49 protein-coding genes and 1 riboswitch (1 of these 50 running past the window's edge) are annotated in these 57,671 nt (G+C 60.1%); of the genes, 27 read left to right on the top strand and 22 right to left on the bottom strand.

The window, feature by feature from the left end; translation table 11 throughout:
- Both otsB and AAC126_RS04680 read right to left on the bottom strand, forming a co-directional pair.
- On the bottom strand, positions 1-702 hold the 5' portion of the coding sequence (gene otsB, locus AAC126_RS04685) for a trehalose-phosphatase (RefSeq protein ID WP_339850553.1). Its footprint begins 69 nt before the window's first position; 702 of the gene's 771 nt are visible here — the first part of the coding sequence; it begins with the start codon at positions 700-702; the stop codon falls past the left edge of the window.
- 127 nt (positions 703-829) lie between these two features.
- The gene (locus AAC126_RS04680; protein WP_339850551.1) at positions 830-1,480 is read right to left on the bottom strand and encodes a PAS domain-containing protein; all 651 of its coding nucleotides are present in this window, start codon (positions 1,478-1,480) and stop codon (positions 830-832) included.
- A gap of 216 nt (positions 1,481-1,696) precedes the next feature.
- Here AAC126_RS04680 and AAC126_RS04675 point away from each other — a divergent pair, with 216 nt between their 5' ends.
- The 3 genes from AAC126_RS04675 to AAC126_RS04665 all read left to right on the top strand — a co-directional run bounded on the left by AAC126_RS04675 (position 1,697) and on the right by AAC126_RS04665 (position 6,690).
- Positions 1,697-2,287, top strand: coding sequence for a TetR/AcrR family transcriptional regulator (locus tag AAC126_RS04675; protein WP_339850549.1), 591 nt, complete (start codon positions 1,697-1,699; stop codon positions 2,285-2,287).
- 92 nt (positions 2,288-2,379) lie between these two features.
- Complete coding sequence (locus AAC126_RS04670; RefSeq protein WP_339850547.1) at positions 2,380-3,555, top strand: efflux RND transporter periplasmic adaptor subunit; 1,176 nt, start codon at positions 2,380-2,382, stop codon at positions 3,553-3,555.
- Between the two features lie 12 nt (positions 3,556-3,567).
- Positions 3,568-6,690 (top strand): efflux RND transporter permease subunit, encoded by a 3,123-nt coding sequence (locus tag AAC126_RS04665; protein ID WP_339850546.1) that lies wholly within the window; start codon positions 3,568-3,570, stop codon positions 6,688-6,690.
- A gap of 46 nt (positions 6,691-6,736) precedes the next feature.
- On the opposite strand, the gene AAC126_RS04660 is transcribed toward AAC126_RS04665, so the two are convergent.
- The gene (locus AAC126_RS04660; RefSeq protein ID WP_339850545.1) at positions 6,737-8,737 is read right to left on the bottom strand and encodes an SBBP repeat-containing protein; all 2,001 of its coding nucleotides are present in this window, start codon (positions 8,735-8,737) and stop codon (positions 6,737-6,739) included.
- Positions 8,738-9,797: 1,060 nt separating this feature from the next.
- On the opposite strand from AAC126_RS04660, the gene AAC126_RS04655 reads away from it, so the two are divergent.
- On the top strand, positions 9,798-10,364 hold the full coding sequence (locus tag AAC126_RS04655; RefSeq protein WP_339850544.1) for a hypothetical protein: 567 nt from the start codon (positions 9,798-9,800) through the stop codon (positions 10,362-10,364).
- A 20-nt stretch (positions 10,365-10,384) separates the two neighbouring features.
- Here the strand turns inward: AAC126_RS04655 and AAC126_RS04650 are convergent, their stop codons facing one another.
- On the bottom strand, positions 10,385-10,786 hold the full coding sequence (locus AAC126_RS04650; protein ID WP_339850542.1) for a GFA family protein: 402 nt from the start codon (positions 10,784-10,786) through the stop codon (positions 10,385-10,387).
- Positions 10,787-10,938: 152 nt separating this feature from the next.
- Between AAC126_RS04650 and AAC126_RS04645 the strand changes: the two genes are divergently transcribed.
- The 4 genes from AAC126_RS04645 to AAC126_RS04630 all read left to right on the top strand — a co-directional run bounded on the left by AAC126_RS04645 (position 10,939) and on the right by AAC126_RS04630 (position 15,647).
- On the top strand, positions 10,939-11,964 hold the full coding sequence (locus AAC126_RS04645) for a DUF2817 domain-containing protein (protein WP_339850541.1): 1,026 nt from the start codon (positions 10,939-10,941) through the stop codon (positions 11,962-11,964).
- A gap of 56 nt (positions 11,965-12,020) precedes the next feature.
- Positions 12,021-12,671, top strand: coding sequence for a polysaccharide deacetylase family protein (locus tag AAC126_RS04640; RefSeq protein WP_339850539.1), 651 nt, complete (start codon positions 12,021-12,023; stop codon positions 12,669-12,671).
- A 298-nt stretch (positions 12,672-12,969) separates the two neighbouring features.
- Positions 12,970-14,643: a formate--tetrahydrofolate ligase gene (locus AAC126_RS04635; RefSeq protein ID WP_339850538.1), complete on the top strand. Its 1,674-nt coding sequence runs from the start codon at positions 12,970-12,972 to the stop codon at positions 14,641-14,643.
- 86 nt (positions 14,644-14,729) lie between these two features.
- Positions 14,730-15,647, top strand: coding sequence for a methionyl-tRNA formyltransferase (locus AAC126_RS04630; protein WP_339850537.1), 918 nt, complete (start codon positions 14,730-14,732; stop codon positions 15,645-15,647).
- A 101-nt stretch (positions 15,648-15,748) separates the two neighbouring features.
- Here the strand turns inward: AAC126_RS04630 and ggt are convergent, their stop codons facing one another.
- Positions 15,749-17,443: a gamma-glutamyltransferase gene (ggt, locus tag AAC126_RS04625; RefSeq protein ID WP_339850557.1), complete on the bottom strand. Its 1,695-nt coding sequence runs from the start codon at positions 17,441-17,443 to the stop codon at positions 15,749-15,751.
- A 221-nt stretch (positions 17,444-17,664) separates the two neighbouring features.
- Between ggt and pncA the strand changes: the two genes are divergently transcribed.
- The 3 genes from pncA to AAC126_RS04610 all read left to right on the top strand — a co-directional run bounded on the left by pncA (position 17,665) and on the right by AAC126_RS04610 (position 19,827).
- Positions 17,665-18,288: a bifunctional nicotinamidase/pyrazinamidase gene (gene pncA / locus AAC126_RS04620; RefSeq protein WP_339850536.1), complete on the top strand. Its 624-nt coding sequence runs from the start codon at positions 17,665-17,667 to the stop codon at positions 18,286-18,288.
- Positions 18,278-19,021, top strand: coding sequence for a type 1 glutamine amidotransferase (locus AAC126_RS04615; RefSeq protein ID WP_339850534.1), 744 nt, complete (start codon positions 18,278-18,280; stop codon positions 19,019-19,021). The genes pncA and AAC126_RS04615 overlap by 11 nt, the downstream gene beginning before the upstream one ends.
- Positions 19,022-19,086: 65 nt before the next feature.
- Positions 19,087-19,827, top strand: coding sequence for an SDR family oxidoreductase (locus AAC126_RS04610; RefSeq protein WP_339850532.1), 741 nt, complete (start codon positions 19,087-19,089; stop codon positions 19,825-19,827).
- A gap of 58 nt (positions 19,828-19,885) precedes the next feature.
- Here AAC126_RS04610 and AAC126_RS04605 read toward each other — a convergent pair whose 3' ends face one another.
- Both AAC126_RS04605 and gcvA read right to left on the bottom strand, forming a co-directional pair.
- Complete coding sequence (locus AAC126_RS04605; protein ID WP_339850530.1) at positions 19,886-21,499, bottom strand: BCCT family transporter; 1,614 nt, start codon at positions 21,497-21,499, stop codon at positions 19,886-19,888.
- Positions 21,500-21,727: 228 nt separating this feature from the next.
- Complete coding sequence (gcvA, locus tag AAC126_RS04600) at positions 21,728-22,672, bottom strand: transcriptional regulator GcvA (RefSeq protein WP_339850529.1); 945 nt, start codon at positions 22,670-22,672, stop codon at positions 21,728-21,730.
- Positions 22,673-22,789: 117 nt separating this feature from the next.
- Between gcvA and AAC126_RS04595 the strand changes: the two genes are divergently transcribed.
- On the top strand, positions 22,790-23,065 hold the full coding sequence (locus AAC126_RS04595) for a hypothetical protein (protein ID WP_339850527.1): 276 nt from the start codon (positions 22,790-22,792) through the stop codon (positions 23,063-23,065).
- Between the two features lie 74 nt (positions 23,066-23,139).
- Here the strand turns inward: AAC126_RS04595 and AAC126_RS04590 are convergent, their stop codons facing one another.
- From AAC126_RS04590 to AAC126_RS04565, 6 genes are all read right to left on the bottom strand, one after another.
- Complete coding sequence (locus tag AAC126_RS04590; protein ID WP_339850525.1) at positions 23,140-24,078, bottom strand: DUF2806 domain-containing protein; 939 nt, start codon at positions 24,076-24,078, stop codon at positions 23,140-23,142.
- 16 nt (positions 24,079-24,094) lie between these two features.
- On the bottom strand, positions 24,095-24,892 hold the full coding sequence (locus AAC126_RS04585; RefSeq protein ID WP_339850523.1) for a TlyA family RNA methyltransferase: 798 nt from the start codon (positions 24,890-24,892) through the stop codon (positions 24,095-24,097).
- A complete protein-coding gene (gene dxs / locus AAC126_RS04580; protein ID WP_339850521.1) occupies positions 24,858-26,777 on the bottom strand; it encodes a 1-deoxy-D-xylulose-5-phosphate synthase in 1,920 nt (639 codons plus the stop codon). The genes AAC126_RS04585 and dxs overlap by 35 nt, the downstream gene beginning before the upstream one ends.
- Before the next feature lie 22 nt (positions 26,778-26,799).
- A complete protein-coding gene (locus tag AAC126_RS04575) occupies positions 26,800-27,687 on the bottom strand; it encodes a polyprenyl synthetase family protein (protein WP_339850520.1) in 888 nt (295 codons plus the stop codon).
- 41 nt (positions 27,688-27,728) lie between these two features.
- Positions 27,729-27,977, bottom strand: coding sequence for an exodeoxyribonuclease VII small subunit (locus tag AAC126_RS04570; RefSeq protein ID WP_339850519.1), 249 nt, complete (start codon positions 27,975-27,977; stop codon positions 27,729-27,731).
- Positions 27,978-28,056: 79 nt separating this feature from the next.
- Complete coding sequence (locus AAC126_RS04565) at positions 28,057-28,986, bottom strand: histone deacetylase family protein (RefSeq protein WP_339850518.1); 930 nt, start codon at positions 28,984-28,986, stop codon at positions 28,057-28,059.
- 248 nt (positions 28,987-29,234) lie between these two features.
- Here AAC126_RS04565 and AAC126_RS04560 point away from each other — a divergent pair, with 248 nt between their 5' ends.
- From AAC126_RS04560 to AAC126_RS04540, 5 genes are all read left to right on the top strand, one after another.
- Complete coding sequence (locus AAC126_RS04560) at positions 29,235-30,368, top strand: efflux RND transporter periplasmic adaptor subunit (protein WP_339850516.1); 1,134 nt, start codon at positions 29,235-29,237, stop codon at positions 30,366-30,368.
- A 4-nt stretch (positions 30,369-30,372) separates the two neighbouring features.
- Positions 30,373-33,582 (top strand): efflux RND transporter permease subunit, encoded by a 3,210-nt coding sequence (locus tag AAC126_RS04555; RefSeq protein WP_339850514.1) that lies wholly within the window; start codon positions 30,373-30,375, stop codon positions 33,580-33,582.
- A gap of 245 nt (positions 33,583-33,827) precedes the next feature.
- On the top strand, positions 33,828-35,084 hold the full coding sequence (locus AAC126_RS04550; protein ID WP_339850512.1) for a pentapeptide repeat-containing protein: 1,257 nt from the start codon (positions 33,828-33,830) through the stop codon (positions 35,082-35,084).
- Between the two features lie 158 nt (positions 35,085-35,242).
- Complete coding sequence (locus AAC126_RS04545; RefSeq protein ID WP_339850511.1) at positions 35,243-35,596, top strand: hypothetical protein; 354 nt, start codon at positions 35,243-35,245, stop codon at positions 35,594-35,596.
- Between the two features lie 118 nt (positions 35,597-35,714).
- Positions 35,715-36,965 (top strand): pentapeptide repeat-containing protein, encoded by a 1,251-nt coding sequence (locus AAC126_RS04540; RefSeq protein ID WP_339850510.1) that lies wholly within the window; start codon positions 35,715-35,717, stop codon positions 36,963-36,965.
- A gap of 6 nt (positions 36,966-36,971) precedes the next feature.
- Here the strand turns inward: AAC126_RS04540 and AAC126_RS04535 are convergent, their stop codons facing one another.
- Positions 36,972-38,036: a GntG family PLP-dependent aldolase gene (locus AAC126_RS04535; RefSeq protein ID WP_339850509.1), complete on the bottom strand. Its 1,065-nt coding sequence runs from the start codon at positions 38,034-38,036 to the stop codon at positions 36,972-36,974.
- A gap of 137 nt (positions 38,037-38,173) precedes the next feature.
- Between AAC126_RS04535 and AAC126_RS04530 the strand changes: the two genes are divergently transcribed.
- Positions 38,174-38,587 carry a hypothetical protein gene (locus tag AAC126_RS04530; RefSeq protein WP_339850508.1) on the top strand — a complete coding sequence of 138 codons (414 nt, stop codon included), beginning with the start codon at positions 38,174-38,176 and terminating at the stop codon, positions 38,585-38,587.
- Positions 38,588-38,608: 21 nt separating this feature from the next.
- Here AAC126_RS04530 and AAC126_RS04525 read toward each other — a convergent pair whose 3' ends face one another.
- Positions 38,609-39,112, bottom strand: a complete 504-nt coding sequence (locus AAC126_RS04525; RefSeq protein WP_339850506.1) for a GNAT family N-acetyltransferase — start codon at positions 39,110-39,112, stop codon at positions 38,609-38,611.
- Between the two features lie 463 nt (positions 39,113-39,575).
- Here AAC126_RS04525 and AAC126_RS04520 point away from each other — a divergent pair, with 463 nt between their 5' ends.
- The 4 genes from AAC126_RS04520 to AAC126_RS04505 all read left to right on the top strand — a co-directional run bounded on the left by AAC126_RS04520 (position 39,576) and on the right by AAC126_RS04505 (position 45,524).
- A complete protein-coding gene (locus AAC126_RS04520; RefSeq protein WP_339850504.1) occupies positions 39,576-41,231 on the top strand; it encodes an ABC transporter substrate-binding protein in 1,656 nt (551 codons plus the stop codon).
- 109 nt (positions 41,232-41,340) lie between these two features.
- The gene (locus tag AAC126_RS04515; RefSeq protein WP_339850502.1) at positions 41,341-42,276 is read left to right on the top strand and encodes an ABC transporter permease; all 936 of its coding nucleotides are present in this window, start codon (positions 41,341-41,343) and stop codon (positions 42,274-42,276) included.
- Between the two features lie 16 nt (positions 42,277-42,292).
- Positions 42,293-43,447, top strand: coding sequence for an ABC transporter permease (locus AAC126_RS04510; protein WP_339850501.1), 1,155 nt, complete (start codon positions 42,293-42,295; stop codon positions 43,445-43,447).
- 13 nt (positions 43,448-43,460) lie between these two features.
- On the top strand, positions 43,461-45,524 hold the full coding sequence (locus AAC126_RS04505; protein ID WP_339850500.1) for an ABC transporter ATP-binding protein: 2,064 nt from the start codon (positions 43,461-43,463) through the stop codon (positions 45,522-45,524).
- A 99-nt stretch (positions 45,525-45,623) separates the two neighbouring features.
- Here the strand turns inward: AAC126_RS04505 and AAC126_RS04500 are convergent, their stop codons facing one another.
- On the bottom strand, positions 45,624-46,100 hold the full coding sequence (locus tag AAC126_RS04500; RefSeq protein ID WP_339850499.1) for a helix-turn-helix transcriptional regulator: 477 nt from the start codon (positions 46,098-46,100) through the stop codon (positions 45,624-45,626).
- A gap of 479 nt (positions 46,101-46,579) precedes the next feature.
- Here AAC126_RS04500 and AAC126_RS04495 point away from each other — a divergent pair, with 479 nt between their 5' ends.
- Positions 46,580-48,130: a trimethylamine methyltransferase family protein gene (locus AAC126_RS04495; RefSeq protein WP_339850497.1), complete on the top strand. Its 1,551-nt coding sequence runs from the start codon at positions 46,580-46,582 to the stop codon at positions 48,128-48,130.
- A gap of 50 nt (positions 48,131-48,180) precedes the next feature.
- Here AAC126_RS04495 and AAC126_RS04490 read toward each other — a convergent pair whose 3' ends face one another.
- Entirely contained in the window at positions 48,181-49,146 is a 966-nt protein-coding gene (locus tag AAC126_RS04490) for a fatty acid desaturase (protein WP_339850496.1), read from the bottom strand.
- 129 nt (positions 49,147-49,275) lie between these two features.
- Between AAC126_RS04490 and AAC126_RS04485 the strand changes: the two genes are divergently transcribed.
- From AAC126_RS04485 to AAC126_RS04470, 4 genes are all read left to right on the top strand, one after another.
- Positions 49,276-50,136: a helix-turn-helix transcriptional regulator gene (locus tag AAC126_RS04485; RefSeq protein ID WP_339850494.1), complete on the top strand. Its 861-nt coding sequence runs from the start codon at positions 49,276-49,278 to the stop codon at positions 50,134-50,136.
- A complete protein-coding gene (locus AAC126_RS04480; RefSeq protein ID WP_339850493.1) occupies positions 50,136-50,939 on the top strand; it encodes a PhnD/SsuA/transferrin family substrate-binding protein in 804 nt (267 codons plus the stop codon). The genes AAC126_RS04485 and AAC126_RS04480 overlap by 1 nt, the downstream gene beginning before the upstream one ends.
- Before the next feature lie 87 nt (positions 50,940-51,026).
- Entirely contained in the window at positions 51,027-51,731 is a 705-nt protein-coding gene (locus AAC126_RS04475) for a glutathione S-transferase N-terminal domain-containing protein (RefSeq protein WP_339850491.1), read from the top strand.
- 29 nt (positions 51,732-51,760) lie between these two features.
- Positions 51,761-52,309: a carboxymuconolactone decarboxylase family protein gene (locus AAC126_RS04470; protein ID WP_339850489.1), complete on the top strand. Its 549-nt coding sequence runs from the start codon at positions 51,761-51,763 to the stop codon at positions 52,307-52,309.
- Positions 52,310-52,661: 352 nt separating this feature from the next.
- Here the strand turns inward: AAC126_RS04470 and phnE are convergent, their stop codons facing one another.
- The 5 genes from phnE to AAC126_RS04445 all read right to left on the bottom strand — a co-directional run bounded on the left by phnE (position 52,662) and on the right by AAC126_RS04445 (position 57,229).
- The gene (phnE, locus tag AAC126_RS04465; RefSeq protein WP_339850487.1) at positions 52,662-53,579 is read right to left on the bottom strand and encodes a phosphonate ABC transporter, permease protein PhnE; all 918 of its coding nucleotides are present in this window, start codon (positions 53,577-53,579) and stop codon (positions 52,662-52,664) included.
- Between the two features lie 93 nt (positions 53,580-53,672).
- Entirely contained in the window at positions 53,673-54,689 is a 1,017-nt protein-coding gene (gene phnD / locus AAC126_RS04460; RefSeq protein WP_339850485.1) for a phosphonate ABC transporter substrate-binding protein, read from the bottom strand.
- A 33-nt stretch (positions 54,690-54,722) separates the two neighbouring features.
- Positions 54,723-55,583, bottom strand: a complete 861-nt coding sequence (gene phnC, locus AAC126_RS04455; RefSeq protein ID WP_339850483.1) for a phosphonate ABC transporter ATP-binding protein — start codon at positions 55,581-55,583, stop codon at positions 54,723-54,725.
- Positions 55,584-55,710: 127 nt separating this feature from the next.
- Positions 55,711-56,160: a MaoC family dehydratase gene (locus tag AAC126_RS04450; RefSeq protein ID WP_339850482.1), complete on the bottom strand. Its 450-nt coding sequence runs from the start codon at positions 56,158-56,160 to the stop codon at positions 55,711-55,713.
- Positions 56,161-56,170: 10 nt separating this feature from the next.
- Positions 56,171-57,229, bottom strand: a complete 1,059-nt coding sequence (locus AAC126_RS04445) for a tartrate dehydrogenase (RefSeq protein ID WP_339850481.1) — start codon at positions 57,227-57,229, stop codon at positions 56,171-56,173.
- Positions 57,230-57,386: 157 nt separating this feature from the next.
- Positions 57,387-57,485, top strand: a riboswitch (TPP riboswitch).
- Positions 57,486-57,671 lie beyond the last annotated feature (186 nt).

Below are 57,671 nucleotides of genomic sequence, written 5' to 3'. Positions count from 1 at the left end.
GAGCCGGTAATCGGCCAAGGTTTTCGCCGTGTCCGGTCCGACATGAATGGTGATACCGCCCCGCGCCTTGCAGACCCTGAAACCATCCTCATCGGTGACATCGTCGCCGATGAAACACGGTCGTCGCCCGGCAAACACCGGTTGTGCAAGAAAAGCCTCGACGGCAGCACCCTTGGTTGCCGCCGATGGCTTCACTTCCACCACCATTTTCCCGTTCAGAACGGAAAGCGCCCCGTTTCCCCCTTCGGCCGCCCGCGCCAGTGCCTGTTGAACTTCTCCTCCCCGCTCAGGATCCGACCGGAAATGAACGGCGATTGCCTCCCCCTTGTCCTCCACCTGAAGGGACGGGTAGCGCGCCAGCAAGCCGGACGCGCATTCACGGACGGCTGCCATCGCACCACGCGCCTTCTCCCGTTCCCGAGGATCAACACCGGTGCTGCCCCGGCGTTCCAGGCCATGCACACCGGACGCGGCAAGATCAGGCAGATGAAGATAGGTATCGAGATCAGCGAGAGTCCTGCCGGTGACGACAGCGACGGCACCGCCGGCAATGCGCCTGATATTCTCGAGCAACCCGGTCAGACCGTCGGCCACCTGGATCGCTTCCGGGCGCGGCGCAATGTCTACAAGCGTGCCGTCGAAATCGAGGAAAAAGGCCCAGTCCGCGACTGGGAAAGGTGGCGGCTGCAAAATGTCGACCATAACCTCGCAGGATGACGATTGGCGGCGGCGAAGAAGCTCTGGATAGTAACAGGGAGGTCAGCGCTGACAACCGCCACACTGTGACGCCCAACAGATGATACGCCTTTTCCGGCGGATCGCGGGCCGGTCAGCGCGTCTTGTAAATCAGGGTGTTGGTGGCGGTGACACCGGATGCGCGCGGCTCGACCGGAATGTTCCCGACCATGAAACCGGCACAGACACCGTCATCGTCCGTATATGGCAAAATCATGCGGCGCCAGACCCTCGGCGCAAGCCAGCTCGGCGATATATTCTCGGTGTAAACAGGCCGTAACGTCCGGTAAACCGCGAGGTAGCAGGCACGATACAAAAGAGCGATGGGCGTCGATGTTTTCCGGCACATTTCCGATACCGTTGCCCCGGTCCAGTCCTTCCCGGCATATTCCGCGATCCCCGTCCCGTAGACGCGGTAGCGCGCATCGAAGCCATCGTCGAGAGCGTCGAGCATCATGATGCTGCCAATGGCCTCACGAAGCTCGAGAACATCAATATCCTTCCGCATCGGAAGACGTCCCCTAGTCTCCCGAATATTGTTCCAGTAGCCATAAAGGAAGGCAAGCTTATGCTCCGGAATCTCCAGATTCGGCGACACGAAGGCGATGAGGCCAAGAAGGTGGTCAAATTCCGGAGTTAGTCCGCCATCGATTATACGGCAGGCCGAGGCCTCGACCTCTTCCAGGGTCGGCTCCGACCATTCCGCACCGGCATCAGGATCACTATCGCCCGTGATCGAACTCACTATCAAAGCTCCTACTGTTTCATAAGACACTACTCCCAATCGGCCGGTTGCCCTACCCCGGAGAAAACAACCGGGTTGAAGCCGATTTCAGAGTTGTTCGCTTGCGCACCAAAAACTTATTTCGCACCGCAGCATTTTTATTGCTCCGATATCTTGACATCGATCAAACCATGATTACTTTCCGACCAACTGGTAATAAATAGAATAGCGCTGAACATGGTTGGACGCCCAAGATCGATAGACCGCGAAGCCGTGCTGGATGCAGCCCAGGCTGTTGCAGCCCGCGATGGCGCCGGCCACCTGACTCTCGAGTCCGTCGCGGTCGAGGCCGGGATCAGTAAAGCCAGCGTACTCTACGACTACAAGACGAAACAGGCCCTGATGAAAGCCGTGATCGAACGGCGCATCGCCACAGAAAATAACCGGATTGAAGAAATCGAACAGCATTTGGGACCGGTGCCTAATGTCGCGATCCGGGCCAGGTTGAGTTCGGAATTGCAGGAACTTTCGGACGAGGATCGTAAAGTTGCGCTGAGCCTCTGTGCCGTCGTCTCCCAGGATGCCGACTTGCGCCGGCCGGTTCAGGATATGTTTGCCCGGCGCATCGCCCATGTCATGGAAACATCAGATAAACCGCGCGGGTCAATCCTCGCGTTTCTCGCCGTGGAAGGCCTGAAATCGCTGGAATGGCTGGGGCTCCATCAATGGCCAAGCGAGGAACGGAAGCGGCTGCTTTCCGAAATTCGCTGGCTTGTTGATCAGGAACCAGAAGAACGCGCATGCGACAAAGTAACGGATTGTTATTGACCCACCGTTATATCTCTCATCACCCCTTTGCCCATACAGATCCGCAGCACATCCCTATTGGTAGAAGCCGGGTCAATCCACAGGAGTTCGTAATGCCCCTTTCCAAGACTTTCCGGGCCCTGGCTTTGACTATTGCAGTCCTGCCGGCCCTGGCCGCCTGCGATGGCCTGACAGAAGACAAAGCAGCGGCAGCAGCTCCGGCGCGACCGCCTGTCGCTGTCAGCATCATCACCACCGTCGCCGAGGACATCCCGGTTGTGAACGAACTTCCCGGGCGGATCGCACCGACGAATATCGCCGAAGTTCGGCCACGGGTTTCGGGGCTGGTTGTTGAACGGGTCTTCGAGCAAGGCGCCGTCGTTCAGCAGGGGGATGTTCTCTACAAGATCGACCCCGCTCCGTTTCAGGTCCAGGTCAACAGCGCGCGCGCGACCCTGACGCGTGCCCTGGCAACACAGGAGCAAGCCAAGCGAACCGCTGACCGGCAGCAGGAACTGCAAACCCGCAAAGTCGCCAGCGCCCAGACCCGCGACGATGCCGTCGCCGCCCTCGCGCAGGCCGATGCCGACGTCGCCCTCGCCCGGGCCGGGCTCGCCGCGGCGGAGCTCGATCTTCACTATACGGACGTCAAGGCACCGATCACGGGCCGGATCGGCCGCGCCCTGATCACCGAAGGGGCTCTTGTCGCAAGCACCAGCACCGAAAATCTCGCCGTGATCCGGCAACTCGATCCGGTTTATGCCGACTTCACCCAGTCGGCCAAGGAACTGCGGGAACTCCGCAAGGCCATGAACAGTGGCGAAATGTCGGTTTCGTCTGACGGCGCCGCAACAGTGCATCTGCTGTATGACGACGGCGTTCCCTACCCGGAGACGGGACGGTTGCTGCTCCAGGAAAGCACTGTCGACTCGAACACCGGTCAGATCACCCTTCGTGGTGAATTCCCGAACCCGGATTCCGCCCTCCTGCCCGGCATGTATGTCCGGGTTCGCATCGAACAGGGTATCCGGCACAATGCCGTGGCCGTCCCTCAGCAGGCCATTCAGCGCGGCACAGCCGGCAAGGCCCGGCTCTATGTCGTCAAGCAGGACGGGACGCTGGAACTCCGCCAGGTCGAACTTGGCGAAGCCACAGGCAATCGCTGGGTCGTCGAAAGCGGTCTCGCCGTTGGCGAACAGGTTGTCGTCGAAGGTTTCCAGAAAATCCGCCCTGGCGCGAAAGTCACGCCGCAACCGTGGCAACAAGCCGCTAATTCAAGCGCCCAGTAAGGCAGAGCAGATATGGCAAGTTTCTTTATTGACCGACCCATCTTCGCCTGGGTCGTCGCCATCTTCATCATGCTGGCCGGCGCCCTCGCGATTCCGTTCCTGCCGGTTGCGCAATATCCGAACGTGGCACCGCCACAGATCACGGTCAGCACCAGCTATCCCGGCGCCACACCGGAAGACATGTATGAAAGTGTCACCCGGCCGATAGAGAATGAGCTGAACGGCATTCCCGGGCTGCTCTATTTCGAATCAACGTCGGACTCGTCCGGACAGATCAGCATCACGGTCACGTTCGAGCCCGGCACCGATGTCGCCAATGCCCAGGTTGAAGTGCAAAACCGGATCAGCCGGGTCGAATCAAGCCTGCCGGAAAGCGTCTCGCGGCAAGGCATGCGGATCGAGCGGGCCGGCACGGGCTTCCTGCTTGTCGTCACGCTCACATCAACAGATGGCTCACTCGATGCCATCGGACTCGGCGACTATCTCAGCCGGAATGTGGATGGTGAGATCCGGCGCATCGGCGGTGTCGGCAACACGCGGCTGTTCTCCACCGAACAATCCATGCGCGTCTGGCTCGACCCGGACAAGATGCTTGGCCTGAACCTCACCTCTGAGGATGTTGTCAACGCCATCCAGGCCCAGAACGCCCAGGTTGCCGCCGGCCGTATCGGCGCGAAACCGGTCGCGAAAGACCAGCAGATTGCCGCCAGTGTTCTGGTGAAAGGCCAACTCAAGACCCCCGAGGAGTTCGGCGCCATCGTGCTCCGGGCCCAGCTCGACGGATCAACCGTCCGGTTGCGCGACGTTGCCCGCATCGAGGTCGGTGGCGAAGCCTATACCTCCGCGGCCCGGTTGAACGGGCACCCGACAGCCGCGCTCGGCGTCCAGCTTTCGCCAAGTGGCAACGCCCTTGAAACCGCCAACGCCATCGAAGCCAAGATGGAGGAGCTTGCCCGCTACTTCCCGGACGGCGTGGAATACAAGATCCCCTACAACACGGCGCCTTTTGTCGAGGTTTCCATCGAGAAGGTTCTGCATACCCTGATCGAGGCCGTCGGGCTGGTCTTCATCGTGATGCTCATCTTCCTCCAGAGCTTCCGCTACACCATCATTCCGACGCTGGTTGTTCCGGTCGCCCTGCTCGGCACCTGCGCCGTCATGATGGCCTCCGGATTCTCGATCAACGTGCTGACCATGTTCGCCATGGTGCTGGCCATCGGCATCCTGGTCGACGACGCCATCGTCGTGGTCGAGAATGTCGAACGCATCATGAGCGAGGAAGGTCTCTCCCCGCGCGAAGCAACCCGCAAGGCCATGAAACAGATCACCGGGGCCATCGTCGGTATCACACTGGTGCTGATGGCCGTGTTCGTGCCGATGGCCTTTTTCCCCGGCGCGGTCGGCGTCATCTACCAGCAGTTCAGCCTGACCATGGTGGTGTCGATCCTGTTCTCCGGCTTCCTCGCGCTGTCCCTGACACCGGCACTTTGCGCCAGCTTCCTGAAGCCGGTCGAGGCCGGTCACTCGATGGAGAAGCGCGGCGTTCTGGGCTGGTTCAACCGCGGTTTCGACAAGACCGCACGCAATTACAGCAGCTTTGTCGGCCGCATGACACACCGTGCCGGTCGTTACATGATCATCTATCTGGCTCTGCTTGCCGGGCTTGGATATCTCTGGATGCAGCTCCCGACCGCATTCATCCCGAATGAGGATCAGGGCTATCTTCTGGTCGACATGCAGGCGCCCGCCGAAGCCAGCGCCAACCGTACGATGGAGGTGATCAAGCAGGTCGAAGACGCTTTCATCGGCAAGGAAGGCGTTGCCCAGATCGTGACTGTGGCAGGCTTCAGCTTCTCCGGTACCGGTGACAATGCGGGTATCGCCTTCGTGCCGCTCAAGGACTGGAGCGAACGCGGGCCGGAGAATTCGGCCACGGCAATCGCCGGCAGGGCGAACGGTCAGCTGTTCCAGATCAAGGACGGTCAGACCTTTGCCTTGTCCCCACCCCCAATTCGCGGGCTCGGTAATTCGAGCGGGTTCGATTTCCGCCTGCAGGACCGCGGCGGTTTGGGGCACGAGGCTCTGGTTGAAGGCACCAACCGGTTACTGTCCGAAGGCCGCCAGAGTCCGATATTGCAGGGCTTGCGCATTTCGGGCCTGCCCGACGCCGTGCAGGTCAATCTGAATGTCGACCGGGAGAAAGCCAACACCTTCGGCGTTACCTTTGCCGACATTAACGCGACGATCTCGACCCAGCTCGGCTCAACCTATGTCAACGACTTCCCGAACGTCGGACGCATGCAACGAGTGACCGTGCAGGCCGATCAGGATCAGCGGATGTCGACCGACGATATTCTCAAGATGACCGTCCGCAACACCCATGGCGGAATGGTCCCACTGTCCAACTTCGTGACCGTTGAATGGGTCACCGGGGCCGCTCAGGTTGTCGGCTATAACGGTTATCCGACGATCCGTATCAGCGGTCAGGCCGCTCCCGGTTATTCGTCGGGTGACGCCATCGCGGAAATGGAGCGGATCGCCAACGGTCTCGGCCAGGGCTTCGGCTATGAATGGACCGGCCAGTCGCTGCAGGAAATCCAGTCCGGCGCCCAGGCACCGCTGCTGATCGCCCTCAGCATCATCTTCGTGTTCCTGCTCCTGGCAGCGCTTTACGAGAGCTGGTCGATCCCGATCTCGGTCATGCTGGTGGTGCCTCTGGGCGCCATCGGCTCCGTCCTCGCCGTCATGTCCCGGGACATGCCGAACGACGTGTACTTCCTGGTCGGGCTGATCGCGATCATCGGTCTGTCGGCAAAGAACGCGATCCTGATCGTGGAATTCGCGAAAGACCTGAGGGCCGAGGGACAGTCCCTGTTCGACGCCACGGTCGAGGCCGCCCGCCTGCGATTCCGGCCGATCCTGATGACCTCGTTCGCCTTCTCCTTCGGCGTGCTCCCGCTCGCCATCGCGACGGGCGCAAGCGCGGCCAGCCAGAATGCCATCGGCACAGGCGTGCTCGGCGGCATGATCTCGGCAACCGTTCTCGCGGTCTTCTTCGTCCCGGTCTTCTTCGTCTTCGTGATGACGTTGTTCGGACGGAAGAAGACAGAGGCCGCAAGTGAGGCTGCCGACTAAGCCTGACTGATCAGGCGTTCCCGCAGTGGCGGGAACGCCTGGCCACCTATTCCGGAACACATATTTCCGGGCCGTAAAGGTAGTAGATGATTCGGCCACGACGATAGAACGGGACCTTCTCACCCTTGCAGACCCGCCCTTCGTCGCAATCCTCGTCACTTGAGCAGTAGCATCGCTCCACACCGGCACAAATCGGAGGGGGCGGTGTGGAGCAAGCTCGGTAGGGCATGTCGAACGTCGCTGTTTTTTCATATCCGCCAGGACCGGTGAGTCTCGCCGTATTGGTCCGGAACATTTGCTCCCCTGCTGTCTCGCAAAACAGCAGGTTATCGATATGTACGACGATCACTTCGCCGCCACTCTGAATCCCCTGAAAATCGCAAATCACCTTCTGCCCGGCAGTGTGACATGCCGAATTGCTGACGCCCGTCAGATCGAATGGAAACGGTATCGTGTCCTCAACCCGGAATGGCCCCGATTTGTATGAGGACGCATTTTTAACAGTCAGCTGCAGAATTCCACTTCCCCCAGGCGCAATCAATCCCGGCATATCTTTGAGCAAAGCCACCCCCTCAAAGGGGACACTTTCACAATGCCGGAGCAGAAGAACATCAGAGGCTCCAGCACGGGCATTTTGCGGCGCACCTGGCAATGGCAGATCCAGAATGTCCGACCATGTCTCGAGCCCGATTACCGTGCAATTGTCATTATCCCGGACCACGGCATAGGCTTTGTCATCCGCCTCGCCGCCGAGATAGGTCCGATAATCGAGATTACCGGCCGGATCAAACGTCGCGTAATACCCGTCCGCTTCACCATTGTGATCTGGGTCGAGAGCCGGTCCAACAGCTATGCCCCATTCTTCCGTTGCACCGACAACATGGGCTACGCCAGAGCTATCCAGAGCAATGCCGTATCCCCAAGAGGCAAGGCCAGAAAACCGGTTGTTGTAAGCAAGAGCACTTCCATCCGGCATAAGCCGCGCCAAAAAGGCTTGACGAGCCGAACCACCAATCCATCTCGTCCCCGTTACAAAGGCGAAACCGTCTGCATCGACAGCAATGCCCTTTCCGTAGTCTCCCTCCGCATCGCCAAGATAGGTGATGTAGTCGAAATCCGTTCCATCGGTGTTGAGACGCGCGACAAAGGTCTCCAGACAGTTCGCCGGATGGGTCGGGGCCGCACAGATTTTAGCGTCAGCCAGTGACAATGTCGGACCGGCATAAGCACCGGGAGTCACGGGAAGATCCGGTGATTCCGTCATCCCCGTGATGATCATGGCCCCGTCAATCACCCCCAGACCGAAGGCCTTGTCCGAATGACGGCCACCAAGCAGAGTGAAATATTCCAGATCTCCCAGATCCTCCGTGAATTTCGCGAGAACCGCGTCTGTGTGGCCCCGGTAGCGGGTTTGAAAGGCATCGGAGAAAACCAGACGGGCATCCAGGTCACTATCCGTTTCCGGCAGCGTATGACCGGTCAGGTAGAGCCCCGAGGAAGGACCTTCCGGCTGAGCTCCACCAGCACTCGCACTATCGGAATAAAGACAATCTGTAATTTCCGTCAGCTTGCCTGCTTCCAGAAAGGTTGTCCGCGCGAGATTGCCATTAGCCTCTAGCTGCGCAACGAAACCGGCAGCGAGCGTCGAGTACGTCTGGTCGAACGCCTTTCCTGCCTGCGGAAACCCCGTACTTGTCGTCCTGCCACAGATATAGACCGAATCACGCGGTCCCTTGGTGATTCCAAATGCCCGGTCATCCTGCGTATCACCCAGATATGTCAGGTAATCGAATACGGGGCCGCCAGGCGCGTCGAGATCTGCGCGCAATACGAAAGCCATGGAGGAGGATGCAACGGAATATGTGGAGCCAGTGACAAGAATATCACCATCATCCGCTACGGCCAGGTCCAGGGCAGGGATCGGCAAATTTACGCTGCCGAGACCAGCAGTTTCAGAGTCAATACCGCCAAAGTAACTGCCGAAATTGATCACCGGATCGATCGTCACCCGCCGTCCCTTGCGCCGTCCGTCCACCTGGAAAGCCACGGTCTCCTGTCCGACCAACCGGAAGGCCGCAGCAAGCATACGCTCCCCCTTAGCTGAATGCTCGACCGCCAGTGGCGCTCTGTGCCGGATTACCCGCCCGTTCGACACCTCAACCAGTAAAGCTCCGTCCTCGGCGAGCGAAAGCCGTTTCGCCCCCGCGATCCGAAAGCGGATATTGTCGACCGATCCGGTGGGGCCGAGATCAAATACATACTCGATCTGCCCCGTAACCGTGCGCAGCGTAAGATCGATATCAGGATAGAGACCCTGATATCGAACGGCTTCATAGGCGGGTACATCCCGCTCCCAATTCGCAGGGGAACGACCGAGGAAACGGTTCACGAACAACCGTGGCTCCCCCACCGCGACAAGTCGAGCAGCCTTGCGTGCGCCCACGAAGCGGACGGCCAGACGGCCCGGCCCGGAGCCGGGCACACGCTCTCCCGCCTTCGTTGCCGCCGGGGCGAGGAAAGCCTCAAAACCGGTCCGGTTGACAGACAATGCATGCCCCGGGCGCTGGAGAACAAAGTCCGCGCCGCGCCCAGCATCCTTTGGTGCCCGCTCGAACAGGAAGGGCAACGCGAACCTTTCAGTGCCTGTCCCAGGCTCACCAACTTCTATCTTCCGGCCCGCAACATGCGGTGAGCTTATCGGAACCTCCCCGGAGATAACCCCGGCGGAGGTCCCCTTATCGGGGGTGCCCGAAACACACCCGGAAAGCGCCACAGCACAGATTGTGAACACCGTAAAAACGAGCACTGAAGATTGAATTTTCATGATGCCCCCACACCCTTATTGACCCTTCAATTCTACCCTTGCGGGTTTAGTTTATATTTTCAAAAACTTTATGCGAGAACTCATCTGAGACTACGGCTCGACATTCACCACACAGAATAAGGGTCAATAAGCTCTTTGCGACGCCCCGGGCAGGAGCCCTCTCAAGCGCACCATTCGGCCTCACCGGCACCGGAAGCTATTCCCTAAATTCTTGATTTACACGGCTGTTCGGTTTGCCATATCCGCTATGGAAATGAGCAACCATAGGCGCACGCAAAAAGCGGTGCCTTCCGGCCGAGGGCCGACGGTACACGCCAGAACAGGCGCCGATGCGGACAAGCGCGGCGCTTTCGCGGGCATGACCCGGTTGCTCCGTATCTGGCAGGCTCTCCCCGGACAAAAAAAGCGCCGGGATCTTGATCCGGTCGCGATCGGGCCGGAACTACTCCCGCATCTTTGTCTCGGTCACTTCCTCGGGGGTGGAACCGACTTCCGCTACGACCTCATCGGCGCCCAGATCGCAAGGCTGGCGCCGCGCCTCGCGCCGGGATCCCTGGCCAGTGACACGTTGCGGATACAGGCGGCAGAGCACGACCACATCCTCTCACTGTTCCTGCAAGCTGGCACCAGTCAGCGGCCGCGCGTAGTCGAAGTCCGATACAAATCCGTTGATGGCGTTCCCTTGCGGGTCTTTGCCGCCTTGCTGCCTCTTGGACTCAATCCGGACCGGGTCTGCGCCGAGGATCTTCTGCTGGCTGTCTGGCGGACCAAAGTCACCGACGTGATTACCGCGGACAGCTCAACGGATCTGACAGGCGAATTCATGCAATTTTCCGGCATCAGGATCTGACACACAAGAAGCCGCGGCGGTTAATGATCCGATGCCGGGAACTGCGGCAGATCATCCGCGATCCCGTAATAGTCCCCCTTGTCCGCGACATAGATATGCCCACGCACACTCAGGTTTGACGGGCCATCCAGAGCGCCGAGCGACACGGAAATACGCGGACTGTCCGTATCCACAAAAAACAAAGCGGAGCCGCATTCCGAGCAAAATCCCCGGCGCGCCTTGTCGCTTGAGCGATACCATTTAAGGCCACGATCTTCGGATATCCTGAGATCGTCCTTGTTAAGGGTCGAGGAAACCCAGGCCTGACTCGCCTGCTTGCGGCACATCGCGCAATGGCAGGCCACCGGTTGCTTCATCTGCCCGGAAATCTCGAAACGCACAGCGCCACAAAGACATCCACCTTCCCGACCCTTTTCTCCCACGGCACCAACCTCCCACTCAGATGATAAATTCAACGCCGGAATGTTCCTTTTTTGTTCCAGCATGTCAATAACCAGCTGCGACGTTGGCCATTGGACAACAAGTCGCGCAACGCCTACTCCTCAACAGTCACATAACTCCCCGGCGAAAGATCATGCACCCCTCTCTTGGAATGTTCTCAGACACCTACTTCACGGCCCGGCACCGTTTCCTGCAGGCGGTTAAAACCAGGGGCTATGCACTGGAGACAGCACGCCATCCCCTGAGCGATCAATTTCCGGCCGAGGTCGCGACAGATACGGTGCGGATTGGTCCGGACAGCGCCCGGCACGTCCTTTTCATCAGCTCCGGCCTGCACGGCACGGAACTGACGGCCGGCTCGGGCATCCAGCTTGGCCTGCTGGAAGAGATTGAAACATGGCTCCCGGCGGACACGGCGGCGGTGTTCATTCACGGCGTCAACCCGTTCGGCTCTGCCACCATGACACGGACGGACGAGAATAATATCGATCCGAACCGCAACAATCGCCTGTCCTTCGATCCCCTGCCGCAGAATCCGGATTACGATGCACTGCATGATGCGCTTTGTCCGGCCCATTGGTCCGGCCCCGAGCGCGATGCGGCGGAAGCGCGGATCGCGGCTTACATAGATAAAAACGGTTTCGACAAATTCGGCCGCAATGTCCTCTCCGGCCAATACAGCCATGCGGATGGACTGTTTTATGGCGGCACCGCGCGAAGCTGGACCATCCAGAACCTGTCGGACACCGTCACCCGGCATGGCGCCGGAGCCGAAAGGCTGGCAATCGCCGATCTGCACACGGGGCTTGGCGGCTATGGCGAGCTGGAAGTGATCCGCAAGGAGCAGGCACAGCTCGATAGTGACGGCAATCCGGTCCGCCATTTCGCCTGCGACGTGCTGGACGACGTTTCCTGCCCGCAACCACCGATCAAGGTCATTCTTGAATTCGGCACCTACCCGGTGGATTACATCGTTGACGCTCACCGGGCCGATACCTGGCTGAAATTTCATGGTGACCTGCACACGCCGCTCGGCCGGCAGATCAAGGCGCATCTGCGGGATGCCCTCTTCCGTGACGATCCAGCATGGCTGGAAGCCGTCTATACGCAAGGCATCGATGGTTGCCGCGCGGTTCTTCAGGAACTCACCGCACGCTGATCAGCGTAATGCGGACCGCGTTGACAAGACGCGGGCACAATGCCGGAATGCACATCATGAAAAAACTCACGCTCACATTCGATAACGGCCCGGAGCCGGAGGTAACGCCTCTGGTGCTGGACATCCTGGCCCGGCGCGGCCTCCTCACGACTTTCTTTGTCGTTGGCCAGAAACTGCTCGATCCGGAGCGGATGGAATTGGCCACACGTGCCCGCAAGGAAGGGCACAGGATCGGCAATCACACCTTCACCCACAGCACGCCGCTGGGGCAGATGGAGGATGCGGCAGCCGCGGTAACCGAACTGGAGCGCACGGACGAACTGGTCGCCCGGACCGGCGAGACCGAAAAACTGTTCCGCCCGTTCGGCGGCGGCGGAAAGCTGGGCCCGCATCTGCTGAACCCGCAGGTGGTCGATTTCCTTCATCGCAATACCTATAGCTGCGTGCTCTGGAACGCGATCCCAAGGGACTGGGCCGACCCGGACGGGTGGGTCGAGCGCGCGCTGGAGCAGATTGCATCCCAGGATCACACCTTGATTGTGCTGCACGACCTGCCGACCGGAGCGATGGACCATCTGGACGCATTTCTTGACCGGGCCGAATCCGCCGGCGTCGAATTTAGCAGCGACTTTCCGGAGGACTGTGTTCCGATGGCCGGCGGCACGGACATGGTGCCGCTTGCTCCCTATGTCTCGGAAGCAGCCTGAAGCCCGGTTTACCGTTTCAAACAAAATCCTGACCGGCGCGGAAAGCCTTTGCCGGTCTGCGCCATACGCCCGCTTATCCGGCCGAATGACAGTCATTGTTCAGAACAGGTCGGAAATTTTATAGCGGTAAAAAAGCCAGCGCGACCAAATGCAACCGCATCTTTTGCAACGCGTTTCCGTGGACCGAAAACTTTCGTTTACGCCATCAGGTACTTGGTATACCAATATACCAAGAACAAGAGCGAAGGGCCCGTTTGGGACTCGGAAGCCGCATCACGCCAGGGGAGGTCTTTAGACCATGGTCATGTCCGATATTGAAGTTGCCCGCGAAGCTAAAATGAAGCCGATCATGGAGATCGGCGACAAACTGGGAATCCCTGCTGAATCGCTTCAGCCTTTCGGCCACACGAAGGCCAAGATCGACCTCAACTACATCAAATCCCTGAAAGACAAGCCGGACGGCAAGCTGGTGCTGGTTACCGGCATCAACCCGACCGCAGCGGGCGAAGGCAAGACCACGACGTCTGTCGGCCTAGGCGACGCGCTGAACCGGATCGGCAAGAAAGCCATCATCTGCCTGCGCGAGCCGAGCCTCGGCCCGTGCTTCGGCATGAAGGGTGGTGCCGCGGGTGGCGGATACGCCCAGGTCGTGCCGATGGAAGACATCAACCTGCATTTTACCGGCGACTTCCACGCCATTGCCGCGGCGAACAACCTGCTCGCCGCGATGATCGACAACCATATCTACTGGGGCAACAAGCTCGGCATCGACGAGCGGCGGGTGACCTGGAAGCGCTGCATCGACATGAACGACCGGGCGCTGCGCCAGATCGCCAACTCCCTCGGTGGCGTGGCCAACGGCTTCCCGCGTGAGGACGGCTTCGACATCGTCGTCGCCTCCGAAGTGATGGCAATCTTCTGCCTCGCGACCGATCTGGAAGACATGAAGCGGCGTCTCGGCAACATCATCGTCGCCTATACCCGCGACCGTAAGCCGATCTTCGCCCGCGACGTCGATGCCAACGGTGCCATGACCGTGCTGCTGCGCGACGCCCTGGCCCCGAACCTGGTGCAGACGCTGGAAAACAACCCGGCCTTCATCCATGGCGGCCCGTTCGCGAACATTGCCCATGGCTGCAACTCGGTGATGGCCACCAAGACCGCCCTGAAGCTGGGTGACTATGTGGTGACCGAAGCCGGTTTCGGTGCCGATCTCGGCGCCGAGAAGTTCTTCGACATCAAATGCCGCAAGGCAGGCCTGAAACCGGCAGCGGCAGTCGTCGTCGGCACCGTTCGGGCGCTGAAAATGCATGGCGGCGTCGCCAAGGAAGATCTCGGCACCGAGAATATCGACGCCGTGGTCAAGGGCACCTCGAACATCAAGCGGCACGTGGTGAACACCAAGAAGTTCGGTGTGCCGGTCGTGGTCGCGCTGAACCGCTTCATCACCGACACGGATGCGGAAATCAACGCCGTCCGTGACGAGCTGGCATCCGAAGGTGTCGAGGCCATCATCTGCACCCACTGGTCCGACGGCAGCGCCGGCACCGAGGATCTGGCCAAGAAAGTCGTGGAACTGGTGGAGAGCGGCAGTGCCGACTTCAAGCCGCTTTACGATGAAAATCTCGGCCTGCTGCAGAAAATCGAAGCCATTGCCAAGAACATCTACGATGCCGCGGGCGTGGTTGCTGACCAGAAGGTGCTGAACCAGATCAAGGACTTCGAAGCGCTCGGCGCCGACAAGTTCCCGGTCTGCATCGCCAAGACGCAGTACAGCTTCTCGATCGACCCGAACGCGAAGGGCGCCCCCAGCGGCCACACGCTGCCGGTCCGCGAAGTCCGTCTTTCCAACGGTGCGGAGTTCATTGTTGCGGTCTGCGGCGATATCATGACCATGCCGGGTCTGCCGCGGGTCCCGGCCGCCGAGAAGATCACGCTGAACGATCAGGACCAGATCGAAGGCCTGTTCTAATCCGATACGGCGCGGGGGCATTCCGTCCCCGCGCCTTCAAATAGCATGTCCGCCCGGAGCGCGCCGGGCGGTGGGGAGGGAGCACAATGCGCATTATCCTGAACGGACAACAGGCCTTCGGTAAGGCCGCGCTCGAAGCCATTCTGGAAAAGGGCGAGGACGAAATCGTTGCCGTCTACACGGCGCCGGACAAGGAAGGCCGCCCGGTCGATCCGGTCAAGGAAGCCGCGCTGGAGCATGGCCTGACCGTCTGCCAGCCCGCCGATTATTCCCTTCCCGAAGTGATCGAGGAACTGAAGAGCTGGAACGCCGATCTGATGATGATGGCCTATGTCATCATCTTCATACCGGAAGAAGCCCGGAACGTGCCGAAGCACGGCTCGCTCTGCTTCCATCCGTCCCTGCTGCCGCTGCATCGCGGCCCCTCCTCCATAAACTGGCCGATCATCTGGGGCGCGGAAAAGACCGGCCTGACGATCTTCTATCCGGACGACGGCCTCGACGAAGGCGATATCTGCGTCCAGAAGGAAGTCGAAATCACCCCGGACGACACGCTCGGCTCCGTCTATTTCGACAAGGTCTTCCCGCTCGGCATCGAAGCGGTGCTTGAGTCCATCGACCTGATCCGTGCCGGCAACCCACCGCACACCCCACAGGACGAGTCCAAAGCCACCTATGAAGGCTGGTGCCGCAAGGCGGATGGCGAGATCAACTGGAACCGCAGCCAGACCGAGGTCTACAACCAGATTCGCGGCTGCAACCCGCAGCCCGGCGCCTGGACGACGCTGAATGGCAAAGAGCTGCAGATCTTCGACAGCCAGAAAGCCGACGGCTCCGGCCGGACCGGCCGGATCTGCGCCATCACCGACGACGGCTTTGTAATCAACGCCGGACGCGGCGGCATTCTTGTCCAGCGTGTGCGCTATGACGGCGGCAAGAAAGTCTCCGCGAAGGATTTCATCGCCGAACAGGGCCTCGAAGTCGGCGCCCGCTTCGGCACCTGAACGAACTGCCTCGCTGTACCGGTTGCCAGCCTGCCGGACAGTCTACTCGGCCCCGCCTCGGCGGGGCCTTTCTTCTTCAGGCATCCATCTTACCTGCTGGCTCAGAGCACCAGCGCCAGCCCGTCACGGCGTGGATCCGACGCGGCAAGATAACTGCCGAACGCGCTAACCTGAATGGCCCCCGTGCTGGCACCACCGGCCCAGGCATCCACCTTCTTCAACGGGTGACCGCGCCCGGTCAGATCCTCGAACACCGCATCGCCGAAGCGGGATTCACCGATCATGCCGTCCACGCTCTTGTGCGGATATTGCGAGGTCATCCCGGTCTGAATATGCGTCCATCGCGGCGCGTGGATTGCCTCCGCCACGGTAAGGCCGTGATCGTAGATCGACGAGATAAGCTGCATGTTCACCTGAACCTGAACGTCCGCGCCCGGCGTGCCGCAGCAAAGATTGAGGGCACCACCCTCCCCGACCGCGCCGTCGAAAACCATGACCGGGTTCATCGTGTGGCGGACCCGCTTTCCGGGTTGCAGCCGGTTCGCATGCCCTTCATCCAGATGCCAGTAATTCATCCGGTTGTTCAGCAACATACCGGTGGACGGACAGACAACTTGGGAGCCGAAATGCCCGGACAGGCTCTGCAGCCCGTCCACCGCGTTGCCCCAACGGTCAATCACGCAATAATGCGTGGTATCCGAGTGCGTCTCGCGAAGCCCCATTCCCGGGCGCGCGCCTTCCGGGGCACCCGCCTGATACTTCCAGGGGTCGCCATGCATCACCTTTTCGGCGGCGCGCTGGATATCGATCAGCCGGACGCGCTCGGCCGCATATTCCTTGGAAAGCAATCCCTCGATAGGGACATTGACGAAATCCGGATCCCCCAGAAACGCCTCGCGGTCCGCGAATGCCAGCTTCTTCGCTTCCACCATCACATGGATTGCGTCGGCCGAATTGAGACCGAGCCCCGCCATGTCGAAATGCTCGATCAGGTTCAGTTCCTGCAGCAGCACATGGCCGGAGGAATTCGGCGGTGCTTCGTAAACAGTGCGGCCCCGGTAGGTCGTCGAAATCGGCTCCTGCCATTCCATCCGGTAATTGGCGAAATCCTCTTTCGTCAGGATGCCACCCTCCTGCTCGGAAAAGGCCACGATGGCGTCGGCGATAGGGCCTTTGTAAAACGCGTCCCGCCCATGTTCCGCGATCAGTTTGTAGGTTTTGGCGAGGTCCGGATTGCGCCGGATCTGTCCCGGCTGCAACGGCACGCCGTCCGGTGCGAAGATCGCAGCCGATGCGGGAAAGCTGTGCAGGAGGTGCTGGCTCTCCGCCAGCTTGTACTGGAAATGGGTCTGCGGAACGCCTTCCAGGCAAAGCTCGATGGCAGGCTGAATGCAGTCCGCCAGCGGCAACCGCCCATGACGTGCGTGCGCGGCAAGGAGTGCATCGCAAATACCCGGCACCGAGACGGAGAGAATACCGCTGTTCTCGATCCCGCTCGCGAACCGTTCCGGCGTCGCGGCCATCGGCGCGGTGCCGGTGCCGTTCGCGATGGAGAGGGATTTTTCTTCCTTCATGTGGATCATCATGAAGCCGTCCGCTGCAATGCCGGAGCCTTGCGGCTCGGCAACGCCCAGCGCAAAGCCGATGGCGACCGCCGCATCCACCGCATTGCCACCACTCGCCAGAATGCGCATGCCCGCCATCGAGGACAGGGGATGGTTCGTCACCACGGCTCCCTGCGCGCCCATCCGTACAGGCGCCCAGGCCTCGGCTTTAATCCCCGCCGGTGTTTCCATCACGATACTCTCCAAATGCGAACAGCTTCCGTCTCATCTATAACCTTGAAAACACGCCGCTAATCGAGCGGATTGCGAAAGAATGCCTGCCCTGTTTCCGCCCGGTGGGCACAAACACCATCACGGCGGTCCAACAGCAGGTTTCCTCCGGCGCAAGGAAGCCTCATAAATATGCTGATGAACCCTCGTCCAATCCCGAAATTCAATAACGGAGAAGTGCAATGAAGACCGGCCCGGATGTCGCGCTGATCGTGATCGATGTGCAGAATGATTTCTGCCCCGGCGGCGCGCTTGCCGTTACCGGGGGTGATGCTGTCGTTTCTGTCGCGAACCGGCTGATGCAGCATTTCGATCACGTGGTCCTGACACAGGACTGGCACCCGGCCGATCACAGCTCCTTCGCCGCCAACAATCCGGGCAATGATCCTTTCAGCCTGATCGACATGCCATACGGCCCGCAAGTGCTCTGGCCGGTGCATTGTGTTCAGGGAACCGCAGGTGCCGCCTTTCACAAAGACCTCGAGACGGATCGCGCCAACCTGATCATCCGCAAGGGCTACCGGAGCCAGATCGATTCCTACTCCGCCTTTTTCGAGAACGATCACGCGACGACCACCGGTCTTGCCGGATACCTGCGGGAACGCGCGGTCGAACATCTTGTCATGGTCGGGCTCGCGACGGATTTCTGTGTCCGTTTCTCCGCTGTCGATGCGGTCAAGCTCGGCTTCAGGGTCACCTTGCTGGAAGACGGCTGCCGGGCCATCGATCTCGACGGTTCTCTGGCCGCCGCCAGGGCAGAGCTGTCGGAAAACGGCGTTATCGTGACGGTATCCGATGACCTCTGAAGCGATGCGCGTTCTCGTCATCGAAAATTACAGCGGCACCGATGTCGGAGAGATGGCAGCCACTTTCGCCAAACGCGGCGTCGAGCTTGATGTCGTGCAGGCCTTTAGCGGGGCGCCTCTGCCTGCCGGACCGGACGATCATGACGGCATGATCGTGCTTGGCGGCGATCAGAATGCACTGGACGATAGCGGCTCCCCCTATTTTCCGGCCTTGCTGGCACTGATGCGTGCCTTCGATATGGCACGCCGCCCGGTGCTCGGCATCTGCCTCGGCGCCCAGCTCCTCGCCCGGGCTCATGGCGGCGGCAACATCGTCGGACAGGCGCTGGAATTCGGCTTTGTCCCGGTCACGCCGACAACCGCCGGCCTTAAAGATCCCCTGACCAGCTCTCTTGATCCGGATGTTCCGATTTTCGAATGGCACAGCGACACCTTCACCCTGCCAGCCGGAGCAACGCATCTCGCCACCAGCGCGGCATATGAGAACCAGGCCTATTCGGTCGGCGCTGTCAGCTACGGCACCCAGTTCCATTTCGAGGCCGGGCACACTCTGGCGGAACGCTGGAGCACGGCACATTCCGGCTATCTCGATGCAAAGCGCCCGGAATGGCGCCAGCAACTTGCGGCCGAACTGCAGCAGCATGAAGCCAGCGCGCGCGCCTTCTGCACGACCTTTACCAACCGCTGGCTCGACCTTGTCGCCAATGCCCGTATCATGAGGGATCCCGCTTGACCGCCCGGAAGGCGGCAGCGAAGGTACCTTAACAATTACGATGTAAAGTGGAATACGGGCGTCCGATGGACAAATTCGAGCTGAGAGACAAAATCGTGCTGGTTGCCGGAGCCAGTTCCGGCATTGGCGCCGCAACCGTGGAGCTTCTCCTTGGCGAAGGCGCGCGCGTTGTCGCCGCCGCACGCCGGATGGATCGCCTGCAATCCCTGGCGAAAGACCGGCCCGGCCATTGTCTGCCGCTGCAACTGGATGTCGCCGATCCGGCTTCCGCCGCATCGATGATCGACCGCATGCCCGAAGGCTGGCGCAATATCCACGGCGTGGTGATCTGTGCCGGGCACGATGTCGGCGGCCGCGCCCGCTTCGATCAGGCCGATGCGGACACCTGGACAGACATTATCGACACCAACGTGAATGGAACGATCCGGGTCTGCCGGGCGGTCATCGACCAGATGGCGGCACGCGGCAACGGCCATATCGTGACTCTCGGCTCAACGGCGGGCCTCCGGGTTTATCCGGGTGGCAGCATCTATAACGCCTCGAAATTCGCCGTTCGCGCTTTCACAGACGGCCTCAGAATGGATTTCGCCCAGACCGATATCCGGGTGACCGAAATCCTGCCCGGCCTGACCCGCACCGAGTTCGCGGAAAGCCGATGGGGCGATGGCGGCAAGGCACAGACATTCTACGACAATGCCCCCGGGACACTGGCGCCGGAAGATATCGCGGATGCCATCCTCTATGCGATGACAGCGCCTGCGAGCGTCAATGTTTCCCAGCTCTTGGTCGAACCGACGCGGGTCTGAGCCAAAAAAAGCCGCCGGCCCTCCAGGGACCGGCGGCTTGCATAATGTTTAGTAACGATCAGCCGCGTGGCTCGCTCATAAGTCCTTTCACGAGCGAAACGCAGCCCACCAGCAGAACCACCGCGAAGGGCAGACCGGTCGAGACCGAGGCCGCCTGAAGCGCGCCGAGACCGCCGCCGAGCAGCAGGGCCACCGCGACCATGCCTTCGAAGGTTGCCCAGAACACCCGCTGCGGTATCGGTGCGTCGACCTTGCCGCCTGCCGTGATGGTGTCGATCACCAGCGAGCCGGAGTCGGACGAGGTGACGAAGAACACGATCACCAGCACGATACCGATGAACGAGGTGATGCTGTGCAGCGGCAACTGTTCCAGCATGGTGAACAACTTCAGCTCAAGACCCGCATCCGCGATCTCCTGATGACCAGCCTGCAGAAGGGACAGCGCCGTCCCGCCGAACGCCGTCATCCAGAGCACGGAGACGACAGACGGGATGATCAGCACGCAGAACAGGAACTCGCGCACGGTCCGGCCACGGCTGACACGGGCAATGAACATGCCGACGAACGGTGACCAGGAAATCCACCAGGCCCAGTAGAACGAGGTCCAGCCCTGGGAGAAGTTCGCATCGGAACGTCCGAACGGGTTTGAAAGTGCCGGCAGGTATTCAAGATATGCCAGCAGGTTCGAGAAGAACCCGGTCGCGATTGCCAGGGTCGGCCCGACGATGATGACGAAACCGAGCAGCAGGATCGCCAGCACCATGTTGATTTCGGACAATCGCTTCACCCCGGCATCGAGACCAGCCACGACGGAGAGCAGTGCGAGGCCCGTGATCCCGGAGATCAGTACAACCTTGGACGTATTGTTCACGGGAATATCGAACAGGAAGTTGAGACCCGCTATTGCCTGCTCGGCACCGATACCAAGCGATGTCGCAAGCCCGAACAGGGTTGCGAAAACCGCCAGCGTATCGATGGCATGCCCGGTCCAGCCCCAGACCCGCTCTCCGAAAATCGGATAGAAGATCGACCGGATGCTGAGGGGCAGGCCCTTATTGTAGGAGAAAAGCGCCAGGGACAGCGCCACAACAGCGTAAATCGCCCACGGGTGAAGCCCCCAGTGGAAGATCGTTGCCGCCATGCCAAGCCGGTGCGCTTCCGCCGGATCGCCTGCGGCTCCCGCAAGCGGTGCCCAACTCTCCGGAGAGCCGGCCCCTTCTGCGAGGGACGAGGAGAAATGGGAAATTGGCTCCGACACGCCATAGAACATCAACCCGATGCCCATGCCGGCGGCAAACAGCATCGAGAACCAGCCGGCGTAGGAATAGTCGGGTTTCGCCTCGGTTCCGCCGAGCCTGATCTTGCCGAGAGGCGAGACGATCAGCGCCAGCGTCAGAAGGACGAAGATGTTACCCGCCGCCAGGAAAAACCAGTCAAAGCTGGAGGTCAGTGTCGGCCGCAGCCAGCCGAAAAATTCACCTGCTTCCGCCGGCAATGCCAGCGCATAGAAGACCAGCAGAATGATGCCGCCGGCCGAGATGGCGAAGACCGGGTTATGGATATCCATCCCGAACGGGCCGATCTGTGGCTGCACATTGTGCTGGCCGATCTCATAGTCTGTATCGATAACATTTGCTTCCCCGTCGGGGCCGCGCTCTGTTACTTCGCTCATAATGCCTCCCCTGGCACATACCTGCGACGGCGTGCCGGATTCATTGATGTCAAAGTCTTGTCCGGAAAGGATTTCCGGGCCGACGCGCCGCTTTTCACGCGTTCTCTTTGCTATCTATTGTTGTCACACAGGATGAGTGAGAGCAAATCGGCCCAATGTCTGCTTTGCGACACAATCTCAATCCGGGGCGCCCAAAATACAGACCAATACGAATTGACGTGGATCAGTTTAAGGCGCGAGAGCCTTGTCGGAGTAGGACGCTCCCCCGCTTGGTTGTGCGAGTTCCGCAAAAACCCAGGCCTCGAATGACTGGATCAGGGGATCTGACATTTTCGAGCGCGGATAGACCAGATAATATCCGGCATCTTCCTCGATTTTGATATCCGAGAGCGCAGCCAGCATTCCGCTGCCAAGTTCCGACTCGGCCAATGCAGGCCGTGCCAGAACCACCCCCTGCCCGGCAACGGCGACGTTCAGGATAGAAGCCGCGTCATGGAACACCGCGCCACGCCGGAACCGAAGCCCCGGAGCCCCCGCCTTCTCGAACCAGGTTCTCCAGAACTCCGTCGAATCCTCGTGATGCAAGGGCAGCTCGGCAATCTGTTCCGGCGTCAGCGGCAGATCATCAAGTGTATGGCCCGCGCTCTTTAGCAGGGCCGGGCTGGCGAAAGGCTGTGCGAACCCGTCCATGATCCGCTTCGAGATGGTGCCGGGCCAATCTCCCCTGCCGAAACGCACAGCGACATCAATGCCGTCAGAGACAAAATTCGCCAGCGTCACGGAATGATGCAGATGCACCTCGACATCCGGCTCCAGCGCCGCGAAGGAGCCGAGACGCGGCACCAGCAGCTTGTAGGCGACAGACGGCGCGGCGGACACGGTCAGGACCTTCTGGTTCATATCCTCGCAAACCAGCTCCACCGCGCTCGCGATACCGTCGAAAGCCGCCGAGACCGGACCGAGCAGCTTGGCACCGGCTTCCGTCAGACGGATCCGCCGGCCGGCCCTGTCAAAAAGCGACACCCCGAACCACTCTTCAAGCGCGCGGATCTGATGACTGACCGCCGCGTGGGTCACGTGAAGCTCATCCGCCGCCTTCGAAACACCGCCCAGACGGGCAGCGGCCTCAAAGGCCCGGAGAGCAGTAAGAGGGGGAATTTGCCTACTCATCATATGTAAATATATCTAACATAATGGGTGAGAATCAATCATTTGTCCCTGTCGCCATGAAAGCCGATATTCGGATGTAACAGCGAATTGTTCCCAGCAACCGACAAGTGAGGAAAAGTTATGGAACACGCAATGTATCTGTTTCTGAACGGCGCCGGCGGCCTGACCCACGATGTCGCCATCTGGAAAGACTATGCCCGGAACCAGACACGGACCCGGAACCATGCGGGGGAGCCCGAAGCAGCTCCGGCGAAACATTCCGGTCTCAAGGATGCGGCCGAACAGCTTCGGCGTCTTTCCCGTCACGCAAAACTCAGCGCGCAGGAAGCGAAACTGCTCTGCAAGGCGCTGACAATCGTCGAAACCGAAGCCGGTGCCCGCGGCCAGGCAGCATAGAGCCTCTTATGCCAGGCCGCATGAGCGGGCGGTGCCACGCAAGGCGCCGCCCGTCTTTTTTGCCGTGCTTGCGGCTAACGTTTCAGCGTGCGCAGCTCGCAAAACGGCGAATGCTTGGCAACAACGGTTTCCGAGGAACGCGACAGGATATCCGCCTGCGCCACCGTATAGCCCTCCGCCTCGACCAGCTTGACGATTTCCAGCAGATAGTCGAGATCCGCCTCCACCCGGGAAAGCCTGCCCGCGGCCCTGACCAGGGCCGTCCCGGCCTCGCTCAGCCGGTAGCACGGCAATGTCAGATCCGCCGAGGGGTCGTCGTGACTGACCCGGACAACCTTGTCCGCATAGAGCAGATTGGTCGAGAAACGGTCTTTCTTCTGCGATGAGAAAACCTTGCTCAGGTCCCGGTTGGTCCGGAGAAGACCGTACTCTTCAAGCAGCAGGATGCAATCCCCGGTCAATTCGCGCTTGCCGAAAAACTCATCGGAAAGCCTTACCAGGAAATTATTGATCCGGAATTTGGCCAGGATGGCGACCCAGCGGATCATGCTGCGATTGAGCGTGCTCATGACCCGGAAGGTGACCAGCGGGACCGTTCCGCTTTCCTCCGCTTCCATGGTGAGCAGCGCGGCCCACATTTCCTGGCCGGCCTTGTCGCCGCAATCTGATGCCGCCTCGATAAAGCGCACGCACCAGTCCGGATCTACATGCCCATCCTGTGGCGTGTCGCTCTTGAGCAGGGTCAGGGCGAGGGAAAATACAGCCTCTATATTACGTTGACGCCGGATATCACGCTCTTCAATCCGGGACAGGGCGCGCTCCGCAAGCCCCGCATCCTCATGGTCATCGCCCTTGCGTACTGCGTCCAGCCAGGTTCGGCCGCTTGAGCCGAGCCCGTAGGCGAGCATCTCGCTAAAACGCAGACAGGCCGGATCATAGGCCTCTACATCCGCATTCTTGGCGCGGCGCGACCGTGATTTCGCGTGAGAATTCTCGCGGTTAACGTCTGTCATTAACACCGCCTCTTATTCATGAAGACGAGACTATCACGGTTTTTTCCGCCGCAATCAGAAATTCCTGATTTCCATCACTTCCGAATATAGGCGATTCCGCCTGCCCCAGAAGTGTCCATCCGGCGTCATTTTCGAGCCAGCTCACAACATCCCGCAGGGCATCGGCCCGCGCCGCCTCGTCCCGGACAATACCGCCCTTACCGATGCGGGCCGCCCCGACCTCAAATTGCGGTTTCACAAGCGCTACCAGCCGGGCGCCCGGCAGTGCGCAGGAAAGCGCCTGCGGTAGTGCCAGCCTGAGAGAGATGAAGCTGACATCGGACACGACCAGTCCTACCGGCTCTCCAATGGTCTCCGGTGTCAGATGACGGGCATTCAACCGCTCATAGACCCGGACCCGGTCATCCTCGGCAAGGCGCGGGATCAGCTGGCCGTGACCGACATCGACGGCATGCACCCGGAGCGCGCCCCGGTCCAGCAGCACATCGGTGAAACCGCCGGTCGATGCTCCTATATCGAGGCAAGCCAGACCGGCCGGATCGATCTTGAAGATATCGAGGGCATGTTCAAGTTTCAGCCCGGCACGGGACGCCCATCTGAGCGCGCCGTCATCGAGCCGGATATCCTGGGATTGCGAGACTTTCGCGGCGGGTTTGACTGCGGTGACACCATCGACCGTCACCTGCCCCGCCTCGATCAGATGCCGTGCCCGGCTGCGCGTTTCGGCCAGCCCCCGTTGTACCAGGGCAAGATCGAGGCGCTCCGATGCCATCGGCCGGTCAGGCGCGAACGGGTGCCGAAGCCTGGTCGACACCGAGCGCGCCGAGAACGGTCGTCACGATAGCACCCGCATCAAGCCCGGCCTCATGATATTGCCGCTCCGGCGTATCATGATCGAGGAACCGGTCCGGCAGTACCATCGGGCGCACCTTGAGGCCTGAATCGAGCAAGCCGTCCTCGGCCAGTGCGTGCAGCACCTGGCTGGCAAAGCCGCCAATGCTGCCTTCCTCGATACAGACCAGGACCTCATGCTCTGCCGCAAGACGGCGCAGCAGATCCCGGTCAATCGGCTTCGCGAACCGGGCATCGGCCACGGTAGCCGACAACCCGCGCGCGGCCAGATCCTCTGCCGCCACGAGACATTCCTGAAGGCGGCAGCCGAGAGAGAGCAGCGCAACATTCGTGCCTTCGCGGATAATGCGGCCCTTGCCGATTTCCAGCACATCGCCGCGGGCCGGCAACTCAACGCCAACACCCTCGCCGCGCGGGAAGCGGAAAGCACTCGGCCGGTCGTCAATCGCCGCAGCGGTTGCCACCATGTGCGTGAGTTCGGCCTCGTCGGACGGTGCCATCAGGACGAAGTCCGGCAGACAGCCCAGATAGGCGAGATCGAAAGCCCCGGCATGGGTCGCCCCGTCGGCGCCAACCAGCCCCGCCCGGTCTATGGCGAAGCGTACCGGCAGCTTCTGGATCGCCACATCATGGACGACCTGATCATAACCGCGCTGCAGGAAGGTCGAATAGATCGCCACGAACGGCTTCATGCCCTCACAGGCCATACCGGCAGCAAAGGTGACCGCATGCTGTTCGGCAATACCAACATCGAAGCTGCGCTCCGGGAAGGCTTTGGCAAACTTGTCGATCCCGGTCCCGGAAGGCATGGCCGCCGTTACCGCGACAATACGCTCGTCCGCTCCGGCCTCCTTGATCAGAGAGTCCGCGAAAACCGATGTATAGTTCGGTGCGTTGGAAACCGGCTTCTTCACCTCTCCCGTCACCACGTCGAATTTCGGCACGGCGTGATACTTGTCCGCCGCCTGCACCCCGAACGGATGCCCCCGTCCCTTTTCCGTGACGACGTGGAGCAGCACCGGCCGGTCCCGCTTCATATCGCGGACATTGCGCAACACCGGCAGCAGATGATCCAGATTATGTCCGTCCACCGGGCCGACATAATAGAAACCCAGCTCCTCGAACAGCGTGCCGCCGGTGACCAGGCCGCGGGCAAATTCCTCTGCCTTGCGCGCTGTCTCTTCCATCGGCTTCGGCAGATGCTGGGCGATCTGCTTCGCCAGCTCCCGCATGCTGCTATAGGGCTTGGAGGAAATAAGCTGCGAGAGATGGGCGCTGAGGGCACCCACCGGCGGTGCGATCGACATGTCATTGTCGTTCAGCACCACAATCATCCGGCTTTTCTGCGATCCCGCATTGTTCATGGCCTCGTAGGCCATGCCTGCACTCATCGCGCCGTCGCCGATCACCGCGACGACGTTGAAATCGTCATCCTTCAGATCCCGCGCCACGGCCATCCCGAGGCCAGCGGAAATCGAGGTCGAGCTGTGTGCGGCGCCGAACGGATCGTATTCGCTTTCCGAACGCTTGGTGAAACCGGAGAGCCCGCCACCCTGCCGCAAGGTGCGGATACGGTCACGGCGGCCGGTCAGGATCTTGTGCGGATAGGCCTGGTGGCCCACATCCCAGATCACCTTGTCGCGCGGTGTCTCGAAGACATTGTGGATAGCGACTGTCAGCTCGACCACGCCGAGTCCGGCACCGAGATGGCCACCGGTGACCGAGACGGCATCAATGGTCTCGCGGCGCAGATCGTCAGCAAGCTGCTTGAGCTGCGCGTCGGTCAGCGTGCGGGAGTCTGCCGGGAAGGTGACTCTGTCCAGAATCGGGGTTCTGCGTTCGGTCATGGGTCCAATTCAGCCCTTGGGCTCAGTGCGTGCGGTCGACGACGTATGCGGCTACCTGTTTCAGAAGGTCTGCCCGCTCACCGAATAAATCAAGGGCGCGTGCCGCTTGTTCGGCCAGCAGACGGGCCTGCGACCGGGCCCGCTCGATGCCGAGCACGGAAACAAAGGTCGCTTTTCCGGCGGCACCATCCTGGCCGACCGGCTTGCCTGTCGTATTGGAATCACCAACCGCGTCGAGCAGATCGTCGGCAATCTGGAATGCCAGCCCCAGCTCTTGCGCGAAGGAATGCAGGGCGTGGATGTGACGGTCCGTGGCATGTCCCATGATCGCGCCGGATGTGGCGGCGAACGCGAAAATCTCGCCGGTCTTCATCCGCTGCATGCGGGTGATGGCGCCGATATCGAATTCCTGTTCTTCCGCCAGCAGATCGATCATCTGACCGCCGACCATGCCTTCCCCACCCGCCGCCTTGGCGAGTTCGGAGACCAGCTTGGCCCGGACGAAAGCATCGGAGCTGGTTTCCTCGGCCGCGAGGACCTCGAAGGCCAGCGCCTGCAATCCGTCGCCGGCAAGGATGGCCGTCGCCTCATCGAATTTCTTGTGGCAGCTCGGCCGACCCCGGCGCAGATCGCTATCGTCCATGGCAGGCAGATCGTCATGGATCAGTGAATAGCAATGCAGAAACTCGACGGCCGCACCGACCCGCAAGGCGCACCGTTCATCAACGGCGAACATCTTGGCGGACTGCGTAACGATGAAAGGCCGCAACCGTTTGCCGCCGCCCAGGCAGGAATAGCGCATGGCCTGAAACACACGTGCTTCAGCGTCATCCGCTTTCGGCAGCAGGAATTCCATTACGCGCTCAACCTCGCGCGCGGTCGTCGCGATCGCGTCTTCAAGCTGGGTCATGTGCGGTGGCGATCCTGATCTGTGTCGGGAGAATGTGCGGCTCAGGCTTCGAACGGCTCGGCGGACACGGCGCCGTCAGCATCCGATTTCCGGATCTTTTCGACCTTCATGCGCGCTTCGTCCAGCTTCTTCTGGCAGTGGGATTTCAGCTCCGCCCCTCGTGCATAGGCATTGATGGCGTCGTCCAAAGTCCCGCTGCCTGATTCGAGTTTGCCGACGATTTCTTCAAGCTGAGTCAGCGCCTCTTCAAAGCTGAGGCCTTTGATTTCAGGGGTAGGTGTCTCACTCACGTCGGTCTCCTTCGGGCCAGAGCCCGACAATAGGCGCGGGAAGCCCCCGATACAAGGGAGCCCCGCCCGCTTTTCAATGTCAGCCGGCGCTCATCAAACTGCGCACATGAGCCGCCGTCGACTCCGCCAATGCCTCAAGGTCATAACCGCCCTCAAGCGTGGAGACGATCTTGCCGTCGCAGACAAGGTCCGCCACCCGCATGAGTTCCTCCGTCACCCAGGAGAAATCCTCTTCCGTCAGGCAGAGCGAGGCCAACGGGTCGTCTATATGGGCGTCGAATCCGGCGGAAATCATCAAGAGTTCGGGCTGGAATTCGATCAGGGCCGGGGAAATGATCTCGGTGATGGCGGCCCGGAACTGTTCGCTGCCGGACATCGGCGGCAGAGGGACATTCACGATATTACCGACACCGCGCTCGCTCTGGTGGCCAGTTCCCGGAAACAGCGGCGCCTGATGGGTCGAGGCATAGAAGACCCCGCCATCCGCCTCGAAAATCGCCTGGGTGCCATTGCCGTGATGCACATCGAAATCGACAATCGCAACGCGCCGCAACCCGTGCGCCGCGCGGGCATGCTCGGCCCCGACGGCAATCTGATTGAAAAAGCAGAAGCCCATGGGCGTGCGCGGCTCCGCATGGTGCCCCGGCGGGCGCATGGCGCAGAACGCGTTCTGTGCCTCGCCGCCGAGCACGGCATCGACAGCGGCGCAAACGGCCCCGGAGCTGCGCAGGATAGCCTCGCCGGTGCCGGGCGACATCACCGTGTCCCCGTCGATCGACCGCTCGCCGCTCTCGGGCACTGCCTCCAGAATGGCTTCCACATAATCGCGGGGGTGCGCCCTGGAGATCTGATCGACGGTGGCTTTAGGAGACTCCCGGCGTTCAAGCCCGTTGAACTCCTCGGCGGACAGGGCTGTCAGCACGGCTTTCAGGCGCGCCGGATGTTCCGGGTGCATGCGGCCCGGGTCATGTCCAAAACTATCCGCATGGGTATAGAGAATCGTCCCCATGTCCTACCTCCCCAACTTTTTCCGGTCACCAGCGACGGATTTTATCTCGTCCTTCGTTCTTACCAAGAAGGCTGGAGCTGCATCCAGCATCAACTTGCCGCGAGATAGCTCAAATCCCTCATTGATTTAATTGCGATTGGAAAAGATACCCGGCAAAATAGAGCTATCTCCGCTCTCTCCAGAGAAACCAGCCTTGATTTCACCGATGCGGATCTCGTGAGTTCTTGGCGTCAATAGGCGTGCGCGAAATGCCAGTACTGATGAAGAACCTTCGTTTTGGTCTCCTTTTCCCGGCACTCGCGGCCGCTCTGATTGCTTTGACACCAGTCCCGGCATCGGCTCAGGCCAAGACCAAGGCAAGCCCGGTTGAAGTCGATGAGGTTCGCGAGGACACGCTGACCCAGACAGCCCCGTTCACTGCCCGCTTCGTTGCCGTGCAGCTTGGTCCCGTGGCGACGCGGATATCCGAACGGGTCGCCGATATTGAGGTCCGCGCCGGTGAACGGGTCGAAAAAGGCGCCATCCTCGCCCGGCTTTCCGACAATCGTCTCAGGGCAGAGCGGCAGCTCAAGGCCTCCGAAGTGAAAAAGGCGGAAGCCCAGCGCGCACGCGCAGCGGCCAACCGCGCCAAGGCACAGCAAACCCTGGCACGGACAGAACAATTGCGCGGCTCGAACGCTTTCCGCATGAATGCTCTCGAGGATGCCCAGCGCGATCTGGAAGCCTCGGTTGCCAGTTACACAGAGGCAGAGGCCGAAACCGCGCGGGTCCGCGCCGAGCTGGAGTTGGCCGATATTGCCCTCGCCGACGCCTCCATTCTCGCGCCGTATAATGGCGTCATCCTCGCCCGTCACGTCGTCACGGGTGATTACGTTCAGGCGGGCGACGCCATCGTGACCCTGATGAATGACAGGGATCTGGAGATCGAGGCAGACATCCCGGCCCAGCGCCTGACCGGCCTCTATCCCGGCGTACAGATCAAGGCGATGCTACAAAATGGACAAGCACTCGACGTAGCGGTCCGCGCGATCATCCCCGAAGAAAACCCCCGCACCCGCAGCCGCGCCGTCCGTTTCTCGGCGGCCCTGCCGGAGGATTCTGTCCGGATAGCCGAGAACCAGAGCGTCACGGTTCATATTCCGATCGGCATGGTGCGACAGGTCGTCAGCGTCCACAAAGACGCCCTGCTGCTGGATGGCCGCCAGCCACGGGTTTATGTGGTGACGGACGGCACGGTCGAAATGCGTCCGGTCACAATCGGCGAATCTCTTGGTACCCGGTTTGAAGTAACCGATGGCCTCGCCATCGGCGAGGTCGTCGTCATCAAGGGGAATGAGCGTCTGCGCCCTGGCGAGCCGGTGGCCGTTCAGGTCAAGGGCTAAGCCGATGGACACATTGATCCGGCACGCCATCCAGCGCCCCGTCGCGGTGCTGGCCATTGTCATGATGATCGTGATGTTCGGCATCGTTGCCCTGCAAAGCATCCCGATCCAGCTGGCTCCCGATGTGAACAGACCGGTGATCACGGTCACGACCTACTGGACCGGGGCTGCCCCCGCCGAGATCGAGCGCGAGATCATCAACCGGCAGGAAGACGAGTTGCGCGGCCTCGAAGCATTGGAATCGATGATTTCAAGCTCCGAAGACGGGCGCGGCCGGATCACGATGGAATTCTCGCCCGGCACCGACATGGACAAGTCGCTGCTGCTTGTCTCCAACCGGCTGGACCGGGTCGGCAATTACCCGGACGAGGTGGATGAGCCGACGTTCCAGACGGCCGGCTCCGAAGATAATGCCATCGCCTGGGCGGTCATCCTACGCGAGGACGGCAACGACACCCCCATGCACACTTACGGCGATTTCGCCGAAGATTATGTCAAAGCCCGCATCGAACGGATTTCCGGGATCGGTGAAGCCCGCATCTATGGCGGCGCCGAGCGGGAAATGAGGGTGGAAGTCGACCCGCAATTGCTCGCCCAGTACCAGTTGACCATTCCGGACGTGCTCGGCTCCCTGCGCGCGGCAAACGCCTCGATTTCGGCCGGAGCCGTCGATGAAGGCAAACGCCGCTACGTGGTCCGCACGGAAGGCGATTTCGAAAGCATCGACAATGTCCGAGGCGTTGTCCTTCGCTCGATAGAAGACCCGATGACCGGCCGCGTCGCCCGCGTTACCGTCTCCGACGTGGCCTCGGTCAGCATCGGCTACAAGGATCCTGTCGCGCGCATCCGGCAATTCGGCACGCCGGCGCTCGCCGTGCCGATGTACCGGGAGACCGGGGCCAACGTGATCGAGGTGATGACCGAGGTCCGCAAAGCGATTGACGAGTTGAACAAGGGATATCTCGCCGCCCGGGACCTGAAGATGATCCAGGTCTATGACGAGACCACCTACATCAATTCCTCCATCGATCTGGTGCGCCAGAATATCTGGGTCGGCGGCATTCTGGCCGCGATGGTGCTCTACCTGTTCCTGCGCAGCGGCAACGCCACGCTGGTTGTCAGCCTGGCGATCCCGGTTTCCATCATCGGCTCGTTCGTCGCCATGGCCGCGCTTGGCCGCTCCATCAACGTCATCTCGCTGGCCGGTATCGCCTTCGCCGTCGGCATGGTGGTCGATGCGGCCATCGTCGTACTGGAGAATATTTTCCGCCTGCGGCAACTCGGCCATTCTCCGAACGAAGCCGCCTATCGTGGCGCCCAGCAGGTCTGGGGGGCGGTGCTGGTTTCTTCCCTGACAACGGTCATGGTGTTCATTCCGATCCTGGTCATGGAACTGGAAGTCGGGCAGTTGTTCCGGGATATCGCCGTCGCCATCTCGGTCGCGGTCTGTCTTTCCCTGGTCGTCTCCGCAACCGTTGTCCCGGCCCTTGCCAGCCGTTTGCTGAAGAACGAGATCGGCGACCTGAGCGCGGTGCGGCGTCTGCCACTGGTCGATTCTTTTGCTCATGCCTTCGTGGCCACCGTCATGAAGCAGACCCGCGCCGTGGTGAAAAACCGGGCCCTCGCCCTCACCGTCATTGCCGGCATGACCGTCGGCAGCATCGCCGCGACATGGGCCATGCTGCCCGAACTCGACTATCTGCCAGAAGGTAACCGCAATCTGATCATCGGTTTCGTCAAACCGCCGCCGGGCTACAATCTCGACACCATGTCCGCGATCGCCACGAAGCTGGAAAACGCAACCAAGCCGATCTGGGATTTCGACGGAACGAGACCGGTCGCCGAAGACGGCACACCGACCATGTCGCGCTTCTTCTTCGTCGCGCTGCGCGCCAATGTCATCGTCGGCTCCGCCGCGTCCGACCCGACCCGGGCCAAAGAGCTGATACCGGTGCTCCGCCGCTCACTTTTCACGGAACCCGGAACTTTCGGCTTCTTCCGCCAGAGCTCCCTCTTCGGGCGCGGCGTCGGCGGGTCAAATTCAATCGATCTGGATATTTCCGGTGGCGAGCTGGAAGAACTGACCGAGATCGCCCAGAAAACCTTCTTCAAGGTCAGCCAGGCCTTTCCCCAGGAGGAAGGCACACAGATACGTCCCCAACCTTCCCTGTCTCTTGGCGCGCCTGAAGTACGCGTGGTCCCCAACCGCACCCTGCTGGCGGACAATGGCGTCTCGGCCCGCGATCTGGGCTTTACCGTCGATGCCTACAATGACGGTATCCGGGTGGCGGAAATCACCGTTCAGGGCGAGCGTATCGACCTGACGCTGACCGGTCCGGAAGACCACATCGTGCAAACCCAGGGCGTGGCGGACCTGCCCGTGGTGACCAGCGAGGGCAAGATCGTGCCGGCGGGCTCCCTTGCGAATGTCATGGTGACAACCGGGCCGACGGAAATCCGCCATGTCGCGCGCGAGCGAACCATCACCCTCTCCGTCTCGCCCCCCTCCGGCATGCCGCTGGAAGGCGCACTGAACAGGATGCGGGATGAAGTCATCACCCCGATGGAAGCAGACGGGCTGCCGCCGGGCGTGAGCATCCGCATGTCCGGAACGGCAGATAAACTGGCGCAGACCTGGAACGAGATGGTGGTCGATCTGGTGATGGCCCTGGTCATCGTCTATCTGGTCATGGCCGTCCTGTTCGAGAGCTTCTTCTATCCGTTGGTCATCATCTTCTCGGTTCCCCTGGCAACGGCTGGCGGCGTGGTCGGACTGGCGACCCTCAACGTCTTCATCCGTCAGAATCTCGACATGCTGACGCTGCTCGGCTTCGTCATCCTGATCGGCATCGTGGTGAACAACGCGATCCTGCTGGTGCACCAGACATTGCATCACATACGCGAGGATGGCATGGAATCCGGTGCCGCGATCATCGAGGCGACGCGAAACCGCATCCGGCCGATCTTCATGTCGACATTGACCAGCGTCCTCGGGATGCTTCCTCTTGTGGTCTTCCCCGGTGCCGGCTCTGAACTCTATCGCGGGCTTGGGTCCGTCGTGATCGGCGGCCTCTCTCTCTCCGCCGTGCTGACGCTCGCCATCATCCCGCCCTTGCTCTCGCTCTGCCTTGCTCTCGTGGAGCCCGGAAAACAGGTTCCGGACGAAGCATCCGGACGCCCGGCAGACGAGCCGGACAGCCAGGCCGCAGAGTAGGACCGGGCCGCCGGGAAACATAAACACTCAAAAAACATCTAGAATTTTTGAGTAAATTTTATCTACATTAACGTAAGGCACTAAATACGCAGTTCCATTTGGGAATGCGCAGGTGCTCCAGACTGCAGACTGGCTGATGGTGCTTCCACACATGCCATCCGGCGGCTATTGTTCAGTGTGGAATTTTACATAAGTTTACACGCGCTCCCGCAAGAGCGTCTTGAACATGGACACGGTTCGCTGAAATGACGCCTCAGGAAATCGCGAATATCCTGGACGAGCACGAAAAATGGCTGAGCCGCGCCCATAGCGGATCTCGGGCAAATCTGGCCCGCGCCAACCTTTCCGGGTTCACGCTCGAAAAGGTAAACCTCAAATCCGCCAAAATGTCCGGTGCGAACCTGCAGAAGACGATCCTGGTCGGCAGCAACCTCAGCCATACGGACCTGTTCTGTGCGGTACTTGATGGCGCTGATCTGAGGGATGCCGACCTGCAGAATGCCGATCTGCGCGGCGCCTCCATTCGTAACGTCGCCTTCAAGGGCGCCAATCTTGTCGGCGCCGATTTCCGCGGCGGCACGCTTATGTTCGGCACCGACGATGACGAGGGACAGAGGGACGGGCCGACATCGAACCAGCAAGGCGCCGACCTGAGCTATTCGGCCATGCCGAATGCGAGCCTCGCGGGCGCACATCTGGCCGGGGCGAACCTTTCCGGGGTGAACCTGCGCAATGCGGACCTGAAAGGAGCCGATCTTTCCAATTGTGTGCTGGTTGAAGCCGACCTTTCCGGCGCGGACTTGCAGGATGCCAATCTGTCCGGCGCCCGGCTCGACAATACGATCCTCAAGCATGCCAATCTGTCCGGTGCCAACCTGGACGGCTGCGACCTTTCCGGAGCGGACGTCACCGGCGCCAACATGGTGCGGCACGAAGATTCCCTGCCTTTCGAGGTCCGCGAAGTCCTCAACATGCATTACGTCTGGATCCGGGAAGACGGGCGCCTTGGCGACCGCGCGATCCTGAAGAATGCCGACCTCAGCTTTATTGATCTTGCCGCCGTTAATCTGTCCGGCGCGGATCTGCACGGGGCCAATATGAGCGGGGCCAACCTCTCGAACGTCCTGCTTGTGATGTCGGATCTGTCCGATACGAACCTGAAGGGGGCGAACCTGAGTGGCGCGACCCTGGAAGGGATCAACCTCGCAAATGCCGACATGACGGATGCGGATCTTTCACATGCGGGAATAGGACCCGTCGACCTGAAGGATCAGAAAGGCCAGCTTACCGGACGGAAATGGCCCGCAAACCTTTCCGGCGCCAAACTGGTGAATGCAAACCTCAAGGATGCTGACCTGCAAAATGCCAACCTGGCCGGAGCAGATCTTACAGGTGCGGATCTTTCCGGCGCGGATCTTACGCGCGCAAATCTTACGGATGCGGTCTTTAAGACCGAGCAGATCTCAACCGCAAAAACCGGCGTGAAAGCCGACAATAAATAACATAAACAAATTATGGAATTAAGCGATACAAACGGTATGACCAGCCCGTTTCAAAGGAAATTTTTCTTGACCCTTGGACATGGAAGCGTGCGAATGCTTCGTTCTAACGAAATATAATGCCGTACTCTGCAGACTGGCCATTCGGGGTTGCCTCCGCATTGACTGATGAAGCGCAAAAAACCGAACAGCTCGACAAACTCAGCAACGAGATCGAAAAACTTATTGCTCGCGTTGCCGATGATGTACGGGAACAACGAGGCGCGGGGGAAGAACGACGGGCGAGCGGATTTGTGATCTATCTGCTAAGAAACCCGGACAACACACCGATTCAGACACTTCTGCTCAAGAAAGCCGGCATTGCAACGAACGATATCGTCCAAACGCGCGGCTTTACGGCCCTCAAGAATCATTGTGAGCGTCTCAGCCTGCAGGCGCGCGTTGAGGATGCCGTGAGACCGTCGCGGGAATACGTCAATCCCTGCCTTGGCATTATCGTGGATGGCTGGCCATGATAAGTGTTGAGTTGAAACGGGCCTCCAGAGGTTCACTGCCCGGAGGTTCACTGCCCAGGGGGGCACTGCATTGTCTGCTGATCGGCAGCCCCGCGCTGATGGAAAGAAACCAGAGTCGATGACGCCGGAAGATATTCTTCAAGCCATTGAGAGCCATCAGCGTTGGCTGAAACGCAAGCCGGGCGGCGTGCGTGCGGACCTGTCGGGACTTGATGTCGCGGGCTTTCAGCTGTCGCGCGTGAATCTTCAGTCCGCGCGTCTGTCGGGCGTCAATTTCTCGGGCACCTTCCTGTCCGCCGCCGATCTCAGTTATGCGGATCTGTTTTGCGCCAATCTGGATAATTCGGACCTGTCCAATGCTGTCCTGATGCGGGCAGACCTGCGCGGCGCAACCATCAGGGGGTCCAACCTCGGTGGCGCCAACCTGAAGGAAGCCGACATGCGCGGCGGTGCCATCATCAACGACCTGGCGGACGAGCGCCCGACCTTTATCCGGGCAGACGTATCCGCCTCGACCATGGACGAGGCGGATATCAACAACGCCAATCTGTCCGGAACCAATCTGTCCAATTCCAGCATGATCGGCACCAACCTTGAGAACACCCTGCTTTGTGGAGCCAATCTCAGCGGGGTGAATCTCGAGAATGCGAACCTGACCGGAGCGGATCTGTCCGGCGCCAATCTGGCGAACGCAAAGATTATCGGGGCCAACCTCAGGGGCGCAAACCTGCGCGGCGCCCTGATATCCGAAACCAGCTTTGCCAAATCCGATCTCAGCAGCGCAATCCTCGAACGGGTCAATCTGTCGACGGCCAATCTCAGTGGCGCCCAGCTGGTGACCGAGAACGGGGACCGCAGCCGTTCCCTCCGGGATATCGTCAATGATCATGAATTGTGGATACGCGAGCAGGGTCGCGGTGGTACCCGGGCACAGCTTGCCGGGGCCAACCTCAAGGATGTCGATCTGAGCGATATCAACCTGTCGGGCGCGGACCTCCGCGAAGTGGACCTGTCCGGCGCCAAGATGCGCCGCACCCAGCTGGTGATGACAGACCTTACCGGCGCCAAGCTTCCCCGGGCCGACCTCAGGGATTCCGATTTGTCCGGCACCAAGCTGATCTCGGCCGACCTGACGGATGCGCAGATGAATGGCGCGCTGTTTTATCCGGTCGAGTTGAAAGACGCCAATGGCAACCCGACCGGACGGTTCTGGCCGTCCGATCTGGAAGGTGCCCTGCTCCGCAATGCGGATCTCACCGGGGCCCGTTTCAAAGGCGCCAACCTGACAGGCACGGACCTGAAAGGTGCCCGGACCGCCGGCGCCCAGTTTACGGACACCGACCTGGACCAGGCAGTGACGGACGCCTGACGCCGGTCAGGCGGCTCCCATCACAGCCTTGAGCGCTGTCAATGCAAGCTCAATACCGCTGCGCGTGACATCGATATGGGTCACGGCACGCATCCGGCGCGGCCCCATCGGGCCAATCCGCACCTTATGCTCACGCATCAGACGTTCCGACAAACCCGCCGCATCGAAGGCCGGCGCCTCAATGTCGAAATACACCATGTTGGTCTCGATCTCGTCGACCGCGACGGTCAAGCCCGGGATCGATGCAATCCCTTCGGCAAGATACCGGGCATTGGCATGATCCTCGGCCAACCGGTCGATATGGTGATCAAGTGCATGCACTCCGGCGGCGGCGATAATCCCGGCCTGCCGCATCGCCCCTCCGAACTGGTGCTTGAAGAGCCAGCTCCGCTCGATGAATTCTGCGCTGCCGGCCAGCACGCCGCCAACCGGGCACCCCAGCCCCTTCGAAAGATCGATCCAGAGAGAGTCGCATAACGCGCCATAGGACGAGGCCGGAGTGCCGGACGCGACCACCGCGTTCAGCAGCCGCGCACCATCCATATGGACCTTGAGGCCATGACTGCGGGCGCATTCGGCAACGCCGGAAACGGTTGCAAGCGGCCAGACAGCACCCCCACCGAGATTGGCCGTGTTCTCGATATTCACCAGTTTCTGGCGCTGGCCATGGTGGCCGCGCGGCACACGAATGACGGTTTCCAGACCGGCTGCATCGAAAATGCCGCGCTTGCCCTTCAGTGTCCGGACCATCGCCCCGGCGAGAGCTGCAGGCCCGCCCGCCTCGAAATGCAGCGCATGGGCGCTTTCTTCCAGAATGATCTCCTCACCCCGGTCAACCCAGACCCGGTACGCGATCTCGTTACACATGGTTCCGGAAGGCAGGAAGATCGCCGCTTCCTTGCCGAGCAAAGCGGCGACCTTTTCACACAGGAGATTAACGGTCGGGTCTTCCATCGCCTGCTCATTACCGACTTCCGCCTCGGCCATGGCCTGCCGCATCGCTGCGGTCGGACGCGAGACCGTGTCGCTATAGAGATCGACCGCCGGCCCGTTTCCTTCATTCGTCATCATCGCCACGCTTCCTCTTCCCCCACCCGCCGCAGCGGGTCTATTGAATGCCTGCCCGCCGCAGCGGGCCTATTGAATGATCAGCTTACCGGGCCAACGTTAAGGTCCAGCACGGCACAGGGAAAGGAACAGAACCGCACATGGCCGAAACAAATCCGAACAACGGAAATCAGGTTACCCGGCCGCGGACCCTGCCCTTTTCCCTCGGTCTTTCCGAGAATGACCGCCTTGCCGTGCATATCGTCTACGGGCTCTACGGGGCCGCGATCGTCTTTGGCCTGCCCTCGATATTCGGGGTGATTCTCGCCTATCTGAAGCGCGGAGACCTTGAGGGAACGGCCCTGGCCGGACACATCACCTGGCAGATCAGGACATTCTGGATCCAGGTCATCACCATCGTCCTGACGGCGGCACTGACCGCAACCTGGATCCTGATTCCCTTCGCCTGGCTGATCGGCGGGCTCGGCTGGCTCTGGTTTGTCTACCGGGTCGTCAAGGGCTGGATCCGGCACTCGAACGACGCGCCGATCAAGGATCCTTACGCCCTGTTCTGACCCGGTGCGTAGGGATGCGGGCTATTCCGGGGCTAAGTCCGTGCCCAGCTCTCTTGCCATCAGGCACACTTCCTTGGAGCCGCCTTCCGTTTCCTGCCGTCCGACTTCGACGAATCCGAAAGCATGGTGAAAGCGCAGGGAGCCTTCGTTGCTCGGCCGCACGTTGACCTCGCATGTCAGCCGCTCGGCCTTGCCTGAAGCAAACCTGGCGAAGTCCGTATAAAGGCTCTGCCCGACACCGCGCCCGCGCGCCTCTGGCGAGACCACGATGCGATCGACATACAGAAACGATGAATAGCGTTCGCTAAACCATTTGTAATTGAGGCTGTCATAGGGACGCCCCGGCAGGAACCCGATCAGAAAACCAGCGAGCAAATCACCGTCCCTGGCGACACGAAAATAATCCGCCTTCTCCAGGAACCAGACAAAACCATCTGCATCGATGCTGTTCACGTGGGGAATTTCAGATTCATTGAGAAGACCGATTATCGCCAAATCTTCTCTCAGAGCGTCTTCAATTTGCATTCTACGTCCTTTTTTGGATAGTCGCGGACACATCGATATTCCGCATGGATATCATCGATTTTCCGCCGCCCGACGGCTCATGATTCTTATAGATAAATTCTTTGACATCGACATTCCGCGTTGCTCATGATGATTATTAATGAACGAAACGCAGCGTCTTCATGACCATTCGGGAATGAATGTCTGTCATGTCGCCATTTTCGAATCTGCGTTCATAATTGAACAGTGAGAATAATACATAACGAACAAAGTCCGCTCACACGTTCGATTTCAACGGATCTGAACTGGAGGCGAAATTCCGGCAGGAATGTTCTGAATCTCTTGGACATTTGCTGCAGCGTCACATTTCACTATTGGTGATCGTATGTTCTAAAAACGACACTTTAGATGTCGCTTTGAGAGCACTATGATCCGGGCCACGCGTGCTCCGGGGCGCACCTTTGCACAACAGGGAGACAAAGATATGAACAGGGAATTGCAGGACCGTTCGGGACGGCCGCTGAACCAGATCGTCAGCAGTTGGGCGGCAGACACCAAAAAAGGCAAAATGGACCGGCGTGAGTTCCTCGCGCTTGCCAGCGCGCTTGGTGCGACAACGGCCACGGCCTACGGTCTGCTCGGCATGGCAGCGCCGAAAACAGCGCATGCGGCGGGTAAGAAGGGCGGCACCCTCAAGGTCTCGATGAGTGTGCGCCGGGTTGTTGATCCGCGGATCTTCGACTGGTCCGAAATGGGCAACGTCGCCCGGCAGGTTTGCGAAAACCTGGTATCCTACACATCGGCCTACACGTTCGAGCCGGCCCTGCTGGAAGGCTGGGAGGTCAATGACGACGCGACCGAATATGTCCTCAAGGTCCGCAAGGGCGTAACCTGGAACAATGGCGACGCGTTCGACGCGGACGATGTGGTCTACAACCTTGAGCGCTGGTGCGAAAAGGACGTCGAGGGCAACTCGATGGCCGGCCGCATGGCGACCATGATCGATCCGGAGACCAACAAGGCACTCGCAGGCTCGATCACCAAGGTCGACAGCCACACAGTGAAGCTGACCCTGCCGAAATCGGATATCAGCATTATCCCGGGCATGACCGATTATCCGGCGCTGATCGTCCATCGCAATTTCGACAAGAACGGCGCTGATCTTTCCAAGAACCCGATCGGTACCGGCCCGTTCGAACTCGACAGCCTGGAAGTCGGTGTTTCCGCCCGCTGTGTGCGGCGCAAGGACGGAAAATGGTGGGGCGGAGAAGCCTTTCTCGACGCCATCGAATGGACCGATTACGGCACCGATCCGGCCGCCGAGGTTGCTGCTTTCGAAGCAGGCGACGTCCATGTCAATTATCAGACCACGGCTGACTTCGTCGAAATTCTCGACAGCCTCGACCTGAAGAAATCAGAAGCGATCACCGCGGCAACCATCGTTGCCCGCATGAACGTCGCCAACAAGCCGTATGACGATGTCCGCGTGCGGAACGCCCTGCAGCTCGCCGTCGATAACAATGTCGTCCTGCAGATCGGTTATGGCGGTTCCGGCAGCGTGGCCGAAAACCATCATGTCGGCCCGATGCATCCGGAATATTACAAGCTGTCGGAAATCAAGCGCGATCCGGAAGCAGCGAAGAAGCTCCTCGCCGATGCCGGCCAGTCCGATTTCGAGCATGAGCTGATCTCCATCGACGATGACTGGCGGAAAAACACCACCGATGCCATCGCCGCCCAGATCCGCGATGCCGGTATCAAGGTCAAGCGGACCATCATTCCCTCCTCCTCCTTCTGGAACAACTGGACGAAATATCCGTTCTCGACCACCAACTGGAACATGCGCCCCCTCGGCGTGCAGGTTCTTGCGCTGGGCTACCGATCCGGCGAAGCCTGGAACGAAGCAGGCTGGTCCAACCCGGATTTCGACAAGAAACTCGACGAAGCCCTTGCCATCGCCGATACGGACAAGCGCCGCGAAGTGATGAAGGACCTGGAAGAGATCCTGCAGAGCTCCGGCATCATCATCCAGCCGTACTGGCGCTCGCTCTACAAGCACATGGCCGAGTCCGTGCAGGGCGATGCCATGCACCCGACTTTCGAGATGCATTTCGAAAAAGTCTGGCTCGACGAAGGCTGATCGACATGAACGAGCCCGCCCCGGTCTGACCGGGGCGGGCTTTTAACTCCCGGCAAGGGAGAATAAGGGCAAAAAAACGCCCGCCCGAAACGGGGCACACGGGGACAATATGCTGTTATTTATCCTGAGGCGGCTCGGCGTCATGGTCGCGACCATGGTCTGTCTGACATTCGTCGTATTCTATCTGGTCAATCTCGAGCCCAATCTGAAGAAGCTCGCGCTTGAACAGAACAATAACCGCATGACCGAAGAAGCGGTTGAAAGCTGGCTGCTGAAGGAAGGCTACCGAAAGCCCATCCTGGAGCGCTATGCCGTGTGGATAGGTAATGCGGCGACAGGCGATTTCGGCAATTCCACCCGCTTCCGCAAGCCGGTCGCAGAGGTTCTCGCCCCCCGTATCGGATATACCGGAACCCTGATGTTCTGGGTCATGATCACCATGGTGCCATCCGCCCTCGTCATCGGTGTGCTGGCAGGGATGAGAGAGGGATCGAAGACAGACCGGAGCCTCTCGGTCGTGGCCATCGCCTCGACGGCAACGCCCGAATATGTCTCGGGCATCCTCTTTACCGTTCTCTTCGCCTCCTGGCTCGGCGTCCTGAAGGGCGTCTCGAAAGCCGGCGGCATCGACTTCAACAATTTCGCGCTGCCCGTCATGACCATGGCGATCTATGGCACCGGATATATCGCCCGCATGACCCGCGCCTCAATGGCCGAGGTGATGACGGCGCAATATATCCGCACGGCGCGCCTCAAGGGCTTGTCCTTCCGCGCCCAGGTCCTGCGTCATGCGCTGAGGAACGCGCTGATCGCTCCCTTCACCGTCATCATGCTCCAGTTTCCCTGGCTCCTGACCGGCGTGGTCATCGTTGAAAAGCTATTCAACTACAAAGGCTTCGGGTGGACCTTGGTGGAAGCTGCCGACAATAACGACATCGACTTGCTGCTCAGCTGTTCATTGGTGTCGGTCGTCGTCGTGCTGCTCACGCAGCTCATTTCAGATATCGGGTACGCCTATCTCAACCCGCGCATTCGCGTGAATTGAGGGGGGAGATAAGGCAATGCTGGAATATATCGGGTTCTTCGAAATCTGGGGGACAGTGATCAGCCAGTTCTGGCCGGTCTGGCTGTCTCTCGCGGTCATCCTCTCCGTCAGCTACTACTTCCGCCACAACCTCAATCTTTACGGCCGCCTGTTCGGCAGCACCATCGGCATGGTCGGGCTTGTGATCGTGCTGTTCTGGATCCTGACGGCCATTTTCGCCGACTGGGTCGCGGTCTTCGATCCGCTTGAGCAGTTCGCCATGCTGAAACGCAAGGCTCCCGGCGTGATCGATGCAGAGACAGGCAAGGCGCTTCTCTTCGGTGCGGACAATCTCGGGCGCGATCTGTTCAGCCGCATGGTGCATGGCTCCCGCTTCGTGCTTGTCATTGCACCTGCCGCGACATTATTTGCCTTCATCGTCGGTATTACCATCGGCCTCCCGGCTGGCTATTACGGCGGCAAGATCGATGCGATCATGTCGTTCCTTGCCAATCTGGTGCTGGCTTTCCCGGTGATCCTGCTATTCTACCTGCTTGTCACACCGGGTATCCGGGAAACCCCCATCCCCGTGGCCATGGCCGGGTTCTTCTTCATCTTCCCGATCATTTTCTTCAGCGTGCTGTTCTACAGCCGGTACGCGACCCGTCCCGGATTGCTGACGATCCAGCTCATCTGCGTGCTTCTGATCGGCGGCTGGCTCTATTCCGGACTGGTCTTCAATGCCGATCCTCTCAGCATCATCACGCTTGAGCCGAACGAGCTGAATATCTTCGCCTCGGTCGTCTTCGTGAACGCACCGACGGTGTTCCGTATCGTCCGCGGCATCACCATGGACATCAAGACGCGGGATTATGTGGCAGCCGCCCAGACACGGGGCGAGAATGCCTGGTACATCATGCTCTGGGAGATCCTGCCCAACGCACGCGGCCCGCTGATCGTCGATGCCTGCCTGCGCATCGGCTACACGACAATCCTGCTCGGCACCCTCGGCTTCTTCGGCCTCGGCCTGGCACCCGAAAGCCCTGACTGGGGATCGATGATCAACCAGACCCGGGCCTTTATCCGGATCGTCCCCACCATCGCCCTGCCTCCAACCCTTGCGCTGGCAATTTTCGTCCTCGGACTGAACCTGCTGGCCGACGGACTGCGCGAGCAGTCACTGAAAGACTGAGGGGGGCACGGACATGACAGAACCAATCCTCGAGATCAAAAACCTTTCGATCTCCTTCTTTGTCCGCGCCGGTGAGATCCCTGCCGTGATGGATTTTTCTTGCAAGGTCATGCCGGGCGAGGCCATGGGCCTGGTCGGCGAGTCCGGCTGCGGCAAGTCCACGGTCGCCCTCGGCGTCATGCGGGATCTCTCCAACCGGGGAAAAATCACCGCCGGCTCCATCAAGTTCAAGGGCCGCGAGCTGACCACCATGAGCGAGAAAGAACTGCGGAAAATCCGCGGCTCCGAGATCGCCATGGTCTACCAGGAGCCGATGGCCAGCCTGAATCCCGCCATGCGGGTCGGCAAGCAGCTCATGGAAGTGCCGATCCTGCATGAGAATACAAGTGTGGACGAAGCCTATGACCGGGCTCTGGAGATGATGCAGGCCGTGCGCCTGCCCGATCCGGAGCGGATGATGGATTCATATCCGCACCAGCTTTCCGGCGGCCAGCAGCAGCGCATCGTCATCGCCATGGCGCTGCTGTCTAAGCCCGCCCTGCTGTTGATGGACGAGCCGACGACAGCGCTTGATGTCACGGTTGAAGCCGGCATCGTCGAGATGGTGAAGGAACTCGGCAGCCGGTTCGGCACGTCCATGCTGTTCATCTCGCACAATCTCGGCCTCATCCTGGAAACATGCGACCGGATCACGGTGATGTATTCCGGCGAGGCGGTCGAAACCGGCTCTGTTAAAGGCGTATTCGACCGGATGCGGCATCCCTATACGCAAGGTCTGTTCCGCTCGATCCCGCTTCCCGGAGCGGACAAATATGCCCAGCCCCTCGTCGCCATTCCAGGCCAGCTGCCCCTGCCCCACGAACGGCCGCAGGGATGCAATTTCGGACCGCGCTGCTCCTACTTCGAAGCAGGCAGGTGCGATGTTGGTGAGATCCACATGCGGGATACCGGTCTGGACGGGGAGCATTATTCACGCTGCGAACGCGTGGCCGAGATCGATTGGGACGCCCCGGTCAAGCATGACGGCATCATCGAGGCGACGGAGCCCGGCGAAACCATTCTGACCGTCACCGGCCTGAAGAAATATTACGAGGTTGCCGCGAACCAGATGTTCGGCGGTGGCGAGACCCGTGTGGTGAAGGCGAACGAGGAAATCACCTTCTCGGCCCGCGAGGCGGAAACCGTGGCGATCGTCGGTGAATCCGGATGCGGAAAATCCACGCTCGCCAAGATCCTGCTTGGCCTTGAGACCGCAACGGAAGGCACCGTCACCCTCGGCAATATCGAGATCGGAAGCACGGATATCGGCGACCGGGACACCGGCACCATCAGCTCCATCCAGATGGTGTTCCAGAACCCGTTCGATACGCTGAATCCCAGCCATACGGTCGGCTCCCAGATCGTCCGGACCCTGGAACGGTTTGGCATTGGGAAAAGCCCGAAAGACCGTACGGAGCGGATGCTGGAACTGCTCGATCTGGTCAAACTGCCGCGCGCGTTCGCCAAGCGCATGCCGCGCCAGCTTTCAGGTGGCCAGAAACAGAGGATCGGCGTGGCCCGCGCTTTTGCCGGCGCCCCGAAGGTCGTGGTCGCGGATGAGCCGGTATCCGCGCTCGACGTCTCCGTGCAGGCGGCGGTGACGGAGCTGCTGATGGATATTCAGCGTGCGTCGCGCACGACAATGCTGTTCATCAGCCATGATCTCTCCGTCGTCCGCTATATCGCGGACCGGGTGATCGTGATGTATCTCGGTCATATCGTGGAACAGGGAACAACCGACGAGGTTTTCTCGCCACCCTATCATCCCTATACCGAAGCCCTGCTCTCGGCGATCCCGATCGCGGACACGAAGGTGGTGAAAAAGCATATCGTGCTGGACGGCGATATCCCGTCGGCCATGAATCCGCCATCCGGATGCCCGTTCCAGACCCGCTGCCCGCACAAAAGCGAAGTGCCGGGGAACAGGTGCGAGACGGAACTCCCCCCAACACGGACATTGGCTGGCGGCCACCAGATCAAATGCCATCTCGCCGACGATATCCTCGACAGGATGGAACCGGTCGTCGCACTCGGCTGAGAGATCTCACTTTCCGGGTAGAGCCAAAAAAGAAAGCGGGCGGCCAAAGGCCACCCGCTTCTCTTGATCAATGGCCCGTTACCGGGCCATTACATCTGCTTATGCGTCACCCGGAAGAGCCTGGGAGACGGACTTCACCATTTCAGTGATGCGCTTGCGCACACCGACATTGGTGATGTTGTAATAGGCACGAACCAGCTCGAGCGTTTCACGCCGCGCCATCGGGTCGTTCGGCTTTTCCTCGTAATCGGTCGTCGAAGAACCAGAGCGCACTTTGCGCGGAGAGTTCGCCGCCGTGTCATCCGTCATGTCATCAAAGAAGAAGCTGACGGGGACATCGAGGATCTGCGCGATATCCCAAAGGCGGGAAGCGCTGATGCGGTTGGAGCCGCGCTCGTATTTCTGGACCTGTTGAAAGGTAATATTCAGTGCCTCGCCCAGTTGTTCCTGGCTCATGCCCAGGAGAGTGCGACGCAACCGAACACGCCGTCCGACATGGACGTCAATCGCGTTATTGTTCGTTACGCGATAGTTCGGATCATCACTACCATTCAATGCTTGCTTTGCTGCGGCCATTCTCAGTCTCTAGCGGTTGAGTGAAGTTGGTTCTCAGTCACGACATTCAAGATATAGGACCAAGAGTGCCGGGTTTCTACAACGCCTTGGTGTTATTTCCAACAAAAACTAAAGGATTCGTAGAATATTATCTGGTGACGATCAAATTAACACTAAAGAAAATTAACTATAAACCTTAACCAAACATAACAATTCGACTTATAATTCAAAAATAAAGAAAATTACTCTTAATTTATCTTTGCTTTTTCAGATCCTCGAAACAGAAAGCCTGATATAGCGCGATTTTCTGGGAAGTAGAAATCAAAAACAAGACACTAAAAAATTTGAACGGTCATTTCGTTATTTTCGTTTCCGTCACCTCTCATTCCAAATACGACCACCGGCATTAACGTTTTGTCGCCGTATGGCTAGACAATTACCCCCTCAAAATGGGCACCATTACGGCAATAAAAAGGTCTTTTTTGGAGGCACGCATCGCGATGACCGAAGCCCCGAGCCGCACAAGAAAGCGCGAACGAACACGAAAACGCTCGGATTCGGCCGGCACGGACCGGAAGATCAGGCAGGCTGAGTGGTCCCGGTTGCGCTCTCCCTACCCACCGATGGGTATCGTCTCAGAGGATGAACTGGAAGCGATCCACACTGCCTCGCTCCGTATCCTGAGCGACATCGGCATTGATTTCCTGGACGCGACCGCACGCGACATTTTGAAGCAACATGGTGCCGATGTCGCAGAAGGCTCCGAGCGCGTCCGCTTCGAGCCTGACATGGTGCTCGAATATGTTGCCAAGGCTCCGTCTGAATTCACCCTCCATGGCGGGCGCCCCGAGCGGGATCTTGTCTTTGGCGGCAACAACCTCAACTTCGCGAGCATTGCCAGCGCCCCCTTCTGCAGTGATCTCGAAGGCGGCCGCCGGGACGGCAACTATGCCGATTTCCAGAATTTCGTCCGTATGGGCCAGACCGCGAACATCATCCATCTGTTTGGCGGCTATCCGGTCGAACCGGTGGATCTGCCGCCGCAGACCCGGCATCTGGATTGCCACTATTCCTTCCTGACCCTGTCCGACAAGGTGCATCACGCCTATTCGCTCGGGCGGCAACGGCCGAGCGATGCCATCGACATGCTGTGTATCGCCCGTGGCGAGACCCGTGACAGCATCGCCGACAGGCCCGGAATGCATTCCATCATCAACACCTCCTCCCCTCTCCGGGTCGACATCCCGATGCTGCAGGGCCTGATGGAAATGACCAACCACGGCCAGGCCATCTGCGTCACCCCCTTTACCCTCTCCGGCGCGATGAGCCCGGTGACCATTGCCGGCGCCCTCGCCCAGCAGAACGCGGAGGCCCTCGCGGTCATTGCCTTCACCCAGATGGTCCGCGCCGGCGCGCCGGTGATCTATGGCGGCTTCACGTCGAATGTGGATATGCGCAGCGGCGCTCCCGCCTTCGGAACTCCGGAATATGCCAAGGCTGCTTTCGTCGGCGGCCAGCTCGCCCGCAAGTACGGGCTGCCCTACCGCTCGACCAATGCCAACGCCTCGAACGCGGTGGATGCGCAAGCAGCCTGGGAAAGCATGATGTCGCTCTGGCCGGTTGTGCTCGGGCACACCAATCTGGTGATGCATGCCGCCGGATGGATGGAAGGCGGCCTGACCGCATCCTTCGAGAAGTTCGTGATCGATCTCGAACTCCTTCAGGGCATGGCTGCGTTTCTGCAACCGCTGGAGATCAACGAAGCGAGCCTCGGCCTGGACGCTATCCGCGATGTCGGCCCCGGCGGGCATTTTTTCGGCACCGCGCACACGCTGGAACGCTATGAGACCGCGTTCTACCAACCGCTGCTTTCGGACTGGCGCAATTATGAAAGCTGGGAAGAAGCCGGCAGCCCGGATGCGCTTACACGAGCGAACCGGACATACCGCGCCCTCCTGGAAGAATTCGAAGCTCCAGTGATCGATCCCGCCATTGACGAAGAACTGAAAGCCTACATGGCCAAAAGGCGGGAAGATCCCCGTATAGAATAATAATCAAATAAAACGGCGGCGGACATATGACGCCGCCGTTTATTACTGGTTCAGGAATGTGGATGCGCCGGGTGTTCTTTTGGCCGGAACAGCCATCGCCGTGCAATCTCGCGGTATCCACGATAGATCCGCTCCTCGCGGCCACCGGTCAAACGCCTCCGCAAAACCTCATAACGCGGCAGCGCATACCAGGGCACGCCCGGGCAGGCATGGTGCGCCACATGCAGATTGTTGTTCAGGAACAACAAAGCCAGCGGGGCTTCCGCCTCGACAATCGCCGTCCGGTCATCGGCCTCGGGTGCCGCGTGATGTTCCGCGAATGAGCGAAGCAGCAGCAATCCCGTCCCCGGATAGGCAAAGCAGAGCAAATAGAGCCAAAGCGGCATGCCGCAGACTCCGGTAATCCAGACCGCAAGCAGGGCCAGCCCCACTGCATGGAAGGCCCAGTCCTTCACGCGTCCTTTTCCCCGCGCAAGATCACGCGCCTCGCGCCAGAGAAACAGGCTTGCGACAAAGAACGGGCCGAGCACAAGCCGTCCGGCGAGCGTATTCACGGCGCGATAGATCATCCGCCGCAGCGCGGAAAACCGGCTCCATGCGTCGGGCGTGACATAAAAGGATTCCGGATCCTCGATCGGATCGGTCAGATATTCGTTACGGTGATGCTTGAGATGGCTGTCCCTGTAGATGCCAAACGGCACCCAGAGCATCATCGGCAGCCCCGCAAGCAACGTGTTGAGCCAAGCGATTCTGGTCGGATGACCGTGAATAGCTTCATGCTGATAACTCGCATGCCAGGCGACTACCGGCGCCCCAAGCAACGGCAACAGCCATATAGGCAGTGCAGCATGCCAATAGGTCAGCGCGGCGAAAAGGCCGTGAATAACGCTCCAGAGCGCGACGGTCTGCCACTCGACGGACGAGACGGACAGCGTAAAGACGGAGTCAACATTACCAGGAGAAACAGATACTTCCGGGATTTGCCGAGAAATCGGTGCGGGGTGACGTTCAAACATGCCCACAAGGTATGCCGCACCGCACAACCGCAACAACGAGCGTTTGCGCTATTTTTGCAGCTTATGTTGACCAAATAAGCAATTTGCAGATAAAACACAACATTGCTTATTTTCCCGCCAGGAACCGCCTTGGACCGCCGAGACACAGTCGAAATCTTCCGGACCCGCCTTGCCGAAAGCATGGAACGCGCCGGCATGAACCGGTCCGGCCTTGCCCGGCGTGTCGGCGTTGACCGCTCGACCCTGTCCCAGTTGCTGTCAGCCGATAACGAACGCCTGCCCCGCGCGGATACGGTTGCGGCCATCGCCTCGGCCCTGCAGGTCAGCCTTGACTGGCTGCTCGGCCTGACCCAGCAGGAACAGCTCGGCGCCGAGATCCTGCAGCGGTCGATCCATATTACCGAAGCATCGCGCGCTGCCGTGGACCGGAACATCGCCGAATGGCATGCGGAGGCCGCCGGTTACAAGATCCGTTATGTCCCAAGCAACCTGCCCGATCAGGTCAAAACACCGGAGATCCTGGCCTACGAACACGGCGTCGTGGAAGCTTTCGAGCGGGACAGCGCGCTGGAACGGGCACAGGACCAGCTCGCCTATACCCGGCGCCCGGAAACCGATATCGAGATTTGCATGCCGCGGCAGGCGCTGGATGATTTCGCCGCCGGAGCCGGTATCTGGCACGATCTGGCGCCAGCGCTCCGATATGAGCAGCTACGCTATATGCGGCAGCTGCATGATGAGCTGTATCCCAGAATGCGCCTCTACCTGTTCGATGGGCGTCGGGTATACTCCGCCCCGCTGACCATCTTCGGCCCGCTGCGCGCCTCGCTCTTCCTTGGCCAGAGTTTCTTTGTCTTCAACACGACCGACCATATCCGCACCCTGACCCGCCATTTCGATCAGCTGATCCGCGACGCAGTCGTTCAAAGCCATGCCCTGGACGACTATATCGAGAGGCTGCTCTCACGCTTTCCGGAACACACCGCCTGATGATTGCCACGCTCGACATGTACGATTTTCCGGAGATCCGGGATGCGACGAACACCTGGTGGGAAGCACTGGCGCGCGGGTTTATCGCCGAAGGCCTGACCGGAATCCCGCCTCACCGCACCCGTTTTTCCGATGAAAACGCGTCATGGTCCGCCCCCGGGCTGATCTTCACCCAGATATGCGGATATCCGCTCCGCAAGCGGTATCGGGACGTGCTGCGTGTTGTCGGAACCCCGTGCTACCGCGCGGAAGGATGCGACGGGCCGCGCTACAGCAGCGTGGTGATTGTCCAGCGCGGCGCCGGGATCGGCTCCGTGGAAGCGCTTGAAGGTGCCAGACTTGCCTATAATGGCGCCCTTTCCCAATCCGGCATGAATGCTTTCCGCGCCTTGCTCTCGGAGCGTGGGATCAAACCGGGCTTTTTTGGCGACGCGGTATGCAGCCGCGGCCATCGGGCCAGTGTTTCCATGGTCACTTCGGGTGAGGCCGATACAGCCGCGATCGATTGCGTCACCTGGGCATTGCTGCAGAAACACGCGCCGCACGAATGCGATGCGGTCGAGGTCCTGGCCTGGACTCCGGGTGCGCCGGGCCTGCCCTATGCCGTCCCCGCAAGCAGTGACGAGCAAACCATCGCCGCCTACCGGCGCGGAATCGACCGGGCAATAGCAGACCCGGCCGCGCAATCCGCCCGCGAGGCGCTCCTGATCGACGGATTCGCGCCCCTGACAGATGCCGATTACGAAGAAATCGACGCCATGGAAACACGTGCCCGCGAGCGAGGACTGCCTTCCCTCTTCTGAGCTTGTTGCCCGGCGGCCCGCGCGGCAAGATCCCCGCCGGAACGACAACGCCACGTAAAACAGCGCCACTTGTGAGGGAGACACGCCATGGCCATTACCTTTTACGATCTGTCCGGCAAGGACGGAGCACGGTTCAGCCCGTTCGGCTGGCGCGCCCGCATGGCCCTCGCCCACAAGGGACTCGAGGCCGACGCTATGGTCGAGCATGTCCGCTTCGGGGAAAAAGCCAAGATTGAATTCAGCGGGCAGAAACTGGTTCCGGTGATCAAGGACGGCGAGACAGTCGTCAACGACAGCTGGGCCATCGCCTGCTATCTGGAAGATACCTATGCCGATCGCCCGAGCCTGTTTGGTGGCGAAGCCGGACGCGGCGCTGCACGGCTGATCAATGACTGGACAAATCGCTCCATCAATCCGTTGGTCGCCCGCTGCATCGTCCATGATGTTCTGCTCCGTTGCGACGAGCGTGACGTGGACTATTTCAAGGAGAGCCGGGAAGCACGCTTCGGCGCCGCCCTCGAACAGATCCAGGCCGGGCGCGAAGAGGTTCTTCCGAACCTGCATCAGGCTTTGGCACCGATCCGCACGGTTATTGAGGAACAGCCCTTCATCGGCGGCTCCAGCCCGAGCTATGCCGATTACGCACCGTTTGGCACACTGATGTGGGCGCGGGTTTCCAGCCCGTTCGAGCTTCTGGAAGAAAGCGATCCGCTCTGGGCCTGGCGCGAACGCCTGCTCGACGCCCATGGGGGAGCGGCCCGCGCCGAGCCGGCCTGCCCGAAAGCCGCCTGATCACCTCACGAGCCCGGAAAACCAGCATTATGTCACGTGTACCCGCCCTCAAACCCGAGGATATGTCCGATGCGCAACGGACAATCCACGATGCCATCGTCAATGGCCCCCGTGGCCGTGTCGAAGGCCCGCTGAAAATCTGGCTACATAGCCCGGCCCTGGCCGACAAGGCACAACAGCTCGGCCAGTTCGCCCGGTTCGACAGCTCACTCGAGCCACGGCTTTCCGAACTCGCCATTATGGTCACCGGCCGGTTCTGGGGCGCCCAGTTCGAGTGGTCCGTCCACAAGCCCTTCGCCCTGAAGGCAGGCATCTCGGAAGAAATTCTGGACGCCATCCGGGACAGAAAAACTCCACCCTTCAAGAATACGGACGAACGGATCGTCCATGACGTCTCCCGCGCCCTGCATGAAACCCACAGGATCGGCGATGCTCTTTATGCCGAAGCGGTCGATGTACTGGGTCAGCAGCAGGTGATCGATCTTGTCGGTCTGCTTGGTTATTACACGCTGATTTCCATGACCATCAACGCCTTCGAGGTTCCGTTAGAGGGTGATCAAATCGCCGAACTTGACTGATTTCAAGGCATTTACGGGGCGCGCATGAAGATGTGCGCCCCGCATCACAGCGAAAACCATTATTTTAATACTAAATTATTTTTCGATTTTAGAAGTGGTTAACGTTGCGTTAACCACAACCTCGCGATACCATTGTCACCATTGAGTAGGAGAGTATACATGATAACTCTTGCGATGGTGATAGTGACCTGGTGCGTGGTTGCCCTTGTCGGCGGCGTTCTTCTTGGACGCGGTATCCGCGAGAACTAATAGCTATTTTATTTCAGAGCTTTGCTTGCCTGGATTCCAGCTCTGCTTGCCGATTCCAGTAACGCTTCCCCAGCCTCTGTTTCCTGAGCCGGCAAGCTTTCGATCAGAGCGGTCCAGCCCTTAAAACAACTTCGATTCCAACAATAATCGCCGTCAGCATCGCAAGATAGATGACGAACTGCGCGTGATCCTCGCCATCGATCACCACCTTGCGCAAGCGCGCACCAAAAATATCGAACAGTGAAACCGTCGCCAGAATAATCAACAAGATCGCGGCGCCCGATCCGTAATCGAATCCCCGCAACGCTTCCGACAGTGACATGCCGATGCCGCCTGCCCCGACGATGCCAAGAACCGTGGCCGAGCGCACATTTGCCTCGAACCGGTAGAGCGAAAAGGAAATCCAGAGTGGCAAGACCTGCGGGATCACCCCGAAGACGATTTCATGCAGGCTCGTGGCCCCGGTCGCCCGGATACCTTCGACCGGGCGCGGGTCGATGGCTTCAACGGCTTCGGAGAAGAGCTTGGCGAGCGTCCCTGTCGTATGAATGGCCAGCGCCAGTACTCCGGCAAGCGGGCCAAGTCCGACAGCGGCAACAAAAACCAGCGCAAAGACCAGCTCGTTGATCGCCCTGAATGCATCCATCAGGCGCCGCACCGGAAAACTGAGCCAGGCCGGCGCCAGATTTGACGATGCCATCAGACCAAAGGGGACCGCGAACACGACCGAGAGGAACGAGCCCCAGACCGCCATCTGCACGGTCTCCAGCATAAGATCCAGATAACTCCGCCAGTAACGGAAATTGGGTTCCAGAAAATCGGACAGCAGCATCGCCATGTTACCGCCACCGCTGAACACATCCCCGATACGGTTCATGTCCGACGGCACGAAGCTCCAGACCAGCATGATCAGGAAAGTGCCCCAGAGCAGGTAGTCGAACGCCTGCTCCTGACGGCCACGGCCAGGCACGACGATGTCCTCCAGGCGGGGCTGGGTTCCGTTGGCGGCAATATTATTCATGGCTGACACTCATGGGACTTGGTTCCCGAAAAGAAGCGGGGGCCACGTGGCCCCCGCATATCGGCCCGGCGAAACACCGAACCAGGATCTGGGTTACTTGCGAGGGCGAGCCTCCGCGGCGCGGCGGATATCCGCGATCTTCTCGTCGATCTTGGCGATCTTCTCTTTCTTCTCGGACTGGGAGAAAGTGTCGTCACCCTCGATGGACATGCGCTGACGGATCTGGTCCATCTCATAGAACGGCCAGAGCTGGGCATTCGAGGACGGCACGAACGGGCCCATATCGATCATGGCCAGGATTTCACGCGCCTTGGTCACTTCCGCATCGCTGCCAAGACGACCATAAGTCATGAAAAAGCTCATGATCTTGGCTTTCAGATCCTTGTTCAGTTCCGGGCGCCAAGCCATCGGATCGGATGCGATCAGCGGGGAGCGCCAGATTTCCTTGATCTCGGCAAACAGTTCCGGTTTGGCAAATTTCAGACGCTTGTAGAGACCGCCGGAGGATGCGACAGCCGCGTCGACCTGCTTGGTTGCGACGGAGATCAGGTTTGTCTCGTGGTTTGCATTGCGGACAATCTTGAAGCATTCCTTCGGATCAACGCCTTCCTTGGCGAAGATGAAGGTGGACGGCACCAGAAAGCCCGAGGTCGAGTTCGGATCGCCAAGGCCAAAATTCAGGCTCTTGTCGCACTTCATGACGTCTTCGTAGCTCAGACCCGAATCCTTGTGCGTGACCATGACCGACCAGTAACCCTGATCGCCGTTGGATTCGGTCGTCTGTGCGAAAATCTCGGCACCGGCGCGGTCGACCGCGACCATGCCGGACTTGTTGCCGTACCAAGCGATATCGACCTTGTCGAAGCGCATGGCTTCGATCACACCCGCATAGTCGGCCGCGAAGAACGGCTTCACCGGCATACCGATATCCGCTTCGAGCGCCTGCAGAAACGGCCCCCACTTCTCGCGCTGGGCGGAGCTGTTCTCCGTCGCGATGATGCCGAAATTGATTTCCTTGGGATTTTCGCGATCAGCAAAAGCGGGCATGGCGCTTGCCGCAATGCCGGTTGCCAGAACCGCGGCGGCGGTCAGGCGAGTAAAGATCGTCATGGGATCAGCTCCTCTTGATGCTGGGAAATAGGGTCAGGCGAATGCGGCGAGCCGCTGTTCCGCCGTCTCATGCACTTCCGCGAAATCCTCGGCATCGGGGAGGATCAGCTCCTCGCTGGCCTCGCCGTAGATTTCGCGCAAAAAAGACGTGGTGAGATCGAGAGACGGTCCGTCGAACACGACACGGCCATCACGCATGGCGATGGTGCGCTTGCAGTAGCGCCGGGCATATTCGACCTGATGCAACGAGACGAGAACGGCCGTGCCTTCCGTCCGGTTGATGTCGGACAATGTCTCCATCACCCGGCGGGCGGAGGCCGGATCGAGAGAGGCAATCGGCTCGTCCGCGAGAATGGCTTCGGATTCCTGCACAAGACAGCGGGCGATGGCGGCACGCTGCTGCTGCCCGCCTGAAAGCGTGGCCGCGCGCTGCCGCGCCGTCGCAGCAATGCCAACGCGCGCGAGCGCCTGCATAGCGCGCTGCTTTTCCAGATGAGAGAACTGCATCAGGACGCCGCGCCATTTCGGCATCCGGCCAAGCCGGCCCGCGAGCACATTGGTCAGAACCGTCAGGCGCGGCACCAGATTGAATTGCTGGAAGATCACACCGAGGCGCCGCCGCACCTGCGACACGTCCCCGGTCAGGCGGCCACCGGCCTGCACCTGATCGCCGAATACCGCAATCTCGCCGCCGTCCGCCCCCTTATTGGCAACGATCAGCCCGCCGATATGCCGGATCAGTGTCGACTTGCCGGAACCGGAGGCGCCAATCAGCGCGACCATCTCGCCCGCGGCAAGCGTGACGGAAACCCCGTCCAGCGCCTTGCGCCCGTTCGGAAATGTTTTGCAGACGTTCGTGACCTGAATAACAGGCTGGCTCTGAGTATGTGACATGCGGCCCCTTCCCAAGGGTCGCGACATTACTCAGAAGCGTTGACCGGCACGCCGCAGAGTTGTGACGGTTTCAGGACTCCCTCGTGACTCAATACCCACAAAAAGACGCGGAAGAGTCCCCGATACGTCACAATCGGCGGGATACGATCTGCGGGCACTCCATCGTCATCACCGCTTCGCCGTCCTGATTGAAGGTGGTGTATTTGAAGCGGACAAAGCCTCGATCCGGCTTGGAGCGGGAGGGACGTTTCTCCAACACCTCCATTTCGACACGCAGCGTATCGCCCGGCCGCACCGGCTTCAGCCAGTTCAACTGGTCGATGGTCCCGGCACCGAGATTGGTGGCCTGCAGCCCGTTCGCCTGCCAGGCCAGCCTGAAGCTGACGGCAAGGGTCTGGAAGCCGCTGGAAATAATGCCGCCGAACGGACTCTCTTCCGCGTCCGGCACACTGACATGAAAGGGCTGCGGGTCGTACTTCCAGGCGAAATCGATGATCTCGGATTCCGTCATGGTCTTGCGCTGGGAGCCGAGGACCTGGCCGATTTCCAGGTCCTCGAAATAGACGGGCGCTTGCATCGACCTGACCTCAGATAGCTGCGGCAATGGCGTCGCCGAGATCCTTAGTCGTCGCCTGGCCGCCAAGGTCCGGCGTCTTCGGCCCGCCGCCGGATGTGACAGCCTCGCAGGCCGCGACGATGGCATTGGCCGCTTCCTGATGCCCGTGATGTTCCAGCAGCATGGCGCCGGACCAGATCTGCCCGATCGGATTAGCGATCCCCTTGCCCGCAATGTCCGGCGCCGAGCCGTGCACCGGCTCGAACATGGAGGGATATTTCTTTTCTGGATTGATGTTCGCTGACGGCGCGATGGCGATGGATCCGGCCACGGCAGGGCCGAGATCGGAGAGAATGTCGCCGAACAGGTTGGAGCCGACGACAACGTCGAACCAGTCCGGATGCAGCACGAAATTCGCGACCAGAATGTCGATATGATACTGATCCGTCGCCAGATCCGGATATTCCTTCGAGATCGCCGCGAAACGCTCGTCCCAGTACGGCATGGTGTGAATGATGCCGTTGGACTTGGTGGCGGAGGTCACCTTCTTCTTGCCGGTGCGCTGGCAAAGCTCGAAAGCGTAGCGCATGATCCGGTCGGTCCCCGTGCGAGTAAAGACGCTTTCCTGCATCGCCATCTCGCGGTCCGTACCCTCGAACAGGCGCCCGCCGATGGAAGAATATTCGCCCTCGTTATTCTCCCGCACGACATAGAAATCGATATCCTCGGCCGTCCGGTTCGCCAGCGGGCAATCCATGCCCTTCAACATCCGGATCGGACGCAGGTTCACATACTGCTCCATCTCGCGGCGGATCGGGATCAGAAGTCCCCAGAGCGAGACATGATCCGGCACCCCCGGAAAGCCGACAGCGCCGAGGAAGATCGAGTCGAATTCCTTCAACTGATCGATGCCGTCGAGCGGCATCATCATGCCGGTCTTCTTGTACCGCTCGCAGCTCCAGTCAAACTCGGTGAAATCATACTCAATGCCGAACTTCGCCCCGGCCGCCTCCAGCACCTTGATACCTTCCGGGATCACCTCCCAGCCGATACCGTCGCCCGGGATGACCGCGATTTTGATTTTCGACATTGGGTTTTTCCTCCGCATCAGGATTTCTTATTGGCGCATAATAGGCGGGGAACACGGAGGGACAAACTACTCCGTGGCACTATTCCGTTTCGGTCTGTTCATGGCATCTTCCCTGGGGCTCTCTTGACAAGTTCATGACACCGCCGCAGGTTGCCAGGCAGTGATGCTGGGGTGTTCCGGGTGACCGGAACTGAGAGGATACCCATCGAACTTGATCCGGGTCATGCCGGCGCAGGGAGACGTCACGAGACTGCATTTGCGGTCGCGTACATTCCTCTCGCCCCGATTTTGAATCTACCGTTCCGCCGAGCGGGACTATTGGAGTGCCGGGAATGTTCCTGAAATCCGCCGCCGTCGCGCTGACCGCGCTGCTGGCCACAAGTCTGACCGCAAAAGCCGAAACCATCCCCGTTCTGGTGCCGATCACCGGCTTCCTGTCGCT

Source organism: uncultured Nisaea sp., assembly GCF_963974195.1.
Lineage (GTDB): Bacteria > Pseudomonadota > Alphaproteobacteria > Thalassobaculales > Thalassobaculaceae > Nisaea.
The sequence above is the reverse complement of the archived record's forward strand: the minus strand, read 5'-3'. Positions and strand labels throughout refer to the sequence as shown.

What these genes read in the sequence shown, in the direction of transcription:
- AAC126_RS04675 (WP_339850549.1), top strand. Translation starts at nt 1,697, where the DNA reads ATGGTTGGACGCCCAAGATCGATAGACCGCGAAGCCGTGCTGGATGCA.
- AAC126_RS04670 (WP_339850547.1), top strand. Translation starts at nt 2,380, where the DNA reads ATGCCCCTTTCCAAGACTTTCCGGGCCCTGGCTTTGACTATTGCAGTC.
- AAC126_RS04665 (WP_339850546.1), top strand. Translation starts at nt 3,568, where the DNA reads ATGGCAAGTTTCTTTATTGACCGACCCATCTTCGCCTGGGTCGTCGCC.
- AAC126_RS04645 (WP_339850541.1), top strand. Translation starts at nt 10,939, where the DNA reads ATGCACCCCTCTCTTGGAATGTTCTCAGACACCTACTTCACGGCCCGG.
- AAC126_RS04640 (WP_339850539.1), top strand. Translation starts at nt 12,021, where the DNA reads ATGAAAAAACTCACGCTCACATTCGATAACGGCCCGGAGCCGGAGGTA.
- AAC126_RS04635 (WP_339850538.1), top strand. Translation starts at nt 12,970, where the DNA reads ATGGTCATGTCCGATATTGAAGTTGCCCGCGAAGCTAAAATGAAGCCG.
- AAC126_RS04630 (WP_339850537.1), top strand. Translation starts at nt 14,730, where the DNA reads ATGCGCATTATCCTGAACGGACAACAGGCCTTCGGTAAGGCCGCGCTC.
- ggt (WP_339850557.1), bottom strand. Translation starts at nt 17,443, where the DNA reads ATGGAAACACCGGCGGGGATTAAAGCCGAGGCCTGGGCGCCTGTACGG.
- pncA (WP_339850536.1), top strand. Translation starts at nt 17,665, where the DNA reads ATGAAGACCGGCCCGGATGTCGCGCTGATCGTGATCGATGTGCAGAAT.
- AAC126_RS04615 (WP_339850534.1), top strand. Translation starts at nt 18,278, where the DNA reads ATGACCTCTGAAGCGATGCGCGTTCTCGTCATCGAAAATTACAGCGGC.
- AAC126_RS04610 (WP_339850532.1), top strand. Translation starts at nt 19,087, where the DNA reads ATGGACAAATTCGAGCTGAGAGACAAAATCGTGCTGGTTGCCGGAGCC.
- AAC126_RS04605 (WP_339850530.1), bottom strand. Translation starts at nt 21,499, where the DNA reads ATGAGCGAAGTAACAGAGCGCGGCCCCGACGGGGAAGCAAATGTTATC.
- gcvA (WP_339850529.1), bottom strand. Translation starts at nt 22,672, where the DNA reads ATGATGAGTAGGCAAATTCCCCCTCTTACTGCTCTCCGGGCCTTTGAG.
- AAC126_RS04595 (WP_339850527.1), top strand. Translation starts at nt 22,790, where the DNA reads ATGGAACACGCAATGTATCTGTTTCTGAACGGCGCCGGCGGCCTGACC.
- AAC126_RS04590 (WP_339850525.1), bottom strand. Translation starts at nt 24,078, where the DNA reads ATGACAGACGTTAACCGCGAGAATTCTCACGCGAAATCACGGTCGCGC.
- dxs (WP_339850521.1), bottom strand. Translation starts at nt 26,777, where the DNA reads ATGACCGAACGCAGAACCCCGATTCTGGACAGAGTCACCTTCCCGGCA.
- AAC126_RS04575 (WP_339850520.1), bottom strand. Translation starts at nt 27,687, where the DNA reads ATGACCCAGCTTGAAGACGCGATCGCGACGACCGCGCGCGAGGTTGAG.
- AAC126_RS04565 (WP_339850518.1), bottom strand. Translation starts at nt 28,986, where the DNA reads ATGGGGACGATTCTCTATACCCATGCGGATAGTTTTGGACATGACCCG.
- AAC126_RS04560 (WP_339850516.1), top strand. Translation starts at nt 29,235, where the DNA reads ATGCCAGTACTGATGAAGAACCTTCGTTTTGGTCTCCTTTTCCCGGCA.
- AAC126_RS04555 (WP_339850514.1), top strand. Translation starts at nt 30,373, where the DNA reads ATGGACACATTGATCCGGCACGCCATCCAGCGCCCCGTCGCGGTGCTG.
- AAC126_RS04550 (WP_339850512.1), top strand. Translation starts at nt 33,828, where the DNA reads ATGACGCCTCAGGAAATCGCGAATATCCTGGACGAGCACGAAAAATGG.
- AAC126_RS04540 (WP_339850510.1), top strand. Translation starts at nt 35,715, where the DNA reads ATGACGCCGGAAGATATTCTTCAAGCCATTGAGAGCCATCAGCGTTGG.
- AAC126_RS04535 (WP_339850509.1), bottom strand. Translation starts at nt 38,036, where the DNA reads ATGATGACGAATGAAGGAAACGGGCCGGCGGTCGATCTCTATAGCGAC.
- AAC126_RS04530 (WP_339850508.1), top strand. Translation starts at nt 38,174, where the DNA reads ATGGCCGAAACAAATCCGAACAACGGAAATCAGGTTACCCGGCCGCGG.
- AAC126_RS04525 (WP_339850506.1), bottom strand. Translation starts at nt 39,112, where the DNA reads ATGCAAATTGAAGACGCTCTGAGAGAAGATTTGGCGATAATCGGTCTT.
- AAC126_RS04520 (WP_339850504.1), top strand. Translation starts at nt 39,576, where the DNA reads ATGAACAGGGAATTGCAGGACCGTTCGGGACGGCCGCTGAACCAGATC.
- AAC126_RS04515 (WP_339850502.1), top strand. Translation starts at nt 41,341, where the DNA reads ATGCTGTTATTTATCCTGAGGCGGCTCGGCGTCATGGTCGCGACCATG.
- AAC126_RS04510 (WP_339850501.1), top strand. Translation starts at nt 42,293, where the DNA reads ATGCTGGAATATATCGGGTTCTTCGAAATCTGGGGGACAGTGATCAGC.
- AAC126_RS04505 (WP_339850500.1), top strand. Translation starts at nt 43,461, where the DNA reads ATGACAGAACCAATCCTCGAGATCAAAAACCTTTCGATCTCCTTCTTT.
- AAC126_RS04500 (WP_339850499.1), bottom strand. Translation starts at nt 46,100, where the DNA reads ATGGCCGCAGCAAAGCAAGCATTGAATGGTAGTGATGATCCGAACTAT.
- AAC126_RS04495 (WP_339850497.1), top strand. Translation starts at nt 46,580, where the DNA reads ATGACCGAAGCCCCGAGCCGCACAAGAAAGCGCGAACGAACACGAAAA.
- AAC126_RS04490 (WP_339850496.1), bottom strand. Translation starts at nt 49,146, where the DNA reads ATGTTTGAACGTCACCCCGCACCGATTTCTCGGCAAATCCCGGAAGTA.
- AAC126_RS04480 (WP_339850493.1), top strand. Translation starts at nt 50,136, where the DNA reads ATGATTGCCACGCTCGACATGTACGATTTTCCGGAGATCCGGGATGCG.
- AAC126_RS04475 (WP_339850491.1), top strand. Translation starts at nt 51,027, where the DNA reads ATGGCCATTACCTTTTACGATCTGTCCGGCAAGGACGGAGCACGGTTC.
- AAC126_RS04470 (WP_339850489.1), top strand. Translation starts at nt 51,761, where the DNA reads ATGTCACGTGTACCCGCCCTCAAACCCGAGGATATGTCCGATGCGCAA.
- phnE (WP_339850487.1), bottom strand. Translation starts at nt 53,579, where the DNA reads ATGAATAATATTGCCGCCAACGGAACCCAGCCCCGCCTGGAGGACATC.
- phnD (WP_339850485.1), bottom strand. Translation starts at nt 54,689, where the DNA reads ATGACGATCTTTACTCGCCTGACCGCCGCCGCGGTTCTGGCAACCGGC.
- phnC (WP_339850483.1), bottom strand. Translation starts at nt 55,583, where the DNA reads ATGTCACATACTCAGAGCCAGCCTGTTATTCAGGTCACGAACGTCTGC.
- AAC126_RS04450 (WP_339850482.1), bottom strand. Translation starts at nt 56,160, where the DNA reads ATGCAAGCGCCCGTCTATTTCGAGGACCTGGAAATCGGCCAGGTCCTC.
- AAC126_RS04445 (WP_339850481.1), bottom strand. Translation starts at nt 57,229, where the DNA reads ATGTCGAAAATCAAAATCGCGGTCATCCCGGGCGACGGTATCGGCTGG.